Annotated in this window: 50 protein-coding genes (1 of these 50 only partly in view); 31 read left to right on the forward strand and 19 right to left on the reverse strand. The window is 71.3% G+C overall.

Annotation, left to right across the window (positions count from 1 at the left end):
- Positions 1-131: 131 nt before the first annotated feature.
- Positions 132-1,469, reverse strand: coding sequence for an allantoinase AllB (gene allB, locus GFH49_RS35940; RefSeq protein ID WP_155060250.1), 1,338 nt, complete (start codon positions 1,467-1,469; stop codon positions 132-134).
- Between the two features lie 311 nt (positions 1,470-1,780).
- Here allB and GFH49_RS35945 point away from each other — a divergent pair, with 311 nt between their 5' ends.
- Positions 1,781-2,584 carry an IclR family transcriptional regulator gene (locus tag GFH49_RS35945; RefSeq protein WP_155060251.1) on the forward strand — a complete coding sequence of 268 codons (804 nt, stop codon included), beginning with the start codon at positions 1,781-1,783 and terminating at the stop codon, positions 2,582-2,584.
- 135 nt (positions 2,585-2,719) lie between these two features.
- On the opposite strand, the gene GFH49_RS35950 is transcribed toward GFH49_RS35945, so the two are convergent.
- Complete coding sequence (locus GFH49_RS35950; protein ID WP_196218245.1) at positions 2,720-2,998, reverse strand: DUF5955 family protein; 279 nt, start codon at positions 2,996-2,998, stop codon at positions 2,720-2,722.
- Between the two features lie 220 nt (positions 2,999-3,218).
- Between GFH49_RS35950 and GFH49_RS35955 the strand changes: the two genes are divergently transcribed.
- Together GFH49_RS35955 and aceB are read left to right on the forward strand one after the other, a co-directional pair.
- Positions 3,219-3,818 carry a nucleotidyltransferase family protein gene (locus GFH49_RS35955; protein WP_155060253.1) on the forward strand — a complete coding sequence of 200 codons (600 nt, stop codon included), beginning with the start codon at positions 3,219-3,221 and terminating at the stop codon, positions 3,816-3,818.
- Between the two features lie 208 nt (positions 3,819-4,026).
- Positions 4,027-5,649 (forward strand): malate synthase A, encoded by a 1,623-nt coding sequence (gene aceB, locus GFH49_RS35960; RefSeq protein WP_155060254.1) that lies wholly within the window; start codon positions 4,027-4,029, stop codon positions 5,647-5,649.
- A 3-nt stretch (positions 5,650-5,652) separates the two neighbouring features.
- On the opposite strand, the gene GFH49_RS35965 is transcribed toward aceB, so the two are convergent.
- On the reverse strand, positions 5,653-5,931 hold the full coding sequence (locus GFH49_RS35965; RefSeq protein ID WP_155060255.1) for an Rdx family protein: 279 nt from the start codon (positions 5,929-5,931) through the stop codon (positions 5,653-5,655).
- Positions 5,928-6,842, reverse strand: a complete 915-nt coding sequence (locus GFH49_RS35970) for a HipA family kinase (RefSeq protein WP_155060256.1) — start codon at positions 6,840-6,842, stop codon at positions 5,928-5,930. The genes GFH49_RS35965 and GFH49_RS35970 overlap by 4 nt, the downstream gene beginning before the upstream one ends.
- A 479-nt stretch (positions 6,843-7,321) precedes the next feature.
- Here GFH49_RS35970 and GFH49_RS35975 point away from each other — a divergent pair, with 479 nt between their 5' ends.
- The 6 genes from GFH49_RS35975 (at position 7,322) to GFH49_RS36000 (ending at position 23,988) form a co-directional block, all read left to right on the forward strand.
- Positions 7,322-8,101 (forward strand): class I SAM-dependent methyltransferase, encoded by a 780-nt coding sequence (locus tag GFH49_RS35975; protein ID WP_230396692.1) that lies wholly within the window; start codon positions 7,322-7,324, stop codon positions 8,099-8,101.
- Between the two features lie 91 nt (positions 8,102-8,192).
- A complete protein-coding gene (locus GFH49_RS35980) occupies positions 8,193-12,179 on the forward strand; it encodes a non-ribosomal peptide synthetase (protein WP_155060257.1) in 3,987 nt (1,328 codons plus the stop codon).
- 11 nt (positions 12,180-12,190) lie between these two features.
- Positions 12,191-18,877 carry a type I polyketide synthase gene (locus GFH49_RS35985; protein WP_155060258.1) on the forward strand — a complete coding sequence of 2,229 codons (6,687 nt, stop codon included), beginning with the start codon at positions 12,191-12,193 and terminating at the stop codon, positions 18,875-18,877.
- Between the two features lie 295 nt (positions 18,878-19,172).
- Entirely contained in the window at positions 19,173-20,561 is a 1,389-nt protein-coding gene (locus tag GFH49_RS35990; protein WP_230396693.1) for a class I SAM-dependent methyltransferase, read from the forward strand.
- On the forward strand, positions 20,558-21,982 hold the full coding sequence (locus GFH49_RS35995) for a class I SAM-dependent methyltransferase (RefSeq protein WP_155060259.1): 1,425 nt from the start codon (positions 20,558-20,560) through the stop codon (positions 21,980-21,982). Before GFH49_RS35990 ends, GFH49_RS35995 begins: the two co-directional genes overlap by 4 nt.
- Positions 21,979-23,988 carry a condensation domain-containing protein gene (locus tag GFH49_RS36000; RefSeq protein WP_155060260.1) on the forward strand — a complete coding sequence of 670 codons (2,010 nt, stop codon included), beginning with the start codon at positions 21,979-21,981 and terminating at the stop codon, positions 23,986-23,988. The genes GFH49_RS35995 and GFH49_RS36000 overlap by 4 nt, the downstream gene beginning before the upstream one ends.
- 64 nt (positions 23,989-24,052) lie before the next feature.
- On the opposite strand, the gene GFH49_RS36005 is transcribed toward GFH49_RS36000, so the two are convergent.
- Positions 24,053-24,976 (reverse strand): NAD(P)/FAD-dependent oxidoreductase, encoded by a 924-nt coding sequence (locus tag GFH49_RS36005; RefSeq protein ID WP_155060261.1) that lies wholly within the window; start codon positions 24,974-24,976, stop codon positions 24,053-24,055.
- Between the two features lie 104 nt (positions 24,977-25,080).
- Here GFH49_RS36005 and GFH49_RS36010 point away from each other — a divergent pair, with 104 nt between their 5' ends.
- The gene (locus tag GFH49_RS36010; RefSeq protein ID WP_155060262.1) at positions 25,081-26,175 is read left to right on the forward strand and encodes a saccharopine dehydrogenase NADP-binding domain-containing protein; all 1,095 of its coding nucleotides are present in this window, start codon (positions 25,081-25,083) and stop codon (positions 26,173-26,175) included.
- 171 nt (positions 26,176-26,346) lie between these two features.
- Here the strand turns inward: GFH49_RS36010 and GFH49_RS36015 are convergent, their stop codons facing one another.
- Both GFH49_RS36015 and GFH49_RS36020 read right to left on the reverse strand, forming a co-directional pair.
- A complete protein-coding gene (locus GFH49_RS36015) occupies positions 26,347-27,141 on the reverse strand; it encodes a hypothetical protein (protein WP_230396694.1) in 795 nt (264 codons plus the stop codon).
- Positions 27,142-27,289: 148 nt separating this feature from the next.
- Positions 27,290-27,715, reverse strand: a complete 426-nt coding sequence (locus GFH49_RS36020) for a protein kinase family protein (RefSeq protein ID WP_155060263.1) — start codon at positions 27,713-27,715, stop codon at positions 27,290-27,292.
- Positions 27,716-27,721: 6 nt separating this feature from the next.
- Here GFH49_RS36020 and GFH49_RS36025 point away from each other — a divergent pair, with 6 nt between their 5' ends.
- Together GFH49_RS36025 and GFH49_RS36030 are read left to right on the forward strand one after the other, a co-directional pair.
- Complete coding sequence (locus tag GFH49_RS36025; protein ID WP_155060264.1) at positions 27,722-28,192, forward strand: hypothetical protein; 471 nt, start codon at positions 27,722-27,724, stop codon at positions 28,190-28,192.
- Positions 28,193-28,255: 63 nt separating this feature from the next.
- A complete protein-coding gene (locus GFH49_RS36030) occupies positions 28,256-28,570 on the forward strand; it encodes a hypothetical protein (protein WP_155060265.1) in 315 nt (104 codons plus the stop codon).
- Between the two features lie 27 nt (positions 28,571-28,597).
- Here GFH49_RS36030 and GFH49_RS36035 read toward each other — a convergent pair whose 3' ends face one another.
- Complete coding sequence (locus GFH49_RS36035; protein ID WP_155060312.1) at positions 28,598-30,112, reverse strand: IucA/IucC family protein; 1,515 nt, start codon at positions 30,110-30,112, stop codon at positions 28,598-28,600.
- A 122-nt stretch (positions 30,113-30,234) separates the two neighbouring features.
- Here GFH49_RS36035 and GFH49_RS36040 point away from each other — a divergent pair, with 122 nt between their 5' ends.
- Genes GFH49_RS36040 through GFH49_RS36050 form a run of 3 tightly spaced genes read left to right on the forward strand, consistent with a single transcriptional unit; the run spans position 30,235 to position 33,810 of the window.
- Positions 30,235-31,749, forward strand: coding sequence for an IucA/IucC family protein (locus GFH49_RS36040; RefSeq protein WP_155060266.1), 1,515 nt, complete (start codon positions 30,235-30,237; stop codon positions 31,747-31,749).
- A 31-nt stretch (positions 31,750-31,780) separates the two neighbouring features.
- Positions 31,781-33,052 carry a VWA domain-containing protein gene (locus GFH49_RS36045; protein WP_155060267.1) on the forward strand — a complete coding sequence of 424 codons (1,272 nt, stop codon included), beginning with the start codon at positions 31,781-31,783 and terminating at the stop codon, positions 33,050-33,052.
- The gene (locus GFH49_RS36050; RefSeq protein WP_155060268.1) at positions 33,052-33,810 is read left to right on the forward strand and encodes a hypothetical protein; all 759 of its coding nucleotides are present in this window, start codon (positions 33,052-33,054) and stop codon (positions 33,808-33,810) included. Before GFH49_RS36045 ends, GFH49_RS36050 begins: the two co-directional genes overlap by 1 nt.
- A 171-nt stretch (positions 33,811-33,981) precedes the next feature.
- Here the strand turns inward: GFH49_RS36050 and GFH49_RS36055 are convergent, their stop codons facing one another.
- Entirely contained in the window at positions 33,982-34,608 is a 627-nt protein-coding gene (locus GFH49_RS36055) for a winged helix-turn-helix transcriptional regulator (protein WP_155060269.1), read from the reverse strand.
- An 87-nt stretch (positions 34,609-34,695) separates the two neighbouring features.
- On the opposite strand from GFH49_RS36055, the gene GFH49_RS36060 reads away from it, so the two are divergent.
- Positions 34,696-35,904 carry a pyridoxal phosphate-dependent aminotransferase gene (locus tag GFH49_RS36060; RefSeq protein ID WP_155060270.1) on the forward strand — a complete coding sequence of 403 codons (1,209 nt, stop codon included), beginning with the start codon at positions 34,696-34,698 and terminating at the stop codon, positions 35,902-35,904.
- 21 nt (positions 35,905-35,925) lie between these two features.
- On the opposite strand, the gene GFH49_RS36065 is transcribed toward GFH49_RS36060, so the two are convergent.
- On the reverse strand, positions 35,926-36,390 hold the full coding sequence (locus GFH49_RS36065) for an ATP-binding protein (RefSeq protein WP_155060271.1): 465 nt from the start codon (positions 36,388-36,390) through the stop codon (positions 35,926-35,928).
- Between the two features lie 197 nt (positions 36,391-36,587).
- Here GFH49_RS36065 and GFH49_RS36070 point away from each other — a divergent pair, with 197 nt between their 5' ends.
- The 12 genes from GFH49_RS36070 (at position 36,588) to GFH49_RS36125 (ending at position 46,081) form a co-directional block, all read left to right on the forward strand.
- Positions 36,588-37,415, forward strand: coding sequence for a helix-turn-helix domain-containing protein (locus GFH49_RS36070; protein ID WP_155060313.1), 828 nt, complete (start codon positions 36,588-36,590; stop codon positions 37,413-37,415).
- Complete coding sequence (locus GFH49_RS36075) at positions 37,412-37,618, forward strand: DUF397 domain-containing protein (protein ID WP_155060272.1); 207 nt, start codon at positions 37,412-37,414, stop codon at positions 37,616-37,618. Before GFH49_RS36070 ends, GFH49_RS36075 begins: the two co-directional genes overlap by 4 nt.
- A 48-nt stretch (positions 37,619-37,666) precedes the next feature.
- The gene (locus GFH49_RS36080; RefSeq protein ID WP_155060273.1) at positions 37,667-38,269 is read left to right on the forward strand and encodes a sugar O-acetyltransferase; all 603 of its coding nucleotides are present in this window, start codon (positions 37,667-37,669) and stop codon (positions 38,267-38,269) included.
- A 60-nt stretch (positions 38,270-38,329) separates the two neighbouring features.
- A complete protein-coding gene (locus GFH49_RS36085) occupies positions 38,330-39,292 on the forward strand; it encodes a phosphotransferase family protein (RefSeq protein ID WP_155060274.1) in 963 nt (320 codons plus the stop codon).
- A 278-nt stretch (positions 39,293-39,570) separates the two neighbouring features.
- A complete protein-coding gene (locus GFH49_RS36090) occupies positions 39,571-40,137 on the forward strand; it encodes a flavin reductase family protein (protein WP_155060275.1) in 567 nt (188 codons plus the stop codon).
- Between the two features lie 61 nt (positions 40,138-40,198).
- Positions 40,199-41,023 (forward strand): alpha/beta fold hydrolase, encoded by an 825-nt coding sequence (locus tag GFH49_RS36095; protein ID WP_230396695.1) that lies wholly within the window; start codon positions 40,199-40,201, stop codon positions 41,021-41,023.
- A gap of 7 nt (positions 41,024-41,030) precedes the next feature.
- Positions 41,031-42,194, forward strand: a complete 1,164-nt coding sequence (locus GFH49_RS36100; RefSeq protein WP_230396696.1) for an LLM class flavin-dependent oxidoreductase — start codon at positions 41,031-41,033, stop codon at positions 42,192-42,194.
- Entirely contained in the window at positions 42,187-43,056 is an 870-nt protein-coding gene (locus tag GFH49_RS36105; protein WP_155060276.1) for an alpha/beta fold hydrolase, read from the forward strand. The genes GFH49_RS36100 and GFH49_RS36105 overlap by 8 nt, the downstream gene beginning before the upstream one ends.
- Before the next feature lie 6 nt (positions 43,057-43,062).
- The gene (locus tag GFH49_RS36110) at positions 43,063-43,770 is read left to right on the forward strand and encodes a Crp/Fnr family transcriptional regulator (protein WP_155060277.1); all 708 of its coding nucleotides are present in this window, start codon (positions 43,063-43,065) and stop codon (positions 43,768-43,770) included.
- 496 nt (positions 43,771-44,266) lie between these two features.
- Positions 44,267-44,866 carry a histidine phosphatase family protein gene (locus tag GFH49_RS36115; RefSeq protein ID WP_155060278.1) on the forward strand — a complete coding sequence of 200 codons (600 nt, stop codon included), beginning with the start codon at positions 44,267-44,269 and terminating at the stop codon, positions 44,864-44,866.
- Positions 44,867-44,927: 61 nt separating this feature from the next.
- Entirely contained in the window at positions 44,928-45,593 is a 666-nt protein-coding gene (locus tag GFH49_RS36120; protein WP_155060279.1) for a hypothetical protein, read from the forward strand.
- Positions 45,594-45,658: 65 nt separating this feature from the next.
- Positions 45,659-46,081 carry an acyl-CoA thioesterase gene (locus GFH49_RS36125; protein WP_155060316.1) on the forward strand — a complete coding sequence of 141 codons (423 nt, stop codon included), beginning with the start codon at positions 45,659-45,661 and terminating at the stop codon, positions 46,079-46,081.
- A gap of 355 nt (positions 46,082-46,436) precedes the next feature.
- Here GFH49_RS36125 and GFH49_RS36130 read toward each other — a convergent pair whose 3' ends face one another.
- The 8 genes from GFH49_RS36130 to GFH49_RS36165 form a co-directional block, all read right to left on the reverse strand.
- Positions 46,437-47,816: an 8-oxoguanine deaminase gene (locus GFH49_RS36130; protein WP_155060280.1), complete on the reverse strand. Its 1,380-nt coding sequence runs from the start codon at positions 47,814-47,816 to the stop codon at positions 46,437-46,439.
- Between the two features lie 111 nt (positions 47,817-47,927).
- Entirely contained in the window at positions 47,928-48,833 is a 906-nt protein-coding gene (pucL, locus tag GFH49_RS36135; protein WP_155060281.1) for a factor-independent urate hydroxylase, read from the reverse strand.
- A 6-nt stretch (positions 48,834-48,839) separates the two neighbouring features.
- On the reverse strand, positions 48,840-49,253 hold the full coding sequence (gene uraH, locus GFH49_RS36140; RefSeq protein ID WP_155060282.1) for a hydroxyisourate hydrolase: 414 nt from the start codon (positions 49,251-49,253) through the stop codon (positions 48,840-48,842).
- A 4-nt stretch (positions 49,254-49,257) separates the two neighbouring features.
- Complete coding sequence (gene uraD / locus GFH49_RS36145; RefSeq protein WP_155060283.1) at positions 49,258-49,770, reverse strand: 2-oxo-4-hydroxy-4-carboxy-5-ureidoimidazoline decarboxylase; 513 nt, start codon at positions 49,768-49,770, stop codon at positions 49,258-49,260.
- A 144-nt stretch (positions 49,771-49,914) separates the two neighbouring features.
- Complete coding sequence (locus tag GFH49_RS36150) at positions 49,915-50,226, reverse strand: helix-turn-helix domain-containing protein (RefSeq protein WP_155060317.1); 312 nt, start codon at positions 50,224-50,226, stop codon at positions 49,915-49,917.
- A gap of 47 nt (positions 50,227-50,273) precedes the next feature.
- Positions 50,274-50,525 carry a YkoF family thiamine-binding protein gene (locus GFH49_RS36155; protein ID WP_155060284.1) on the reverse strand — a complete coding sequence of 84 codons (252 nt, stop codon included), beginning with the start codon at positions 50,523-50,525 and terminating at the stop codon, positions 50,274-50,276.
- 480 nt (positions 50,526-51,005) lie between these two features.
- The gene (locus tag GFH49_RS36160) at positions 51,006-52,649 is read right to left on the reverse strand and encodes a sodium/solute symporter (RefSeq protein WP_155060285.1); all 1,644 of its coding nucleotides are present in this window, start codon (positions 52,647-52,649) and stop codon (positions 51,006-51,008) included.
- Complete coding sequence (locus GFH49_RS36165) at positions 52,646-53,044, reverse strand: DUF485 domain-containing protein (protein WP_196218246.1); 399 nt, start codon at positions 53,042-53,044, stop codon at positions 52,646-52,648. The genes GFH49_RS36160 and GFH49_RS36165 overlap by 4 nt, the downstream gene beginning before the upstream one ends.
- Positions 53,045-53,895: 851 nt before the next feature.
- Here GFH49_RS36165 and GFH49_RS36170 point away from each other — a divergent pair.
- From GFH49_RS36170 to GFH49_RS36180, 3 genes are all read left to right on the forward strand, one after another.
- Positions 53,896-54,717 (forward strand): TIM barrel protein, encoded by an 822-nt coding sequence (locus GFH49_RS36170; protein ID WP_155060287.1) that lies wholly within the window; start codon positions 53,896-53,898, stop codon positions 54,715-54,717.
- A 24-nt stretch (positions 54,718-54,741) separates the two neighbouring features.
- The gene (locus tag GFH49_RS36175; RefSeq protein WP_155060288.1) at positions 54,742-55,659 is read left to right on the forward strand and encodes a 2-hydroxy-3-oxopropionate reductase; all 918 of its coding nucleotides are present in this window, start codon (positions 54,742-54,744) and stop codon (positions 55,657-55,659) included.
- 432 nt (positions 55,660-56,091) lie between these two features.
- On the forward strand, positions 56,092-56,328 hold the full coding sequence (locus tag GFH49_RS36180; protein WP_155060289.1) for a hypothetical protein: 237 nt from the start codon (positions 56,092-56,094) through the stop codon (positions 56,326-56,328).
- 125 nt (positions 56,329-56,453) lie between these two features.
- On the opposite strand, the gene gcl is transcribed toward GFH49_RS36180, so the two are convergent.
- Positions 56,454-57,671 carry the 3' portion of a glyoxylate carboligase gene (gene gcl, locus GFH49_RS36185; protein WP_155060290.1) on the reverse strand. It continues 567 nt past the right edge of the window, so the window shows 1,218 of its 1,785 coding nt (coding positions 568-1,785); the start codon falls outside the window, past its right edge; its stop codon occupies positions 56,454-56,456.

Raw genomic sequence — 57,671 nt, forward strand, 5'->3', positions numbered from 1 at the left:
TCGGTGGTCGGCCGCCGCGGGTGCGGGGCCGGGAGTGGCCGTTGCGAGTGCCGGATCGGTGGTCGGCCGCCGCGGGTGCGGGATCGGGAGTCGCCATTGCGGGTGCGGGGTCTGTCAGGAGGTGCGGTCGATCAAGGGGTGCGGGTGAGCAGATGGCCCCTCGGGGCGGTGAACCCGCCGTTCGCCGCGATGCGTTCGCCGCGCAGCCAGGTGGACTTGACGACGCCGTACAGGGTCTTGCCCGCGTACGCCGTGACGCGGTTGCGGTGCTGGAGGGCCGCCGGGTCCACGGTGAACGTCTCGTCGGGCGCGAGGACCGCGAAGTCGGCGTCGCGGCCGGCCTCGATGGCGCCTTTCTGTCCGAGGCCCGCCAGCTGAGCCGTCCGCGCGGACATCCAGCGGACGACGTCCTCCAGGCCGTGACCGCGCCTCCGCGCCTCGGTCCACACCGCCGCCAGACTCAGCTGCAGGCCCGAGATGCCGCCCCACGCCGTCGCGAAGTCGTCGGTCTTCAGGTCGGCGGTGGACGGCGAGTGGTCGGTGACCACGCAGTCGATCGTGCCGTCGGCCAGCGCCTGCCACAGCAGGTCCTGGTTGGCGGCCTCACGGATGGGCGGGCAGCACTTGAACTCGCTGGCGCCGTCCGGGACTTCCTCGGCGGTGAGGGTGAGGTAGTGGGGGCAGGTCTCGACGGTGAGGCGGACGCCCTCCGCCTTCGCCTCGGCGATGAGCGGCAGCGCGTCGCTCGACGACAGGTGCAGCACGTGCACGCGCGCGTCCAGGCGCTTGGCCTGGGCGGTCAGCTGCGCGATGGCCGTGTCCTCCGCGTCACGCGGGCGCGAGGCCAGGAAGTCCGCGTACTTCGGGCCGCCGTGCTGCGGGGCGGCGGAGAGGTGGTGGGGGTCCTCGGCGTGCACGATCAGCAGGCCGCCGAAGGAGGCGATCTCGGCCAGGGACCGGGCGAGCTGATCCTGGTCGAGGTGCGGGAACTCGTCCACGCCCGACGGGGACAGGAACGCCTTGAAGCCGAAGACACCGGTGTCGTGCAGCGGGCGCAGGTCCGCGACGTTGTCGGGCAGGGCGCCGCCCCAGAAGCCGACGTCGATGTGCGCCTTGTCAACGGCAGCTTTCTGCTTCGTACGGAGGTTCTCGACCGTCGTGGTCGGCGGCAGGGAGTTGAGCGGCATGTCGACGAGGGTGGTGACGCCACCGGCCGCCGCGGCGCGCGTGGCGGTCCAGAAGCCCTCCCACTCGGTACGGCCGGGGTCGTTGACGTGTACGTGGGTGTCGACGAGGCCGGGCAGCAGGACGTCGTCGCCCAAGTCCTCCAGCCGGGCCCCGGCGGGCACCTCGGCGTCGTAGGGCCGGACGGCCGTGATCTTCCCGCCGGAGACCGCGACCGAGGCGGCGCGCGTCCCGTCCGGAGTGATGACACGCCTGGACCGCAACACCAGTTCGACGTCGGACACCCGGGCCCCTCTCTCTTCGCCGTTCACGTCCGGGAAACGGGATTTACTTCCACGTTACGGAATTCAACGTTCTGTTGAATGAGTCTTCACCCCCGTCCGCGCGGCGTCAAGGGCGCACCTCTCCACAGTGCACCCGATGGCGTTACTCTAGACGTTTCCACAGAGTGAAATTAGGATTCCGGCAGACAGAACGTGGCTACGCACAAGCGGGGAGTCAACCGACCGACGGGTAGGCTTCTTCTCCTCCCGCCTGTCCCGCAAGGCTCCTCCCGCCTGTCCCGCAAGGCCGCCAGTCCCGAAAGGAACGCGCCGTGCCGACGTCCAGCGCCAGCACCAGCACCACCGACTCCGCCAAGTCCACCACGGGCGGGGTCCAGTCCCTTGAGCGCGCCTTCGATCTGCTGGAGCGGATGGCGGACGCGGGCGGCGAGGTCGGCCTGAGCGAGCTGTCCGCGAGCAGCGGGCTGCCGCTACCGACCATCCACCGCCTGATGCGCACACTGGTGGCCTGCGGTTACGTACGCCAGCAGCCCAACCGCCGCTATGCGCTGGGCCCCCGTCTGATCCGGCTCGGCGAGTCCGCGTCCCGGCTGCTCGGCACCTGGGCCCGCCCCAGTCTCGCCCGGCTGGTCGAGGAGACCGGCGAGACGGCCAACATGGCACTGCTCGACGGCGACGAGATCGTGTACGTGGCACAGGTGCCCTCGAAGCACTCGATGCGCATGTTCACCGAGGTCGGCCGGCGGGTGCTGCCGCACTCCACGGGCGTGGGCAAGGCGCTGCTCGCGAACACACCGGACGACGAGGTACGCGCCCTGCTCGCCCGCACCGGAATGCCCGCCGCGACGGAGAAGACGATCACCACGCCCGAGGGCTTCCTCGCGGCCCTGGACGACGTACGACGGCTCGGCTACGCCGTCGACGACAACGAGCAGGAGATCGGCGTCCGCTGCCTCGCGGTCTCCGTACCGAACTCCCCCACCGCGGCGGCCATTTCCATCTCGGGCCCGGCGGGCCGGGTCACGGAGGCGGTGACGGAGCGGATCGTGCCGGTGCTCCAGCAGATCGCGGGCGAACTGTCCGAGGCACTCGCCGCCGGCCAGAACCACGCGTGACGCTCCCGCATACGGTTCGGCAGCGCCCCGACAGGGGCGCGGGGCCGTAACGATGTGCGGCTCCGCCGCGCGGGAGCGACCAGCCACAACGACGCCGCAGACAACCGACGCCCCATCGCACCCTCCAGCGGAGCGCTACGGCTCCCCGAACAGTTCCACCGCGTCCCGCACCTGCGACAGCCCCCGCGACAAGGCGCTCACCGACCCGATCGCCCCGGCGATCAGCAGCAACGACCGCCGTAGGCGCGGGATCTCGGGCCGGCCGCTGATCGTCATCGCGGCGAGCGCGGCGAGTTCGTCCTCAGCGATGACGCGGTCGGGGAACTCGGCCGGATGCGCGGCGAGTTCGCGGCGCAGCCGGGACACCGCGGTCCGCAGTTCCGCCACTCTAGGGTCCTCGTCGCTGCCGATCACTGGCCGCCTCTGCCCCAAGCTCCGCAACACAGCTCTCCCCCCGCGCACGCCGTTGTGCGCGTGTACGTCGTGATCCCGCCCAGTGCCCCCGGGACACCGGTCGGGCGCCGGGCGACGCGGGTCAGTAAACGCCACCCGGTACGGAACGCGCCACCACACGGACCAAAATTCAGTCTCCGTGACGCCCGTAACGCACCCGTGTCTCAGGTATGCAGGACGCATGACGGACAAGCAAGACACAGTGGCCGGGCTGCTCCTCGCGGCGGGAGGCGGCCGACGGCTGGGCGGACGGCCGAAGGCGCTTCTCGAACACCGGGGGCGGCCACTCGTCGAACACGCGGTCGGCGTTCTGCGGGCGGCCGGGTGCACCCGCGTCCACGTCGTGCTCGGGGCGCAGGCGGCGGTCGTACGGGAGCGGGCGCGGCTGGAGGGGTGCGTGCTCGTGGAGAACCCGGAGTGGGAGCAGGGCATGGGCTCCTCGCTGCGCGCCGGGCTCGATTCGCTCGCCGCCACCCCGGCACGGGCCGCGCTCGTCTCGCTGGTCGACCAGCCCGGCATCGGGGCGGAGGCGGTGGCCCGGGTGCTCGCCGCGTACAAGGACGAGGAGTCGCTGGTCTCGGCCGCCTACGACGGGGTACGCGGGCATCCGGTGCTCTTCGGTGCCGCGCACTGGGCCGGTATCGCGGCCACGGCGACCGGGGACCGCGGGGCACGCGCCTATCTGAAGGCGCACGACGAGGCGATCACGCTCGTCGAGTGCGGGGATGTGGCCGAGGCGTACGACATCGACACGGAAGGCGACCTGAGCCACCTTGAGTGAGCATGGTGGCACCCAGCGCCAACCAGTGCGCCACCTTGCCTCGACTCAGAGAATCTCGACATCAACAAACCATTGAACTTCCACCATAAGGAAACTATTATCCACTGACCAGAAGCGCCCGGACGTTCCGCGGGCGCTGTCAGCCGCATCCGAGGACCCTGGCACCCCGTGCCGCACGTACGCAGCCCGCTGAAGGAAGTGACAGCTCATGTCCGCACCAGCGCCGTCCCCGCTGGCCATCGTCGACGCCGAGCCCCTGCCCCGGCAGGAGGAGGTCCTCACCGAAGCGGCCCTCGCCTTCGTGGCCGAGCTGCACCGGAGGTTCACGCCCCGGCGTGACGAGCTCCTCGCCCGACGCGCGGAGCGCCGCGCCGAGATCGCCCGCACCTCCACGCTCGACTTCCTCCCCGAGACGGCCGCGATCCGCGCGGACGACTCGTGGAAGGTGGCCCCCTCACCGGCGGCCCTGAACGACCGCCGCGTGGAGATCACCGGCCCCACCGACCGCAAGATGACCATCAACGCCCTCAACTCGGGCGCCAGGGTCTGGCTCGCCGACTTCGAGGACGCCTCTGCCCCGACCTGGGAGAACGTGGTCACCGGCCAGCTCAACCTGATCGGCGCCTACACCCGGAACATCGACTTCACCGACCCGGGCTCCGGCAAGTCGTACGCCCTGAAGGCCGATGACGAGCTCGCGACCGTCGTCATGCGGCCCCGCGGCTGGCACCTGAACGAGCGCCACCTCCAGGTCGACGGCGAGCAGGTCCCCGGCGCGCTGGTCGACTTCGGCCTCTACTTCTTCCACAACGCCCGGCGTCTGCTCGACCTCGGCAAGGGCCCGTACTTCTACCTCCCCAAGACGGAGTCGCACCTGGAGGCCCGCCTCTGGAACGACGTCTTCGTCTTCGCACAGGACTACGTCGGCATCCCCCAGGGCACCGTCCGCGCCACCGTCCTGATCGAGACGATCACGGCCGCGTACGAGATGGAGGAGATCCTCTACGAACTCCGCGACCACGCCTCCGGATTGAACGCCGGCCGCTGGGACTACCTGTTCTCCATCGTCAAGAACTTCCGCGACGGCGGGCCCAGGTTCGTCCTCCCGGACCGCAACGCCGTCACCATGACCGCCCCGTTCATGCGGGCGTACACCGAACTCCTCGTCCGCACCTGCCACAAGCGCGGCGCGCACGCGATCGGCGGCATGGCGGCTTTCATCCCCTCCCGCCGCGACGAAGAGGTCAACAAGGTCGCCTTCGAGAAGGTGAAGGCGGACAAGGACCGCGAGGCCGGCGACGGTTTCGACGGCTCCTGGGTCGCCCACCCCGACCTCGTCCCGATCGCCATGGCCTCCTTCGACGCCGTCCTCGGCGACCGGCCCCACCAGAAGGACCGGCTGCGCGAGGACGTCGACGTCAAGGCGGCCGACCTGATCGCCGTCGACTCGCTCAAGGCGAAGCCGACGTACGACGGTCTGGTCAACGCCGTCCAGGTCGGCATCCGTTACATCGAGGCCTGGCTGCGCGGCCTCGGTGCCGTCGCCATCTTCAACCTGATGGAGGACGCGGCCACCGCGGAGATCTCGCGCTCGCAGATCTGGCAGTGGATCAACGCCGGCGTCGAGTTCGAGAACGGTGAGAAGGCCACCCCGGAACTGGCCCGCAAGGTCGCCGCCGAGGAACTGGCGGACATCCGGGCCGAGATCGGCGAGGAGGCCTACGCGGCCGGGCACTGGCAGCAGGCCCACGACCTGCTGCTGACCGTCGCCCTCGACGAGGACTACGCGGACTTCCTGACCCTGCCCGCGTACGAGCGGCTCAAGGGCTGACCCTCAGGAAGCAGGCGTGTCCGAGTGGCCCAGGGACTTCTCCGGGGCCACTCGGTCGCGTACGGCCTGCTTGACCGCCGTCGGCTCCGGGAAGCCCTGCTCGCGGCGGTCCCAGACCACCTCGTCGTTCACGCGGACGACGAAGACGCCGCCCGTGCCCGGCTTCAGGGACAGCTCCGTCAGCTCGGTCTCGAAGGTGGTCAGCAGCTCCTGCGCCAGCCAGGCCGCCCGGGGCAGCCACCGGCATCGGGTGCAGTACTCGATCTGAACGCGCTGGGTCATCCGAGGTGTACCGCCCCATCCTGTTCCGCCGCCGGTTTGCCGTGCAGGTCGGGGACCTGCCGGAGCCACTTCGGCCGGCCTCGTCGTGTCTTCGCCGCGCGCAGGGCCTGCTCGGCGGCGAGTTCCTCCCGGGTGGGGAAATCGGTGGGCAGCCACGCCGCCGACGCCCGTACGCGCGCGTGCAGGTAGCCGACGTAGGCCTCACGCACGTCGTCGGGCGTCGCGAAGCCCGGTGCTGTCGCGAGCCAGGCGTCCGGGACCTCGGCGGCGATCTCACGCAACAGTCTGCGCGTGACGCGGGGCGCCAGCTCGGCGTCGGCTTCGCGCACGTCCGGCGCGTAGTGGCCGAGCGCGTGGTGCCGGAAGTCGTACGCCTTCTCCGGTTCCGTCGCGTCCCAGCGGTGGTGGAAGACGAGGGCGGCGCCGTGGTCGATCAGCCACAGGTGTGCGGGCACGGTGCCGGACGTGGGCCAGATCATCAGGTTGGAGCTGTGGACCGTACGGTCGACGTTGACGGTCAGCGCGTCGAGCCAGACGATCCGGCCCGCCTCCAGCGGGTCCACGCGGAACGTCTCGGCGGCCTCGGGGGTGAAGTCCTTCGCGCCCGGCAGGAAGTCCATGCCGAGGTTGATCCCGGCACTGGCGCTGTGCAGGTCCCGTACCTCCTGGTGCGGCTCCCCGTCGGCGATCTCCGGATCGAAGCGCACCAGCACCAGCTCGGGGAACCGCAGCCCCAGCGCACGGGCCAGCTCCCCCACGATCACCTCGGCGACCAGCGCCTTCCTGCCCTGCGCGGAGCCGGTGAACTTGACGACGTACGTACCCAGGTCGTCGGCCTCGACGAGGCCGGGAACGGAGCCGCCGGAGCGGAGGGGTGCGATGTAGCGGGTGGCGGTGACCTCTCTCAGCATCTGCCAGGCCCCCGATCATGTCCGGGGAGAGTCTGGAGCATCCGGGGAGCTTCGATCGACATGCTCGTCTCCCTGTCTCCCCGGTGGTCCGTCGACCGCGGTGCGGTCCGTGCTTCCGGCCTTCTCCGGCTCCGGCATGAAGTGAGCATTTTGACGTGCTCCCTGGCCTGAAGTCCAGGGACCCCGGCCTGGGTCGTCTGACCCTTCCGGGGGCTTCCTGCTTCACCGTCTGGTGCGGGGGCCAGGAGCTGGTCTTCATCGGCACGCACCTGCACACCGAGGCGCCGGTGGTGGACCTCGGGGCCGGTACGGGCCGCGGGGTCGCGGCCATCTGCGCCGGTGCTGGTGCACACCGTGTCCGAAGGCGAGCCGGGCGCCCGGTTCGTCCCGCAGTTCGGCGAGGAGGGGCGGCGGGCTGATGCCGTCACAACACATCGCCGACAGCGGCAGGTTCGGGGTTGAACTCTGCGATACTCTAGATGAAAATGACAATCGTATTTAATAGCTACCCGAGGGTTGACGTAGTGGATCCGTACGAACGCTCCGCCGAGTACCTGGACTTGATGATGGCCGGGGCCTGGCGGTCCCTTGCTCCGGCGCTGACCGCACTGCTCCACGAGGTGAAGGCGCAGGCCGGACCGGTGGTGGACCTCGGGGCCGGTACGGGCCGCGGGGTCGCGGCCATCTGCGCCGCGCTGCCGGGCGACGATCCCGTCCTCGCGGTTGAACCCTCCGCCGCCATACGCGCGGTGCTCCTCGCCCGCGTCCATGACGCCCCTGAACTCCGGCGGCGGGTCACGGTGCTGGCGGAGGACACCGCACACGCCTCTCTCCCGGAGGGTCTGCGGGCGATCGTCGCGCTGAACATGCTGGGCCACCTGCCTCCGGCCGAGCGGCGGGCCCTGTGGGCCGGCGCCGCACAGCAACTCGCCCTCGGCGGCGACCTCATCGTCAATGTCAGCCCGCCCGTCCGGCCGGAGCGCGTTCCACGCACCCGTATGGCTACGGCGACGGTGGGCCGGCTGCACTACGAGGGGTGGGCGAGCGCGGAGCCCTCGGGCGACGACGAGATCACCTGGCGGATGGACTACCGCGTCCTGCGGGACGGTCTTGCGCTGTCGGAGGTCACGGTCGACTACCGCTGGTGGGTGGCGAGCGAGCGGGAGCTTGCCGAGGAGGCCGCCGAAACCGGGCTCGTCATGCGCCCCGCCGGTGATCCCGTGCTCGGGCTTCACATCCTCACGCGGCAGGGCGAGTAGCGCCGTCCCGTCTCTGACACCCGTCGCCTGAACCTTTCCCCATGCCCCTACGCCCCCCACGTCATGCACGGATTTACGGAGCGGAGTCCCGATGAGCCAGTTCGTCCCTGCCGAAGACGTCCTCGCGAGCACCATCGACTGCATCGCCGAAGTACTCGGCACGCAGAGCGACTCGATCACGCCGAACACACCCCTGTCAGCTCTGGGCCTGGAGTCGTTCACCGCCGTCCGGCTGCGTCGGCGGATCCGCGAGCGCACCGACGCCGACCTTCCCCTCACGGCTTTCCTCGACGGCGCCACCGCCGAGGACATCGCGAACCGTCTGGTCACCGAGGTGCGGGCGGACGCGCCGGATGACACGAAAACCCCTGACGCTGCGGAGAATTCGCAGCACGACGGCGCCCCGTTCCCGCTGACGCCCGTCCAGGCGTCCTACTTCGTCGGCCGGCAGGAAGGGCTGCCGCTGGGCGGCGTCGCCACCTTCTACTACTACGAGTACGACCGCCTCACCGAAAACCCCGTCACCGATCTCCAGCGCCTGGAAGCGGCCTGGAACCGGCTGATCGAGCACCACCCGATGCTCCGCATGACCGTGGACGAACGGGGACAGCAGCACATCCTCACCGGCGTCGGGCCCTACCGGATCGGCGTCAGTGACCTTCGCAGCGCCTCGCCGGAGGACACCGACCGGGCGCTGTCGCTCCTGCGCCACGAGCGCTCCCACCAGGTACGGCCGACGGACGCCTGGCCGCTCTTCGACCTCCACGCGGCGCTGCTGCCGGGCGGCAGAACCCGGCTCCACGTCGGCGTGGACGTCCTCATCACGGATCTCGCGGGCTGGATGCTGCTGATGCGCCAGTGGGGACAGCTCGTCGCCGACCCGGCCGCACGGCTTCCCCTGCCCACAACGGACTTCGCACGCGTTCAGCGCGACCGCGCGACCGACCCGGAATGGGCCGCGCGGCGCGCACGCGACCGTGCCTACTGGTCCGAGCGCGCCGCAGACCTTCCTCCCGCCCCGCGGCTGCCCGTGCGGCGCGAGGCACGGGACAGCACGCCGCCCCGGTTCGTACGGAACGCCGCCACCCTCGACGCACCCACCTGGGCCGCGATCCGTGCCCGCAGCGCGGCGGCCGGAGTGACACCGACCGCCACTCTGCTCGCCGCCTTCGCCGTGGTGCTCGGCCGCTGGGGAGCCGGCGAGCGGATATGCCTCAACACCACGCTCTTCGACCGGCCCGAGACAGCGGGTGAGGCCGCTGATGTGGTGGGCGACTTCACCACCACCGCGCTCGTCGCGACACCGCCTTTCACGCCTGGCCGCTGGGAAGGGTTCGGCGGCTACGCCGCAGAGGTCAACCGCCGCTTCTGGGAGGACCTGGACCACCGTTCGGTCTCCGGGGTGGAGGTGCTCAGGGACATCGTGTCCGGCCAGGGCTCCGGCGCCTCCCCCGCTCCCCGCTGTCCGGTGGTGTTCACCAGCGGGGTCGGCATCAGCGGTGATGCCGAGCCGCCCGCCGCGTGGATCGGCGAAGAGGTCTTCGGCATCTCCCAGACCCCGCAGGTCCTGCTGGACCACATCGTGTGGGACGAGGGCGGACGGCTCCGCCTCGCCTGGGACTCCGTCGAAGGGGCGTTCCCCGACGGATACGTACAGGCTCTGCTGGACGCCCATGTCCGGCTGCTGCAACGGCTGGCGGAGGGCACCGCGTGGCAGGACCGCGCGCTGGGCTGGGACCCGGCCTTCCGTCCGCAGGAGCCGCTCGACGTCGCACCGTTCCCGGACGCCGGACCACTGTTGCACTCCCCCGTGCAGGACGCCGCACACCGGTACGCCGAGCGGCCTGCCCTGCACGGGCCCTCCGGTGCCGTCACGCACGGCCGGCTCGCGGAGAACGCCGCCGCCGCGGCCGCCTACCTCACCGCCCATCAGGCAGGGCCCGGCGACCTCGTCGCCGTCGCCTGCGAGAAGGGCGTCGCGCAGATCACCGCTGTCCTCGGGGTCAATGCCTCCGGGGCGGGCTATCTGCCCGTCGAGCCGAGCTGGCCCGACGCCCGGATCGCCGCCGTCTGCGAACGGGCCGGTGTCCGGCACGCGTTGGCCGGCCGCGGGGTGAAGATCAGCTGGCCGCCGGGCGTCACCGTGCACCGGCTCAACGCCGCGGGCAGGCCCGTACGCGCCGTGCCCGGGACCGTGACGGACCCGAAGACACCGAGCCCGGACGACCTCGCCTACACGATCTTCACCTCCGGCTCCACCGGCACCCCCAAGGGCGTGGAGATCCAGCACCGCGCGGCCCGGACCACCATCGACGACATCGTGGACCGGTTCGGCATCAACACCGACGACCGCGTCCTCGCCCTGTCAGCCCTCAGCTTCGACCTCTCCGTCTTCGACATCTACGGCGTCCTGGGCGCGGGCGGCTCCCTGGTGCTGCCCGACCCCGCGCGCCAGCGTGACCCTCAGCACTGGCTCGAACAGGCGGGACGTCATGGCGTCACCGTGTGGAACACCGCCCCCGCCGTCCTTGAGATGCTTGTCGAGTACGCGGAGTTCGAACCGGAAGCCGCCGCCGAGGCTCTGCGCTCCCTCCGCCTGGTGATGCTGTCCGGCGACTGGATCCCGCTGACCCTGCCCGAACGGCTGCGCAGGCTGGCGCCGCAGGCCGACTTCATGAGCCTGGGGGGCGCCACCGAGGCGTCGATCTGGTCCATCACCTACCCCGTCCGGCACACCGACCCGAGTTGGCGCAGCATTCCCTACGGCCGGGCGCTGCGCGGCCAGTCCTTCCACGTCCTCGACGAACAAGGTGCTCCGTGCCCGGTCGGTGAGGCCGGAGAGCTGTTCATCGGAGGCGACGGGCTGGCCCGCGGCTACACCGGCGACCCCGCCCAGACCGCCGAGCGTTTCGCTCCGCACCCGGTGCTCGGGCACCGCCTCTATCGCACGGGCGACCTGGGCAGATGGCGCGTGGACGGGAGCATCGAGTTCCTCGGCCGCGCCGACCGGCAGGTGAAGATCCGGGGACACCGGATCGAGCTGGGTGAGATCGAGGCGGTGCTGGGGCGGCATTCCGGCATCCGGCAGTGCGTCGTCTCCTCCGTACCAGGGCCCGACGGGCGGCCCCGCCTGGTCGCCCATCTGTCGCCGAAGGGGGCCGCCGGACAAGCCCCGTCGGCACAGGAGCTGTCGGCCGCGCTGCGCGAGCGGCTGCCCGAGTACATGGTTCCCAGCCGCTTCGTCGTCCTGGAGCAGCTGCCGGTCACGGCGAACGGCAAGATCGACCATGCCGCGCTCGTCAATCCCTATCAGGAGCAGGCGTCCCAGGGCGAGACCGGGGCCGCCGCCGCACAGCCGTCGGCCGCCGTCGTGCCACCCCCGGGCCACGTACACCACGGGCGGACGGACACGCAGTGGGCGGTCAGGGCGCTCGACGAGGCGGCCGCGCTCGGACTTGAGGCGGCGATCGTCGTCAGACCGGGTGTGCTCGCCCCCGACCAGGCGCTGGAAGCGACGGCGCACTGGCTGCGCCGGGTGACGGAGCCGGCCGGGCCGTCCCGCCTCGAACCACGACTGGGCACGGCGGGACTGGCCGAGCTCGTGCACCGTCCCGCCGCCCCGGGCGACGCGGCGATCACCGGGCCGGTCCCGTCTTCTGACAGCGTCGGTCCGGTCACCGGGCCCGTCCCGCCCTCGGGCACCACCGCTCCGGTCACGCCTGCCGCACCCCACGCCGACCCCGAGCGGTACCGGGCCGTGCTCGACGAAGTCACGTCCGTCCTCGCCGATCTGACGGGAAGCCCGGTGGAGGCCGACAGCACGTTCGCGGCCCTGGGCGCGACCTCGCTCACTCTGGTCCTGGCCCATCGCAGGCTCCGCCAGAGCGTCGCTCCGCGCCTGGAGCTGGCCGACATGCTCGCGCACGCCGGTGTCGGCCCGCTCGCGGCCCGGATCAGTGAGCTGCACCTGGCGGTCGGCGCCGTCGTGCCGCCGGACGCCGGTGCCGCACCCCTGCCCCAGCCTCGCCGGGCCTCGCGGGTCGCCGCGCGTGCCCTTGCCCGGGAGACCGCCCGATGAACGTGTCGCGTATGAAGCAGAGTCACGTACCGGAGTCGCCGGACGGGCGGGACGACGACCTGATCGCCGTCACCGCTCTCGACTGCCTCTTTCCGGGGGCGCCGGACACCGAAGCCTTCTGGGACCTGCTCGTGGCCGGGCGCAGCGGGCTGACCCGGCACGCCGGGGAAGAGCTCGCCCAGAGCGGTGTGCCGAACCGGCTAAGGCGCAATCCGGCGTACGTCCCGGTCAGCGGGGTCATCGACGGGCAGGACCTGTTCGACCCCGAGCCGTTCGGGCTCACCGACTCCGAGGCCGCTGTGATGGATCCTCAGCAGAGGCTGTTCCTGGAGGCGTGCTGGCGGGCCCTGGAGCGGGCCGGGCACGGTGGCGGCGCCGGGGCGGGCGCCGTCGGGGTCTTCGCCGGATCCGCCCACAGCGACTACCTGACCCGCAACCTCGCCCGCCGGTACGCGGACTCCGCCGCCGACCCGGTGGGCAGCCTCCAGGCCGCCGTCTCCGGCGTGGCCGACTATCTGCCGCTGCACGTCGCCCACCGGCTGGCGCTGACCGGGCCGGCACTCTCGGTGGGCACAACCTGCTCGACCTCCCTCGTGGCGGTCCATCTGGCGGCGCAGTCCCTCCTGGCCGGCGAGTGCGACACCGCTCTGGCGGGCGGCTCCTCGCTGATCGTTCCGCAGGGCAGGGGCTATCTCCATGTGCCCGACGGGATCTTCTCGGTGGACGGGCGGGTGCGGACGTTCTCCGCGGAGGGCACCGGGATCGTGCACAGTCAGGGGGTGGGCGTCGCCGTTCTGCGCCGCCTGGCGGACGCCGTGGCCGACGGCGACCCGGTCCTCGCCGTGCTGCACGGCTCTGCGGTGAACAACGACGGAGGGGACCGTACCGGCTTCACGGCGCCGTCTCCGCTCGGACAGGCGCGCGCGATCTCCGAAGCACTCGCCGTCGCGGGCGTCACCCCGGACATGGTCGGCTACGTCGAGGCCCACGGCACCGCCACCCGCCTCGGTGACGTGGTCGAAGTCAGCGCTCTGAAGAAGGTGTTCGGGACGAGTGGTCCCGCCTGGTGTGCCCTCGGCTCCGTCAAGAGCAACATCGGGCACGCCAACGCGGCGGCCGGTATCGCCGGTTTCGCCAAGACCGTGCTCGCGCTGCACCACGGCATCCTCCCCGCCTCGCTCGGCGCGCTGCCGCTCAACCCCGATCTGGGGCTGGACGACTCCCCGTTCACCGTGCCGCAGGAGGCGCGTGAGTGGGTCGGACCGCGCCACGCGGGGGTCAGTTCCTTCGGCATCGGAGGCACCAACTGCCATGTGGTCCTCGGCAGTGCACCCCAGCGAGGCTCGGCCCCTGTCGACAACCGTCCCCAGCTGGTGCTGCTCTCCGCTCACCGGGCCGAGGCCCTGGAACGCCTCACCGACGCCACGGCCACCGCACTGAACCAGCCGGGCACCGACGCGGCCGACGCGGCGTACACGCTGCACACCGGCCGCGGCGACCTGCCCCACCGGACCGCGGCGGTGCTCGACGGCACCCCCGGCGCCCTCGCCTCCGCGCCCCGGCACGCGGTTCCGCCGGCCCGGCCCAGGGTCGTTCTCGCGTTCCCCGGTGCCGGCCCCCAGTACCCGGGAATGGGACGCGAACTGCTCGAAGAGGAGCCGGAGTTCGCCCGCACGGTCGAGGAGTGCGCCGCACTGTTCGACGCACGGGACGACGGCCGGGGCTCCGGCCTGCGTGCACTCCTGGCCGCCGCCCCCTCGGACGAGGGGGCCGCACGCCTGCTGCGGGATCCGGTGTACGGGCTCCCGGCCCTGTTCATCGCCTCGCTCGCCACGGCGCGCACCCTGCGCTCCTGGGGGGTGGAGGCGGACACGCTCGTCGGGCACAGCCTCGGTGAGTACGCCGCCGCCGTCGCGGCCGGAGCACTCCGGCTGAGCGATGCCGTGACCCTCGTCGACGTGCGCTCCCGCGGTATGTCCCGCACGGCGGGCGGCGGCGTGATGCTGAGCGTGGCGCTGCCCGAGGACGAGGTCGCCAAGCTGCTCGGCGATCATCCGGACCTGGACCTGGCGGCGGTCAACGCGCCGCGCTCCTGTGTGGTGTCCGGCCCTGTTGCGGCGGTGGCCGCCGTCGAGCGCCGCCTGGCCGCCGACGGCGTCCACACCGCGCGGCTGCGCCTGGACGCGGCCGCGCACTCCCGCTTTGTCGACCCCGTGCTGCCCGAGTTGCGCGCCGCCGCCGAGTCGACCGTACCCAGCGCCCCGGCGGTCCCGCTGGCCACGACGCTCACCGGGCAGTTGCTGCTCTCGCCGCCCGGGGCCGAGCACTGGGTGCCCCATCTGCGGTCCGTCGTCCGGTTCTCCGACGCCCTCACGACCGCGCTCGGCACGGGACCGGCCGCCGTCATCCAAGTGGGCCCTGGCAGCGGCCTGTTGCAGCTTGTCCGGCAGCACGGCGCGGCGCATGTCGTCGCGACCCTGGCCACCTTCCCCGGACGGGAGGACGACCGCGGAGCACGGGCGACCCTGCTCTCGGCCGCCGGAGAGCTGTGGACCCGCGGCGTCCGGCTCGACGCCGACGCCCTGCACCGGCCGGGGCGGCGACGCATCGCCCTGCCGGGTCTGCCCTTCGAGCGGCGGAGGCTGTGGATCGACCCGCCCGAGGAGGCGCGGCCCGCGCACGCGCCGGTGCCGTACGCGACGGCTGAGCCCGACGAGGACGAGCCGTTGCAGGTACCGGTGTGGCACCGGACGCCTCCCGTTGACGCGCCGGGGCGGCCGGCGGGCCGGTGGCTCGTCGGCGGCGATGCCGACTCGCCGCTGCTGAGCGCGGTCCGCGAGGAACTGGCGGCCGCGGGGGCCCATCCGCTCACCCTTGAGGAGGCCGCCGCCGAACCGTCGCTGCCCTGCGTGGGAATCGTCATGGTCGACGTGTCCGGGGACGGTGCGCACGGTGATCCCGCCGCGCGCGTCACCGATGCGGTGCTCCGGTACGCCCGAGCGGCCCGGGCCGCCGCCCCCTGGGCCGGCACCGCCTGCCTGCTGCACCTCAGCACAGGCGCCCAGCACGTCGAGAGCGGTGACCGGCCGATGCCGGGCGGCGCGGCGGGGCTCGCGGTGCCGCGCGTCCTCGCCCAGGAGTTCCCGGGGCTGCGCTGGCGCACCCTCGACCTCCCGGTCGGCCCGGTGCGCACCGCGGATGCCCGGAGGGTGTGCGCGGAGGCGGCGGCTTTGGCCGCCGGTGAGCCGAGTGGCGTGGAAGTGGCGTACCGCGGCGGTCACCGCTGGGTCCGCGGTGTCACCCCCTGGCAGCCTCCGGCATCCGAACCGGAGCAGGGCGGCGGGACCGCTGTCGTGATCGGCGGGCTCGGTGACGTGGGCCTGGCTCTCGCGGGGCATCTCGCGCGGGGCGGGCGGCGTGTCGTGGTCACCGGCCGTACCGGACTGCCCTGTGACCCTGCGCCGGGCAGCCCCGAGGCCGAGCGCGCCGATGCCGTGCGGCGGCTGCGCGAGGACGGCGTCGAACTGGACGTACGGGCCGTCGACGCGGCGGATGCCGACGCCACGGCGGCTCTCCTCCGGGACGTGTCACGGCAGTGCGGCCCGCTCGGCCTCGTGGTCCACGCGGCCGGCGTCGTGGCCTCGGCCGCGGTGACCCCGCTGCGTGCCGTGCAGGAGGAGACCGTGCGGGCCCACGCCCGGGCGAAGGTGTCGGGAGCCATGGCGCTGCGGTCCGCGCTGCGCGGACTGCCGGATGACCTACGCCCCCGGACCGTGCTGCTGATGTCCTCGGCCACCACCTTCGTCGGCGGCCTGGGTCTCGCCCCGTACGCCGCGGCCAACCGCTTCCTCGACGCCCTCGCCGAACAGCAGGACACCGGCACCGAGGACGGGACCCGCTGGATCAGCGTGGCCTGGGACGGCTGGCGGATCGGCCCCGGCGGCACCGAACGGGTCGTCGCCTCCCGGCACTCGATCGGTCTGCGCGACGGCATGCGCTCCGTGGACCGGCTCCTGGCGCTCGCCGACGCGGGCCGCGCACCGGCGTCCCTGGCCGTGTCCCCTGCGGATCTGGCCGCCCGTACGGCCGGCGTTCCCACCGTCACACCGCCGCATCAGCAGCCCGGCGACACTCCGCAGCAGGGACCGTCCGCGCCTCGTGGTGTCGCCGAGGAAGTGCTCGCCGGTCTCTGGTCCGAGCTGCTCGGCTTCCCCGTGACCGACCGCGACGCGGACTTCTTCGCACTCGGCGGGCATTCCCTGCTGGCCACCCGCATGCTGGCGCGACTGCGCGACGTACGCGGTGTCGTGCTGCGTCTGCAGGACCTGCTGTTGCGGCCCACCATCGCGGCGCTCGCCCCGCTGCTCCCCGTGGGCACTGCCGTGTCCTCGCAGTCCGCAGCCCGTACCGAGCAGCGGGAGCCAGCCGGTACCGGCGAGGAACCGGCCGGCCCGAGTACGGAACGCGCGTCCCGCAGCGGTGAGTTCCCGCTCACCCGGGTCCAGCACGCCTACTGGGTCGGCGGTTCGGGGGGCTACCGGCTCGGCGACGTACCGTGCTCGTTCCACCTGGAGTACGACTGCCCCGGTCTGGACACCGCTCGCTACGAGGAGGCGTGGAACCGGGTCATCGCCCGGCACCCGATGCTGCGCGCGGTCATCTCCCCCGAGGGACGCAACCGGATCCTCGACCGGGTACCCCGCTACCGCATCCGCGTCCAGGACCTGACGACCGCGCTGAGCGAGGAGCAGCGCGACCGGAAGCTGGAACAGATCCGCACGCGCATGGTCCGCCGCGAGCCGCGTCCGGGCCGCTGGCCGCTCGTCGACATCAGGGCGGCCCGCCTGCCCGGCGACGTCGTGCGGCTGTTCGTCAACGTGGACGTGCTGGTGTGCGACACCGCGAGCTATCTGATCTGGGACCGCGAGCTGCGGGCCCGGTACGAGGACCCGGCGCTCGAACTGCCCCCGGTACGCACCACGTTCGAGGAGTGCGTGACCGCCCTGGAGCGGCGCGCTGAGTCCCCGGAACACGCGGGCGCCGCGGCCTGGTGGCGGGAGCGGATCGACAGCGTGCCCGGCGCCCCCGCACTGCCGCTGCGCCCCGCGGAACCCGGTACCCGGCCGCGCTTCGGGCGGCGCAGCGCGCGACTGGAGCGGGACGACTGGGACGCGCTCAAGGCCGAGGCGGCCCGACGCGGCCTGACGCCGACCGCCGTCCTGCTCGCGGCGTACGGCGATGCCCTGGCCGACTGGTCGGGACAGGACAGGTTCGCCGTCACGCTGACGCTGTTCGACCGGCCGTCCGGCCTGCCCGGCGCGGACGAGGTCGTCGGCGACTTCACCTCCCTGATGCTCCACACAGTGGACCGGTCGGACATCGCCTCCTTCGCGGATGCCGCGGCCCGCGCGCAGAGCTCGCTCTTCGAGGAACTCGACCACCGGGAGTTCTCCGCCCTGGAGTTGCTCGCGGAGAAGTCGACCCGTACCGGCCGCACCGAGTCCGTGCCCGTCGTGTTCACCAGCGCCCTGGGCCTGTCCGGGCCCCTCGGCGGCGGCCACGACCTGGACTGGGCCGGGACACCGGTCCACGGGGTGAGCAGCACCCCGCAGACCTGGCTGGACCATCAGGTCCTGGAACAGCACGGCGCGCTGCTGCTCCAGTGGGACGTTCTGGAGAGCGAGCTGCCCGCGGACGAGGCGGACCGGGCGTTCGCCGCGTACGTCACCCACCTGCGCCGCCTGGCACAGGGCCGAGCCGCCTGGGAGGAGTTCCGGGAGCCGGCCCTGCCCACGACAAGGTCGATCGTCTCCGACGACCTCGACGCAGCCCTGCTGCTGCGGGAAGGCGACGGCGACCGTCCCCTGTTCCTGGTCCACCCCTCCGGGGGCGACGTCCTGTGCTATCGCGAGCTGGCCGGGCTGCTGACGGACCGGCGTCCCGTCGTGGCGCTCGCCGACCCGGCGCTGACCGGAGGAGACGGCGCCGAGGACATCGCGGGCATGGCCGCCCGGTATCTGGCCGCCCTCCGCCAGTACCAGCCGGACGGCCCCTATCTGCTGGGGGGTTGGTCCATGGGCGGCACCCTCGCTCACGCCATGGCCTGCGAGCTTCAGCGGCGGTCAGAGCGCACCGAACTCCTCGTGATGATCGACTCCAACGTCCCGGACCGCATCAGACCGCTCGGCGGAGCGGAGCCCGACGAGGACGAGGCGATCGCGGCCGTACGGTATCTGCGCTCGCTGGAGGCGTTCCTCGACATGGACCTCGGCCTCTCTGCGGACGAGGCCGGGCGGCTTCTCGGCATGCCGTCCCCGGCCGCCCGGTCCGTGGTGGCCGCTCGGCTGCGGGATGCCGGTCTGGTCGGCCCGCGCGAGAGCGCCGACGTACGGCTGAAGGTCTTCGAACGCCATCTGCGTGCCCTGGGCGGCCACCGGGCGGGCCACCTCGCCTCCCCCGACACCCGGTTGCTGCTGTTCCGGGCCGCACGGCCGTCCCCGAGCAACGCCGGAGTCGGCATGGGCGTCGACGACGCCCTCGACCTCGACTGCCTGGGCTGGCGGGCCCATGTGGCGGGACCGGTCGAGGAGGTGGCCGTCGACGGCCACCACTACTCACTCCTGACCGGACCGGCGGCAGCCCGCATCGCCGCACTGATCGACCGGGCGCTCACCACCGGGCAGCCCCGACTCCCCTGATGTCAAGGCTCCTTCGCCCCGGACACGGAAAGAACGATGAGACCTGACACCCTGCGGCGCAGGGCCCGTAGTAAGTCGCCCCGCGGCGTCCTCCGATCAGAAACCCGTCGACGGCGGCACCCGACCGCGTCCGGGAGCCAGGCACCGCCGTCCTGGCCGTCACCCGCGACCCGGCCCTGGCGGCTCGCGGGTGACGCCGTACCGGCGCTGCGCGACGGCCGCCTGCTCCCGGTTCCGCCCGCCGACCTGTCCACCGCGCCCGCGCGACCCCGCACGCAACGAACGGAGCCTCCCCGTGCCCGATGACAGCACCGATACGACGGCCACAGCCGGACAGCGGATCACCGCCCTCGCCGCCGGGCACCCCTGGGTGGCCGAGGCACGCCCCGCCCCCGGTGGCGTCCTGCTGGTCACACCCCATCCGAGTGCGACAGCCGTGCTGCCCGCCCCCGGCCCTCTGGTGCGCGAACACCTCGCGCACTGGGCCGAGGTGTACGAGTGGGTGTACGAGACGGGCGAGGGCCGGCACGCCGACGATCTGGACCTGTCCGGCTGGCGTGCCTCCGACACCGGAGAACCCCTGCCGGCCGCCCACATGCGTGACTGGGTCGACCGCACGGTCGACCTCGTACTCGCCCAGCGCCCCCGCCGGCTCCTCGAACTCGGATGCGGCACCGGCCTGCTGGCCCACCGGCTCTCCCCCCGCCTGGACGGCTACGTCGGCACCGACCTGACGGACGTGGCGGTCGACCGCCTGGACGCCGCCCGCCTGCCCCGCGCCGCCTTCGTCCGCGCGGCCGCCCACGAAGCGGAGGCGCCGGCCGTGCGGCAGGCGATGGACCGGGTGTTCGGACCCGGCGTACGTCCCGACTGCGTCCTGCTCAACTCCGTCACCCCGTGCTTCCCCGACCTCGCGTACCTGGCCGCCTTCCTGCACAGCGCGCTCACCACGGTCGAGGACGGCGGCACCGTGATCGTCGGCGACATCCGCCACGCGGCGCTCCTCGAAGACCACTTCGGCCGGGTGGAACGGGCCCGCGACCCCGAAGCCGCCGACCCGGACATCGCCGCGCGGGTCGCGTCGGCCGTGGCCGAGGACCGGGAACTCTCCTTCGCCCCCGCCGCCGTACACCGGATCCTGGCCGACCACCCCCGGACCGTCCGGATGAGCGTGCACGCCCGCACGATGGCATACGACTCGGAGCTCACCCGGTACCGCTACGACCTCGTCCTGCACGTCGGTCCCGCCCCCTCGGACCCGTCCGGAGTACGCCAATCGGCGTGGCAGGGCCATGCAGGCGAACAGCTGCCGGCGCTGCTGCACGCGGCACTGTCACCCGGGCCCGTCGTCCTGCACAGCATCCCCAACGCCCTCCTCACCGACGTCCCGGACGCCGTCACCCCGCACGACCTGCGGCAGGCACTGAACGGCGCGGACGCCGCCGTGCTGCTCGACGCGGGCAACCCGAGGATGCTCGCCGTCGCCGCACCGGCCCGCTGGGCCCCGGCGGCAGCTCACGCCCCGGTCCGGGCACCCGTGGGAAGACTGGCCCACGAGCCGCTGCCCGCGTTCGTACGGCGCCGGCTGCCGGAAGTCCTGCGCGACCACGTCCGCCGCGCGGAGCCCGGTGCGGTGATGCCGAGGATCGTGGTGAACGACGTGCCCGCCGGAGCGGTCCGATGACGGTCGCGTCCCTGGCCGAGGCCCTGTCCGCCCTGCCCGAGGTGGGCGCCTGGCAACTGGTGCCGGGCAGCGCCGGGGGCACCCTTCTGGTCGCCGGTCCGGCCGGCACGGCAGGCGTCGGATCGGATGACGTCGCGCACGCCGAGGACGAGAAGGCCGTCGAGGCGGCCGCCGCCTCCGGCGACACAGCCGTCACCGGCACGAACCTTCCGGAACTCCCGCGTCTGATGGGCCTGTTGGACGAAACCGCCCTGCTGACCATGGCGCGCGTCCTGGACCGTACCCGACTCTTCCGCACCCCTGAGCCATGCGCGGCCTCCGACGTCATGACCGCCCTGGGCACCGCTCCCCGCCACGCGTGGATCGTACGGCGCTGGCTGCGCACCCTGGCCGAGGAGGGACGACTCGGCCACGACCCGGCCACGGGCCGCTACCGGGATCTGACCGCGCCCGACCGCGTCGCGTACGCCCGCGCCCGTCGCGCCCTCGACCGGGCACGCCACGGCATGGGCTACCCCGAGTCCATGACGCGCTTCTTCCTCACCGCCGCCGACCGGCTGCCGCTCCTTCTCCAGGACCGTACGAGCCTGCAGGAGGTGCTCTTCCCCCAGGGGCGGACGGACACCGCCGAGGGCAACTACCGCGACAGCGCACCGAGCCGATGGGCCAACCACGCCGCCGCCGAGCTGATCGCCCACCAGGCACGGCGCCGGGAGGGCGGCGGCCGGCCGCTGCGCGTGCTGGAGGCGGGCGCGGGTGTGGGCGGCACTACGGAAGCGGTCCTGACCGCTCTCGGCTCCGCCCCGGTCGACTACCTCTTCACGGACGTGTCCCGGTTCTTCCTCCAGGCCGCGCGTACCCGCTTCGGCGCCCGCCCCGGACTGCGCCAGGCCCTGTTCGACGTCAACGCCGATCCCGTGGCGCAGGGCCTGGCCCCCGCCTCCCACGACGTGATCCTCGCCGCGAACGTCCTGCACAACGCCCGCCATGTGGGCCGCGCGCTCGCGGCCCTGCGTGAACTCCTCGTTCCGGACGGCCTGCTGGTGCTCGTCGAGTCCTGCCGGGAGCACTACCAGGCACTCACCTCCATGTACCTGCTGATGTCACCGCAGCCCGACGAGGAGCGCTGGTTCACCGATCTGCGGGCCGGACAGGACCGGGTGTTCCTCACCGAGACCGAGTGGGCTGAGCAGTTCGACGCGTCCGGATTCCGTCCCTTGCCCGTCCTGCCGCCCGCGGGCCACCCCCTGACCGCCCTCGGACAGTTCGTCATCGCGGGCCGCCCTCGCCCGGGCCACGGCCGCCCCGACCCCGACCGGGTGGCGCGAGCGCTCGCGCCGTTGCCCGGGGCCACGCGTCCCGTCCGCGTCCACGCCGTGGACCGCGTACCGTCCACCACCACCTCTGGAGCCACCAGGTGACCACTTCCGCCTCGCTTCCCGCCGCCCCCGACGACCTCGTACAGGCCGTGCGCGGTGTCTGGGCCGACGTCCTGGACACCGACACCGCGTCCATACCGGGCGACACCAGCTTCCTCAGTCTGGGCGGCGACTCCGTCCTCGCCGTACGCATGGCAGCGATGATCCGCAAGCGCCTCGCGGTCAGCCTCGCCCTGTCGGACGTACGCGTCGAGCACACCGCGGCCCATCTCGCGGCGCTCCTCCACGAGCGCGGCACAGCCGGCAGCGGCGTGCCGCGCGAGCTGGACCTGGACATCAGGCGGCGCGACGACCCGGACGCGCCCTTCCCCCTGCTGCCGCTCCAGCAGGGGTACTTCGTCGGCCAGCAGGACGCCTGGGAGCTGTCCTACCGTTCCGCCCACCACTACGTCGACATCGGCCTGGAGGACATCGACGGTGACGAGATCGTCGAGGCGCTCCAGGACGCGCTGGAGCGCCTCGCGGAACACCAGTCGGTGCTGCGGGCCCGTGTCCTGCCCGACGGAAGGCAGCGGATCCTGCCGCTCGACGATCCGGACGCCATGCCGCGGCTGCGGGTGAGAGATCTCAGCACCGCGGGAGAGGAGCAGATCGCCACCGAGCTCACGGCGATCCGGCGGGAGATGAGCACCCAGGGCCCCGACCCCGCCGTGGGCTGCGGACTCGACATGCGGCTCACCCTGCTTCCGGGGCAGCGTGCCCGACTGCACTCCGCCACGAGCCTGCTGATCATCGACGGCTGGTCGTCCGGCGTCTTCTACCGGGATCTGTTCGCCCTCGTCTCCGACCACAACGCGGTACTCGCCCCGCTGGAGGTCGGCTTCGGGGACTACGTCACCAGCCTGCGCGACCTGCCCGGCACCGAACAGTGGAATGCGGACCGGGACTGGTGGTGGGACCGTCTCGACGACTTCCCGCTGCCGCCGGCGCTGCCCCTCGTGGCCGACCCTGCCGACGTACGGCCGACGTTGATGGGCACCCGGCAGGCCGTGCTCGACGCGGAGCGGTGGGCCGCGCTGCGCGCCCACTGCGCCGAGCACGGTGTCACGCCGTCGGCCGCGATGTTCGCGGTGTTCTCCGCCGCCGTGTCCCGGGCCGGCGGACACCGGCGCTTTCTGCTCAACACCCTTCAGCTGAACCGGCTTCCGCTGCATCCGGACGTGCCCCGCCTGGTGGGCGCCTTCTCGTCCACGATGCTCATGCCGGTCGAGTTGCCCGAGAACGCCGCCTTCGCCGAGCTGGCCGTCAGCGCTCAGCAATCCATGAGCGACGCCCTCGCGCACAACCTGATCACCGGAGTGGAGGTCTCCCGCGAACTGGGCCGCCGCCGCGGCACCCGGCGTCCGGTCGCCCCCGTCGTCTTCCAGAGCACCCTGGGAGTGGATGCGGCACTGGGCAGCGAAGTCCCCCACGAGGCAGGCCCATTGGGGCGAATCGACCTGCTCAGCCACCACCAGCAGCTGAGGACTCCCCAGGTCGCCCTGGAAGTACGGCTCTTCGAGCTGCGCGGCGAACTCGTGGTCGTCTTCTCCCTGGTGGAGGAGCTCTTCGCCGCCGAAGACGTGGACCGGATGTTCCAGGACGTGATGCACACGGTCGAATCCCTCGTGGCCGAGGAGGGCTGGTCGGCACCGGTCACGCTGCCCGCCGATCTGGACGCGCGCCCGTCGGACATCGGCGGCACGGCCGGACGGCTGTCCGTCCCGCAGACACCCGACGACAGGCCCGACGAGGAGCCGGGGGCTCCGCGCGACGACCTCGAACGGGCCATCGCGGCCGAATGGGCCCAGTTGCTCGGGGCCGCGGTGGCCGACAGGGCGACGGACTTCTTCTCCCTGGGCGCAGATTCGCTCCTGGCGGTACGGATGCTCGGCGTACTGGCCCGCAAGGAGGTCGGCAGGGTGACGCCGCGCCGCTTCCTGGAGCGTCCCACGGTGGCGGGTCTGGCCGATGCGCTACGTGAGTCGGCGCCGGCCGTGCAGGGCTGACGGGGCAGACCGATCGCGGCGGGAGCATCCCCGACTGCCCTGGGCGCTCCCGCCGCGAACCGGATCAGCCGCCGAGCCCCGCGTCCTGACGGAACAGCTCCTGCTCCAGCCAGACCGCTGCGCGCGCTCCGTCGGCTGCCCCCGTGACCACGAAGGTGAGCGCGTCCGGCAGCGCCTCCAGCCGGGCGGCGTCCCCGGCCGCGTAGACACCGGGCACGCTCGTGCGCTGGAACTCGTCCACGCGGACGCAACCGTCGGGAAGGATCTGGCAGCCGAGCTGTTCGGCGAGCGGGGAGTGCTGCCGGGTGGGTGCCCGGTGGTACACGGCCTGCCGCTCCAGGACCCGTCCGTCCGCCAGGACGAGGCGCACCTCGCCCTCCTTGCCCTCGATCCGGGAGACCCGTGTCTCGTCGACGGCGATCCCGGCCTCGGCGAGCTTGCCCGCCGCCTGCTCGGGCACCGGATGCCCGTTCGTGCACACCATCACGTCGTCGCTGAACCGGTCGGCGACGTACAACGCCTGCATGACCTGGGGGAGTTCGTGACCGAGCACGGCAAGCTTCATGCCCCGGGTCTCCCAGCCATGACAGAAGGGGCAGTGATAGACACCCCGGCCGAAGAGCTCACTCAACCCGTCCACCTGGTCGAGGACATCGACCTGCCCGGTGGCGATGATCAACTTGCGGCCCGGTACCCGCGCGCCGTCCGCGAGCGTCAGCACGAACCCGCTCCCCTCCGTCTCCGCACTCGTCACCAGCGCCTCACGGATCTCCACGCTCGGGTACGCGGTGAGCTGCTCACGGCCTATGCGGCGCAGCTCCGCCGGAGGAAAGCCGTCCCGGCTGAGGAACATGTGCATGTCGGCGGCCGGCGCGTTGCGCGGTGCGCCGCTGTCGAGAAGCAGCACGGCGCGGCGCTGGCGGCCGGCCACCAGCGCGGCGTTGAGACCGGCTGGGCCTCCACCGACCACGAGTACGTCGTACGTCATCGTTCTCCTCCGCTGTGTCCAGGGGGACGTCACATCCGCCACTATTGATAATAGTTATCAATTCCAGTAAATGAGGCCGTTAGATCCGAAGAAGGGTGACTCCCGTGAACTCCACCGCGGCAATCGGCATCCTCGGCGGCTACGGAGCCGTCGGCAGCTCAGTGGTACGTCGCCTGCGTCAGGCAGACATCGGCCCACTTCTTGTGGGCGGCCGGGACCCGTCGCGCGCACAAGCCCTCATCGCCTCGTTCCGGAGCGGTCAGGGCTCGGCGGCCGTCAGCGCCGAGGCGGTTGACCTCTGGTCCGATTCTCTGGACTCGTTCCTCAGCCGCTGCCGGCTCGTCGTCAACTGCGCGGGCCCGTCCTACCGCGTCCTGGACACCGTGGCCCGTGCGGCCCTGCGGCACGGCGTGGACTACGTCGACGCGGCGGGCGACGACCCCGTCCACACCCGGCTGACCACAGCGGGCGGCGGAGCCGGTGCGTGGTCGGCCGCGGGCCGCACCGCGGTGATCTCCGCCGGGGCCCTGCCGGGCCTGTCCGGACTCCTGCCCCGCGTCCTGGTGGATCCGGCGGCACAGCCCCTGCGCCTGGAGGGATACGTGGGCGGGGTAGCCGCGCTCACCCCCGCCGCCGCGGGGGACGTACTCCTCGCCCGGGGCCCCGAACACGGCACTCCCTCCGCCGCCTGGGAGGACGGGCGGATACGCGACCGCGCGCTGGAACCCCGGCGCGACCTGCTCCTTGCGGCCTTCCCCCAGCGGGTGACCGCTTTCCCCTACCTGTCCACCGAGGCCGCCCGGCTCGCCGAGACCGCGGGCATCCGCCGGCTTCACTGGTACACCGTCTTCGGCGGCACGCGCCTCGCGGAAGGACTCGCCATGGCCTGGGCCCTGGACACTCCGGACGCCACCGAACTGGTCCACGCCGCGGACGAGGACGTGCGCCGTCACGGCTCCTGGTACGGGCAGGAGTTCCGCCTGTGGAACGGGACCGGCGACGGCCCGCCGGCCCGCACCCTCACCCTCCGCGCCGAGGACTCGTACGAACTCAGCGGCTTTCTCGCAGCCACCGCGGCGGAGCACGTCCTGGCAGGCCGCGTGAAACCCGGCGTTCACTACGCGGCTGACGCGCTCGACGCGCAGGCGACGGCCAGGGCCCTGGCGGCGGATCCCGCGGCAGAGCTGGAGATGACCTGACCCACTGGCATCGGCCGCAGCCGCGCACCATATCGCCGTCCGGCCCTCCCCTCTCCTGAACCGGGCGGCCCCAGGCGGGCCGGGCCTCGCACCGCCCCCGCCGGCGCTGTCGGCAACTCCGGGAACCGGCGTGAGCAGGCACGCCGCGGCACAGGTGTTCATGCCGGTGTTTCACGCCCGCAGCAGGTCCAGGTCCGATCTGCCGAGCGTCGTGGTGATCAGCAGGTCGGTGATGAGGTTGTGGTTGAGCATGTTCCCGACCGGCTGCGGGACCTCGTCCTCCAGGAGCCCGGGCACGCGGTCCTCTCTGCTGAGGCGTCTGCGCACGTTGGCGACGATGTGGGCGGCGCGCTTGCGGCCCCACGACTCATGCGGCCGCAACTGGCCCAGCTCGAAAGCCACCTGAGCCCACGTCAACGGCTGTGGGCATGGCTCCAGCCGGAGGTAGCGCTGAGCGAGGCAGACCAGCACCAGCTTCTCCTCGGGGCTCAGCTTCCGTACCTCACCGCGCGTCACCTCCTCGTGCAGACCCGGTCCGGCCGACGGGCCGTCCGACGGCCCCGGCGCGGTGATCCGGACCTCCAGGAGATGCCCCTGCTGCGCGGAGACCACGAACAACGGCGTGTAACCGGACGACAGATAGGCATGGGCGCCGCCGAGCAGCAGCCGTGATCCGGGGAACCGGATGGGCAGCCTGCCGGTGTTGTACAGCACCCAGCGGGAGGACTCCCGGACGATCAGCCCCTGCCGCCGGCTGACGCGTGGGTCTCCCGCGCCGACACAGACGTGGACCTCGGGCTCGTTGCGCCCGAACACCAGCGTGAAGTCCGCGTCCGGCGCCACCCTCATCCCGCCGTTCATGCCGAGCACGAAGAGCGTGCCCGGCGGGGCCGCGGGAACCGTGTGGCTGAGGCTGCCGATCTCCCGTGGCAGAAGGCTGACCTTGCTCACCGAACGCGCCGTCACTCTGCCTCCCCGCAATCGATGGGTGCCGATGCTAGGCGCCGACTGCCGGGAGGGGTCCCGCCGCCGTGCCCAGCGTCGCGGCGCCGCTCTCCCGGTGGCACCTCAGGCAGCCGGAAAGCCTCGCACGGGCGCAGCGCGATGACGGTCATCAGCGCTCCCTGCGCCGCGGATGATCCGTGATGTCAGCAGCGGCCTCGACCAGGGCCTGGCGGAACTCCGCCGCGGTGCCGAAACCGATGCGCGGGTGTTCGGTGAGGGCGTGGTCGATCACCTTCGCGAGGCCCTCCGGGACGTCGGGGTTCCGGCGGCGGATCGGCACGGCGGGGCTGTCCAGGACCACCCGCCAGCGGTCGGCGTGCGGCGGGAAGTCACGCGGGGCGGAGCCGGTGAGCATGTAGTACAGGCAGGCCGCGGTCGCCCAGACGTCGACCTCGGGCTGCGCCCGCTTGAACTGCAGCACCTGTTGCCGGGAGACGAACGACGGGCTGCCCGCGCTGGTGCCCGTATGCGTCAGCCCGCTCAGGCCCGCGGCGTCGAACGCCTTCGCCAGCCCGAAGTCGCCGACCTTGGCCATGCCGCCGTGCAGGAAGATGAGGTGCGCCGCACCCTGGTCACGCCCGTCGCGGTACTCGCCGCCGGAGCGGCGACGCCGCAGCGGATGATCGGGCTCTTCGGCGCCTGGTCGTGGGCCGGCGAGAGCCTGCTGGGCGAGGTGGTAGAGCAGCAGCTGCGACCCGAGCTGGACTCCGTGCAAAGCGCGCTGGACCGCGCCCGTGAGCAGCACGACATGGACGTCGTCCGGGCGGTGTCGATGGTGGAGAAGGAGATCGTGCCGCAGCTGACCAGGCTGCGTCCCTTCGACACCGTCGGCGTACGGCGCACCGTCCGCAAGCTGAGCGACCGGACGGCGCTGCTGCTCAACAACTGCGTGATGTCCTCGGGGCCCGGCCCGGCCCGTCCCTTCCGGCGGAGGAGGAGGCCCGGCTGCTCGACCTGGCGCTCGCGCTGGTCGAGACGGACGAGTCCCGCAGGCTCGTCAGGGACAACCTGAAGTTCCTGCCGCTCGGCTCGGCCATGAAGTCGATGAAGAAGGCTCGCACGCAACAACTGCGCCGTGGCGCTCGTCCCCGGGGCCTCGGCGCCCAAGCGTCGGAGCATCCGGCTGCTCGAAACCGCCTCGGCCGTGGCCAGGAAAGGCAAGACGCGCAAACTCATCGACAAGAACCTCACCGGCTTCCGCTACGCAGAGCAGCTCTATGGGGACGACGGATTCTCACTGCCGTCCGGGCCCCGGGCGTCGGATCCGCTCCAGTCGCTGCAGGAGGAGCGGCTACTGGTCCTACTGCCACCGGACCTGCGCAACGCCTTCATGCGAATGCCCCCCGACGCGCGAGCCGAGTTCCTCTCACGCCACCGCGACCTTCTTTGAAGCCGCCCTCGGCCAGGGCCGGTCAGCTCATGTACCGGCCAGCGGGTTCGGCAGCGGCAGATAGCGTGCGTCGGCCCCGTCCGCCCCCGTCCAGCGCAGCAGCAGGTTCGTCTTGCCGGGAAGGGTGGGGGCGGTCAGCAGGGCGGCGATCTCGGGCAGGTCGTGCCGGGCCAGTTCCGCGCGTGCGGCGGGCCAGGGATCGAGGCCGGGGTGGCGCTCCGCGAGGACCGCGGCGATCTCGCACAGGTGATTGACCACCAGGCAGTACACCAGCCGCTCCCACCCGGCGGCCCGCTCCACGTCCGGCAGCAGCTTCACCCCCTCCGCGTCCCGGAACAGCGCCTGCACGGGCGTGCCGTCGGCATCCACGGCGATCAGCGAATTCTGCAGATGCGCTTCGAGTACGACGCCGTGGCCGGCGAAGGCGGCCAGCACCGGTGGGACCACCTGGCGCAGATAGGCCTCCCACCAGCCCGCCGGATCGCCGGTGCCGTCGAGCGGGCTGCCGGTGAAGCCCTCGACGAGCCCGGCGGCGAGCAGCGGGGTCGCGCCGGGCAGGAGGTGGGCGTGCAGTCCGTCGCGGACCAGGACGGCGAGTTCCTCCAAGGCGAAGCCGGCGGTGCGGTAGCCGCGGTCGGCCAGCCAGGCCGCCGGGCCGTCGATCGCGGCGAAGGCGTCGGTCACGGCCGTGTCGATGCGGCGCAGTTTCAGCAGGTCGTGGCGCCAGAGCCGGCGTACGTCATTGGTGATGCGCACATCGAGGCTGAACTTCAGGAAGAGGTCGCGCTCGGGGGCGTACACCGTGCGGATCGCGGCGGTGGGGTGGGCCGGGAACGTGGTCGTGCCGAGCCGGATCAGCCGGCCGTCCGTGAAGGCCGGGGCGAGGTCCTGGCCGACGAGGTCGAGCTGCCAGGGGTGGGCGGGCAGCAGCCGGTAGCCGGGCGGCGCCTCGCCCAGGGTGTCGAGGGCGGAGGTGTCGCCCTCCTCGACGACGGCGTCCTCGCGCACTCCGAGCAGCACCAGCGGGAAGCCGGCGTGCGCCTCGGGGGCGTAGCGCAGCCAGTCGGTGACCGGGCCGCCGCCGCGTGCCTTCGGGGCGGGGTGGCAGGGGTGGCCGGTGATGAGGGACTGCTCGGAGAGCAGATACGGGTCGTCCGGCGCGACGGCACCGGCCCGCGCGGTGAGCAGGGCGGCCACGGCGTCGCGGCTGTCGGTCATCTCGGCGGGGAGTTCGTGGTTGGACAGGCCCGTGTGCCGGGTGAGTTCCTCGGCGACGAGCTTCACCAGCTCGGAGTGGCCGAGCCGCTGCCATCTGCCGCCGACGTACAACTCGGGCTCCGCGGGCCGCCGTTCCCCGCGCACCCGCAGCAGGCGCCCCAGACCGGGCAGCCGGTACACCGGCCGCTCGCCGGGCATCCGTTCCGCCACCGGCCGCTCGCCGGGCATCCGTTCCGCCACCTCGCGCAGCAGGCAGTTCAGCAGCGGGGCCGCCGCATACGCGTCGGCATGTGCCGACGGGTCGTCGGCGGCGGGCGGGGGCATGAGGTCCAGGCGTTCCACTTGTTCCCTACGGTCTGTTCAGGCTGTTCAGGCGGGAGATGATCAGTATGTCTGGCGTCACGCCCCCTCCGTGACGCCCTGTCTGCAACTTTAGGAGCCCGCCCGTGCATCGTCCCCCCACCGTCGAGGCCGAGGTCGCCGAGGAGTTGGCCGTCGTACGCCCCGGTCTCGTGTCGCGGTACTCGGCCGAGCTGCCCGGCGCGCGGGCGGCGGTGCTCACCCGGCTGTGGCGGGCGCTGGCCCATGAGCCGCTGCCGTGGATCGCCCGGCGCGGGCCCGGTGTGCTGCGGCTGTCCGACGGGCGGCGTATGCGGGGCCCGGTCGCCGACCCGTACGCCACCGCCGGGTACGTCACCGCCGTACGGCTCGACGGGGTGTCGTACGACGATCCGGCCCGGTTGATGACGGACCTCGCGGTACCGCACGGGGCGTACCTCGCGTCCGAACTCGCGCACAGCGTGGCCTCGTTGGCGCTGTCCCGGGCCGGGCAGGAGGGCCACTCGGACGAATGGCCCGGCAGTGACTGGGAGTGGGAGCAGCGGGTGGTCGACGGGCATCCGTTCCACCCCAACTGCCGTTCCCGGCCCGGGTTCTCGGTGGCCGAGCAGTTCGCGTACGGGCCCGAGCACCGGCCGCTGGTGCGGCTGGGGCTGATGCCGGTCGGGGCACCGGAGTGCCTGGTGACGGGTGCGTGGCCGGACGACCTGCGGGACGGGGAGCGGCTGCTGATCCCGGTACATCCCTGGCAGGCGGAGCACGTCCTCAAGCGCGCCTGCGACGAGCAGGCCCCCGCGCACCCGCTGATGTCCCTGCGCACCCTCGCCCTGTCCGGCGACCGGCACGTCAAGACCGCGCTGAGCGCCCGGCTGACGTCCTCGGTGCGGGACATCTCCGAGTGGTCGATCTCGACGTCGGCGGTCCTGTCGGCGTTCGCCGAGGAGCTGGCGGCGCGCACGGACGGTCTGCTGCACACCACCCGCACGATCGGCGCGATCACCGCCCACTCCCCCGACCTGGCCGCCGTGGTGCGGGAGTCTCCGCAGGTGTACGGCGAGCGGGCGCGCGGCGAGCGGGTCGTGCCGGTGGCCGCGCTCGCCACCACCGAGCTGCCCCGGTCCCCGTCCTGGCTCGCGGACCTGGCACGGCTGGCGCTCACCGTGGGCCTGCGCCTGCTGGAGCTGGGCGTGGCCCTGGAGGCGCACGGCCAGAACCTCCTCGTGGTGCTGTCCCCGACGGGCGCACCGCTGCGGCTGGTCTACCGCGATCTGGCGGACATCCGCCTCAGCCCCACCCGGCTGGCCCGCCACGGCATCCCGTTGCCGCAGCTGACCGGACGGGTCGTCACGGACGACGAAACGACCCTGCGGCGCAAGCTGTTCGGCTCGCTGGTGGCCGGAGCGCTGGCGGGCACGGCGGGTACGGGTACGGCGTTGCGGGCGGCGCTGGAGACGGCCGTACGAGATCTGCCGCGCACCCCGGATCTCGTCGCGCTGCTGGAAGAACCCCTGCCCACGAAGGCGCTGACGCTGATGCGGCTGTCGCCGGGGACGCCCGGAGACCAGTGGGCCGGGCTGCCCAACCCGTTGCGGGCGGAGACCGTTGTGGAGCACCGTTTTTGAGCGGCACACATTTGATCAATAAGATCCGGCGATGATCACAAGAAAACGGCTCGCGGCGGGCATCTGCGCCCTGCTCGCCACGCTGACGGCCGGGCTCGCCTTCCCGGCCGCGGCGACCGCCGGCGAACCCACGGGCGAGGACGCGCCGAAGGTGAACCTCGTGCTCGACGTCAGCGGTTCCATGCGGGCCAGGGACATCGACGGCCAGTCCCGGATGGCCGCGGCGAAGCAGGCGTTCAACGAAGTGCTCGACGCGACGCCCGAGGAGGTCGAGCTGGGCATCCGCACCCTGGGCGCCAACTACCCGGGCGACGACCAGGAGACGGGCTGCGAGGACACCGCACAGCTCTACCCGGTCGGCCCGCTGGACCGCACCGAGGCCAAGACGGCGGTGGCGACCCTCACGCCCACCGGCTGGACCCCGATCGGTCCGGCGCTGCTGAAGGCGGCCGACGACCTCGACGGCGGCAGCGGCTCCAAGCGGATCGTGCTGATCAGCGATGGCGAGGACACCTGCGCCCCGCTCGACCCGTGCGAGGTCGCCCGCGAGATCGCCGCCAAGGGCATCGGCCTGACCATCGACACCCTCGGCCTCGTGCCCAACGCCAAGATGCGGCAGCAGCTCAGCTGTATCGCCGAGGCGACCGGCGGGACGTACACCTCGATCGAGCACACCGACGAACTCACCGACCGCGTCAACCAGTTGGTGGACCGGGCGGCGGATCCGGTGGTGACGCCGGTGGCGACCGAGGGCGCGGACCAGTGCGCGAAGGCCCCCACCCTCACCTCCGGTCTCTACACCGACCGCGAGGAGTTCGGGCAGCAGCGCTGGTACCGCGTGGAGGTCATGGCGGGCCAGGAGCTGCGGGCCTCGGTGAGCGTCGCGGCCGACCGGGCTGTCAGCCCCGGCTACGGGACGCTGCTGCGCGCCGTCACCGTGCACGGCCGGGAGATCGTGCGCGGTGAGGCCGCGGGCAACGGGCGTACGGACGTCATCTCCACCGGGCTGCGCTACCCGAAGCCCGAACGGGACGACGACAGCGACAAGCCGGCCGCAGAGACCGTGTGCCTCCAGGTCACCCACTCCTTCTCGGCGGCCTCCGGCGTGCAGACCACACCCGGTCTGCCGCTCGAACTCACCGTCGACGTCGTGGACGGGCCGGCGCAGTCGAGCGACGTGGCCTCCTTCGGCCTCGGGCGCGGCTGGTGGCTGCTGGGCGCGCTGGTCCTGACGGGCTTCCTCGCCGGTGTGGTGTGGGGCTGGGTTTCGCGCTGGCGGGTAGCGGTCTGGAGGACCAACTGATGCGTATCACACGGGTGTTGGGCGCGGCGTTGGTGCTGCTCGGGGTGGCCGCGGGTCCGGCGGTGGCGGCCGATGCCCCGACGGAGGCAGGCACGTCCTTCCGTACGGCGACGGAGATCGAGCAGGGCCAGGAGGCGACGGCGAGCGGCTCCGCCGGTGACTACCTGTACTGGTCGTTCCCGGCGGACTCCGGCAGCCGTCCCACCGTCAGGGCCACGGTCGGCCTCCCCCAGGCGCACGCCGCCGAGACCTGGCAGCTCGACGTGTACGACGGACTGCGCCGCCGCCAGGCCTGCCAGTACGGCGCGCAGACCCGCACCGCGGCGCGGGACGCGTCCTCGGTCGAACTGGCCTGCACCCTGCGCACGGTGCGCGGCTGGTCCGAGCCGTGGGCCGACGACCCGCTGCCGGGCACGTACTACGTCCGGCTGACGGTCGTGGACCTGACGGCCACCGACCTCGGCCTTCCGGTCTCCGCGACTGTCGAGGTGTCCGCCAAGGACATCGGCGGTTCGGCGGCGGTGGACGGTTCGCTGGCGCAGCCGCTGGTGCCGGGCATCGCGGTGCAGCCGGAGGAGAGCGAGGAGGGTTCGTCGTCCTCGGCGGTGCTGTCCGCGATCGAGCCGGAGGACGGCTGGTCCTCCGGCTGGTGGTCGGACCGGTGGGTGTGGACCGCGGCGGGCGGCGCGCTGGCCGCGCTCGCCGGGATCGGCGGGTATGCGCTGACGCGGGGGTCGGGACGCCCCCAAGGCGCCTGACTGATCGCCGGACCTTCTGCCTGTACGGCAACTGGCGTCCGAATCTCAGCGACACGCCGAGCGCTCCGGCGTGTCACGTCATGTCACGGCGTGTCGCTGAGACTGAGCACCCGCTTGATTCCCGCCTCGGCCGGCTCACCAACGGTGTGGCTGCGCGGCCGTACGGCGGGCTCACGCCTCCCGGAGGGCCTTGGCGAGGGTCCCCTCGCCGGTCACGGCGATACGGCCGTCCCGTACCGCGTCCGCCAGGCTCGACTCACCCCGCCCGACCGCCTCCCAGGTACCGGCGTCCAGGACCAGCCGGGCGTCGGGCTCCCCGGGCGCGGGTCCGTCGCCGTACACGGGCCCCTCCTCGGCGCCGACGTGCACATGGAACTCGCCCTCCGCCAGCCGGACTTCGACGACTCCCTCGCCCTCCAGCGACCGCAGCAGCGGCAGGGCGAACCAGTGCGCCCGTACGGCGTCGGTGGGCCGCCGCTCGCCCAGCTCGGCCTGCCCCCACGTGCCCAGGGCCTGCAGCACGGGCAGCAACGCCCGCCCGCGGGACGTGAGTTCGTACACGTACGCGGCACCGGGCGGGGGCAGCCGCCGGCGCGTCGTCAGCCCGTCGCGCTCCATGTCCTTCAGCCGCGAGGCGAGTACGTCCGTGCTGACGCCCGGCAGATCGGCGTGCAGGTCGGTGTAGCGGCGGGGACCGGCCAGCAGCTCCCGGACGATCAGCAGGGTCCAGCGGTCGCCGACGAGGTCGAGCGCCCGGGCGGCGGAACAGTACTGGTCGTAGCTTCGGCGAGGTGACATGCGACGCAGTCTAGACGTGTCATTGGACTTTCCAAGCTCGAACTTGGTAAAACCAAGCAACACCAGATACCGGAGGGGCGAGCGCGCATGGAGTTCCGGCAGTCGAGCAAGCTGAGCGAGGTCTGTTACGAGATCCGCGGCCCGGTGATCGAGCACGCGAACGCGCTGGAGGAGGCGGGCCACAGCGTGCTGCGCCTGAACACCGGCAACCCCGCGGCCTTCGGGTTCGAGGCGCCCGAGGAGATCCTCCAGGACATGATCCGGATGCTCCCGCAGGCGCACGGCTACACGGACTCGCGCGGCATCCTGTCCGCCCGCCGCGCCGTGGCGGGGCGCTACCAGACGCTGGGCCTGGAGGTCGGCGTCGACGACGTCTTCCTCGGCAACGGCGTGAGCGAACTGGTCTCCATGGCCGTACAGGCGCTGGTGGAGGACGGTGACGAGGTCCTGATCCCGGCGCCCGACTTCCCGCTCTGGACGGCGGTGACAACCCTCGCCGGCGGCAAGGCGGTTCACTACCTCTGCGACGAACAGTCCGACTGGTACCCGGACTTGACCGACATGGAGTCGAAGATCACCGACCGCACCAGGGCCGTCGTGATCATCAACCCGAACAACCCGACCGGCGCCGTCTACCCGAAGGAGATCGTCGAGGGCATCCTCGACCTCGCCCGCCGGCACGGCCTGATGGTCTTCGCCGACGAGATCTACGACCAGATCCTCTACGACGACGCCGTGCACCACTCGGCCGCCGCGCTCGCCCCCGACCTGGTCGTCCTCACCTTCTGCGGCCTGTCCAAGACCTACCGCGTGGCGGGCTTCCGCTCCGGCTGGCTGGTCATCACCGGCCCGAAGCAGCACGCCAGGAACTACCTGGAGGGCCTGACCATGCTGGCCTCCATGCGGCTGTGCGCCAACGCGCCCGCCCAGTACGCGATTCAGGCCGCGCTCGGCGGCCGGCAGTCCATCCGCGAGCTGACCACGCCGGGCGGGCGCCTGCGCGAACAGCGCGACACGGCCTGGCAGAAGCTCAACGAAATCCCCGGCGTGTCCTGCGTGAAGCCGAAGGGCGCGCTCTATGCGTTTCCGCGTCTCGACCCGTCCGTCCACAAGATCCACGACGACGAGAAGTTCGTCCTGGACCTGCTGCTGCGCGAAAAGATCCAGGTGGTCCAGGGCACCGGCTTCAACTGGCCCACCCCCGACCACTTCCGCATCCTCACCCTCCCGCACGCGGAAGACTTGGAGGCGGCGATCGGCCGGATCGGCCGGTTCCTGAGCGGCTACCGGCAGTAGATGCCGTAGAACCTGCCCCCCCTACGCCAGAGCGACCTCGCACCAGACCGTCTTCGTGTACGGGTCTCCGCAGGTCGTTCCCCAGTACCCGGCCAGGGCCTCGACGAGGACGAGACCCCGGCCCGACTCCGCCTCGGCGCAGCCCGACGGGAGCGTCCCGGGCGCGGGCGGGCGACGGTCGGGGCGGGCGTCCGAGACTTCGATACGGAGCGTGGCGCCCTCGGGGTACAGGGTGAGCCGGAGCCGGAAGTCACGGCCCCTCACCCGCCCGTGCAGCACCGCGTTGGCGGCGAGTTCGGCCACCAGCAGCGTCGCCGTGCGGTTGGCCTCCGTGTCGTACGGCCAGCCCCAGCTGTCGAGTTGCCCGGCCGCGAGACGCCGGGCGAGACGGGCGCCTCTGGGGGTGGACGAGAGGCGGATGGTGAAGTGGCGGGTGGGGGTGGGGGTGGGCTGGGGTGCCCTCAAGTGGGCAATATCGGCGTTCATGTCACTCAGCGTGCTCGGCCGTATCTACTCTGAACAGCAATGACGGCGGTACGCAGCGTCACTGTCCGGGCGATGTCCGGGCCTGTCCGGGCGCCGACGCGTGACGCCGTACTCCATAGGGGAGTTGGGTACGGGCGGCGGCACAGGGAGGTGTCCGGGCGGTGAGTGTGACGGGGCAGGGGTCGCAGGGCGACGGGATGGAGCCGTACGGCAGCGATGACGAGGAGTCGGCGGCCGTACTGCGGACCGTCGGCAAGGTCATCAAGATGTGGCGGGAACAGAAAGGGCTCACCCAGGCCGAGTTGGGGGCGGCCATCGGGTACAGCGAGGAGCAGGTGTCCTCGGTGGAGCGGGGTCGACGGGCCCCCAAGGCGCAGTTCCTGGAGGCCGCGGACCAGGTTCTCGGCGCGGGCGGGATGATCGCCGGGCTGACGAAGGACGTGGAGGAGGCCCGGTATCCGAAGAAGGTGCGGGATCTGGCGAAGTTGGAGGGGGAGGCGGTGGAGATCTGCGCGTATGACAACTCCGTCGTCAACGGGCTCTTGCAGACGGAGGATTACCTGAGGGCCGTGTTCGGTTCGCGGCGGCCCGCCTTCTCCGAGGATGAAGTGGAGCGGCTCGTCGCGGCGCGGCTGGCCAGGCAAGGGATCATCGACGGACAGCAGATGATCCCGGCCCTCAGCTTCGTGCATGATGAGGCGACTCTGCGGAGGCGAGTCGGGGGCAGAATGGTGCTGCGCCAGCAGCTCGAACGGCTGTTGGAAATCGGGCAGATGCGGAACGTGGAGATGCAGGTACTCCCCATGGATCGCGAGGACAACGCAGGTCTCGGCGGACCCTTCCACCTGCTGCGGCTCAAGGAAGGCATCACGGTGGGGCACAACGAGGTTCAGCGGACCAGCCGACTGGTCTCGGAGCCGAAGGAGATCCAGATCCTGGAACTGCGGTACGGGGTCATCCGGGCTCAGGCCCTTCCACCACGAGAGTCGCTGGCCTTCATCGAGAAAGTTCTTGGAGAGACATGAGCGTCAAGCCCTCGGCCGGTCACGGCTCCGAGTTCACGTGGTTCAAGAGCAGCTACAGCACCGACGACGGACCTGCCTGTGTCGAGGTCGCTTGCGCCCCGGACGGCGTCCACGTACGCGATTCCAAGCACGCGCCGGGCCCCCAACTCGCCTTCACCCCCCAGCAGTGGGCCACCTTCGTCTCGTACGCGGCCGATCACTGACGTACCCCTGCCTGCGCCCGAGGAGTTGGACGAAGGGAGCGTTCCTCCGTGACGCATGCTCACGAGGAAGAAGTCCTGGCCAGGATCGCCAAGGGGCTGGTCTACACCGAGTCGGAAGCGGCCTTCCAGGCTCCTCGGCGCCGCACGGAGCAGATCTTCGAGTACAACCACACACCACCGGGCGAAACGGAGAAGCGCCGGTCGCTGCTCGTCGAGATCTTCGGCTCGGTCGGTGAACGCACGGTGCTGCTGCCGCCGTTCCACGCCGGGTTCGGCAGCAACGTCCACATCGGCGACGACTTCTTCGGGAACGTGAACCTCACGTTCGTCGACGACGTGGAGATCCGCATAGGCGACGGTGTCATGATCGCGCCCAGCGTGACACTGACCACGACGGGGCACCCGGTGCATCCCTCACGACGCGCTGACTTCGGACGGTTCTCGGAGCCGATCGTGATCGAGGACAAGGTCTGGATCGGCAGCAACGCGGTGGTCCTGCCCGGCGTTCGCATCGGATACGGGTCGGTCATCGGCGCCGGCAGCGTCGTCAGCCGCAGCATCCCCCCGATGACGGTCGCGGTCGGAACCCCTTGCAGGGTTGTCCGCCCCATCACGGACGACGACCTCACCACCCGTACCGCCGGGTATTAGCACTGCGATGCCCCAGGAAAGCTGTTGCGCATGCCGCCATCCGGATGTTGACGTAGCACGGTGACCAACCACATTGACGTGGCGGATGTCCGACCGCTGACACTGGCTTGGGTCAGCCGGCACCTGGGGGTCGGCGAACGGGTCGTCAGAGCCGACGCGCTGCAGGGCGGCATCACTGCCGAAGTGCGGAAACTGACCATCGGCACGCGGGACGGAGGCACCCGTGACCTGGTGCTGCGGAGCTTCGTCGACCCGTTCTATGGGGAGCACGCCGGGGACTGGCTGAGCCGGGAGGCCGGGGCCCTGAGGCTGCTCGCGGGGACCGGTGTGTCGGCTCCTGGACTGGTCGCGGTTGATCCGGCAGCCGCGCATTGCGAGTACCCGTCGCTCCTGATGACACATCTGGCGGGCCGGACAGTACTCGACGATGAGGGAGTGGAGGCGCGCGTTCCGCTGCTGGCCCGTCAACTCGTGGCGATCCACGCGTTGCGGCCCGCCGAGCGGCCCCGGGATTACGTGGCGTTGACGACCGCCGACACCGTCGTGGTCCCGACGGGTGCCGACGCGGCGGCATGGGCCGCGGCGATCGATGTGATCCGCAGGCCCGCGCCGCCCTATGCAGGGCGATTCCTGCACCGGGACTTCCAACCCGGCAATGTGCTGTTCGAAGTGCCGCCCCCAGAGGGGACAGGTGCCCGGATCACGGGGGTCGTCGACTGGGCAGCGACCTCCTGGGGCCCGGCGGATCTCGATGTGGCGCACTGCTCCGTCAATCTCGCGCTGCTGCACGGCCCGGCGTGGGGTCTGCGATTCCCTGCGGCGTACGAGGAGGCCGGCGGAGTGCTGGCTACGGCCGCCGGCGAGCGGCTGTACTGGCAGGTGCGGGACGGGCTGGCGTCCTCAGAGGAAGTGCAGTCGGTGGCGCAGGCTTGGCGGGAGGCAGGGAGGCCAGAGCTGACGACGCGAGTTGTGGAGGAGCGGCTGGATGCCTATGTCACCGCCCTGATGGAGGCGCTGAGCTGAGCCAGAGCGGCCGGGGGCCGCGGGCACGGCGGCGGGCTCCGGGCCCGGCTGCCGCCGTATCCCGGGAGCTCACCACAGCGAGCAGGAAAGCTCCGGCGGCTTTCGGAGGGCGCGGGCCGAACGCGCTGGCTCCCGCGTCCCGGCACAAGGCACTGCCTCCGGCGCTCGCCGGGCGCGGCAGGAGGGACTTCGCAGACGTGTGCCTTTAGTCACATACTCGGGCTTAAGTGGGGTGTCAGCCTCTCGTCATCGGATCAGTTCGACGATGGGAGGCGCTGATGGCGATAGATCTGACCACGGACTCGACGCTCGTCGACCCAGCACTGTTTCGCGAGGTGCTGAGTCACTACCCGACCGGGGTCGTGCTGGTGACGGCCATCGCCTCGGACGGCGAACCGGTCGGCATGCTCGTCGGTACGTTCACCTCCGTCTCGCTGGACCCGCCGCTCGTGGCGTTCCTGCCGCGCCGGAACTCCGAGACCTTCGCGCGGCTCCGTACGGCGACGTCGTTCTGCGTGAACGTCATGGCTGCCGACCAGGCAGACCTCAGCCGCCGCTTCGCCGGCAAGGAAGCCGGCAAGTTCCGCGGCGTCGACTGGCATCCCTCGCCGGCCGGTGCGCCCGTCATCGACGGGACGATCGCCTCGATCGACTGCACCACGGAGTCCATCACGGCGTCGGGCGACCACTACGTCGTCATCGGATCCGTCACCGACGTGCGGGTCCACCGCTCCGGTTCACCCCTGGTCTTCCTGCGCGGCGCCTTCGGCACCGTCACGGCCACTGCCACCGCCACCGCCACCGCCACCGCCACCGCCACCGCCACCGCCACCGCCACTGGGTGATCGGCCACGGCCGCAGCGGCAATCTTCCACCACGCAACCACACGACAATGAGGTCCAGACAGTGCTCACACTGATTGACGAAGGCAGCGGAACACAGCTGCGCGACGACGCAGTCGTCGATATGACGGTGACAGGCTCAGGTCCCCCCCTGCTGTTGCTCCACGGGGTCGAAGGCACCGCCGCTGACAGCGAGTTCGTCTCGGCCCTGTCCGCCGACTTCACCGTCTACGCTCCCAGCCACCCCGGATTCGGGCTCTCGCCGCGACCCAACTGGTGCGACAGCGTCGACGACCTGGCCTACCTGTATCTGGACTGGATGCGCGCCCAGGGCCTGGACGAAGTCACCCTCGTGGGCCTGCAGTTCGGTGGCTGGGTCGCGGCTGAGATCGCCATCCGGGACTCCAGCCGCCTCTCCCGCCTCGTCCTCGTGGACTCGGTCGGCGTGAAGGTCGGCGGACGCGAGGAGCGTGACATCGCCGACGTCTTCGCGATGCCCCGCACCGAGCTGGACGAGAGGATGTTCGCCACCCCGCACGGTCGGCGTGGCGACCTGCGGCTCGCCGATCCCGACGCCGTCCTCCACATCGCCCGCAACGAGGAAGCGCTCGCCGTTTACGGCTGGGAGCCCTACCTGCACAATCCGCGCCTGAGCCGGTGGCTCGCCCGCGTCGACACCCCGACCACGGTCATCTGGGGCGAGCAGGACGGCATCGTCACACCGGACTACGGCCGACGCCTGGCCGCCCTCATCCCGGGCGCCGCCTTCGAGACGGTCGCGGACGCCGGGCACTGCGCGCAGATCGACCAGCCTTCCGCTGTGGCGCAGCTCATCACACACGACAAGGGCTTCCTCGCAACCCGCGGTCTGATCGCCGCAGAACGGTGAACCTGCCATGACCATGAACATCTACTACTTCACCGAAGCCCCCTACCCGCACCTGCCGCCCGCGGAGACCTACCCCTCGGTTCGCAACAGCCTGCCCAACGGGCTCATGGACCCGGACATCGCGGCCGACCTGTGGGACCGCTACCTGCTGGAGTGGCAGATCGCGGACGAGGCCGGGCTCAACGTGATGGTCAACGAACACCACTCCACGCCCACCTGCCTGAATTCCACCGTGCCGGTGAGCGCGGCCGTCCTGGCGCGACTGACGAAGAACGCGCGCATCCTCATCCTCGGCAACCCCGTCGCGAACCGGAACGACCCGGTGCGCATCGCCGAGGAGATGGCGATGATCGACATCCTCAGCCGGGGGCGCCTCGACGTCGGCTTCGTGCGCGGGGTGCCGTTCGAGATCGCGCCCACCAACTCCGCCCCGACCATGATGAGCGAGCGCCTCTACGAGGGGATCGACCTGATCCGCAAGGCGTGGACAAGCCACGACGGGCCCTTCAACTGGGAGGGGCGGTTCTACCACAGCCGCCAGGTGAACATCTGGCCGCGCCCCTACCAGCAGCCGGCTCCCCCCATGTGGGTCAGCACCACCACGCCCTCCAGCGTCCGGCGGATCGCCGACTACGACGCCACGGTGGCCACCTTCATGCTCGGCCACGAGGGCACCGCCAAGGTCTTCGCCGCCTACCGCGAACGAGCGGCCGAACTCGGCCGCTCGGAGGGCGTCGAGAGCAAGCTGGCCTACTGCGGTCTCGTCTACACCGGCAAGACGGACGCCGAGGGACTTGAGGGAGCCCGAAAGCTGCTCTGGTACCTGAAGAGCAACAAGGTCACCTTCGAGTACGCCCAGCCGCCCGCGTACGGGCCGTACGCGGCCCGCGCCGAGGGGCTGCGCGGCGTCTACAACGGCTTCGAGACCAAGATCCGGTCGATGTCGCTGGAGGGCTTGATCGACAACGGCACCGTCTTCGCCGGCAGTCCGGAGACGGTGCGTGGGCAGATCGAGCGCTTCTACGAACTGGTCGGTGGCTACGGGAACATGATCCTCATGGGCCAGGCCGGGTTCATGGGCCACGACGAGACCGTCGCGGGCATCCGCACGTTCGCCGACAAGGTCCTCCCGAACCTCGCCCACCTCCAGGCGGGAGCCGTCCATGCCTGAACTCGACGAGAAGGTCACCAGCAGCTTCGTCGACGTGGGTGGCCTGCGGACCCATGTGCTGGAGGCCGGTGACGGCCCTGCAGTGGTTCTGCTGCACTCGGGCGAGTACGGCGGCTCGGCGGAGACCTCCTGGGGCCTGCTGATGCCCGCTCTGGCCGACGCCGGCTACCGGGCCATAGCCCCCGACTGGCTGGGTTTCGGCCTGAGCGACAAGGTCGTCGACTTCGGCGACCCGACCGGTCGCCGGCTGCGGACGATGGCCGCGACACTGGCCGAACTCGGAGTCGAGCGACCGGCACTCGTGGGCACCTCGATGGGCGCCACGGTGGCCGCGCGGGACCTGGCCTCGGACAAGCCGGCGTTCGACGCCGCCGCCTTGGTGATGACCAGCGGTGGCGGCTTCGCGCCGGACAACGAGGCGCGTCGCTCGATCATCGACTACGACATGAGTGTGGAGGGCATGCGGCGCATCCTCGACACGATCATGTACCGCAAGCACCTGGTGAAGGACGACGAGTACGTCGCGTGGCGCCACCAGCTGAGCCTCATGCCCGGTGCCTGGGAGTGCACGGCCTCGGCCCGCCTCCGCCCTGCCCGGGTGAGCGAGACGACGGAGCAGCCCATCTTCGGCAAACCCGACCCGACCGAATACGAGAGGATCCGGATCCCCACCCTGATCGTCGCCGGCGCGGAGGACGGGTTGCGCCTGCCCGGGTTCGCCGACGAGCTCGTCGCCCGCTTCGCCGATGGTGAGCTGCGGCTCTACGAGGACTGCGGTCATCTTCCCAACCTCGAATGGCCGGAGCGTTACGCTGATGACGTGATCGACTTCCTCGACCGCCGCTACCGACCCACCGCGTAGGGCGCGATGTCCGCCACAGGGCCAGGCACGGACATGCTCGTCCGTGCCTGGTCGAAGAGCTTCCTCGCACCGCTGGGCCCCGAACTGCGGGACCGGCTGTTCGAGGGCGTGCACCTGAGCCGGGTGGCGGCTCGCCAGGTCTTGTTCGAGCCCTTCGGCCCTCCCCGCCTCGTACTGATCGCGAGCGGGATCGCCCGGGCGTACAACACCTCGCCGGACGGGCGGGCCGCCGCGGTCCGCTATGTGCGGGAAGGACAGTTCATCGGACTTCCCACCACCGTTCTGGGCCATTCGCCCATCGGCGCCGAGGCGGTGACGGCCTCGGAGGTCTACTTCTTCAACCCGCTGCAGTTCCGCTCGCTCGCGACCCAGGACGTGCAGCTGGCCTGGCTGGTGGCGCGGGAGCTGGCCCGGATGATGCTCGTAGAGCAGGAACTGCTGCAGAACAGCCTGTTCGGCACGGTCGAGCAGCGGGTCGCGCGCCACCTGCTCGAACTGGCGACACGAACGCCCAAGGGCCTCGTCGTCTACGCCGAGCAGCACCGCATCGCCGACTCGATCGGATCGGTGCGAGAGGTCGTCGCGCGGACCTTCCGCAAGTTCCGTGACGCCGGCCTCATCGAGCGGATCGCTGAAGGCACCCGCCTGGTCGAGCCCGCCCGGCTCGAAGCGATCGCGTCCGGCGAGGAGGAGCCGCCGCCCGCTCGGGCGTGACCTGCCGACAGCGGCGATCGCTCCGTACCCGCCGGCCGCCGGCAGGGCAACGCCCCGTCGGCCCGTCCCCGGCCCCGGCCCCCGCCCCCCCGGCGGATCGACCGGACGCTGTCGGCGAATCCCGCGCGACGGGAGCCAACTGTGCGCTCAGTCTCAGCGACACGCCGCACGCACGGCGTGTCGCTGAGACTCGGACAACAGTTGCCGGCCGTCGGCTCGATTCGCCAACGGCATCGATCGACCGCGCCGGGGGCTTCGGGAGGCCGAGTTCGCGCGCTGGAGCTGTGGGCCCATAACGTCTCTGCTCGGCGTAGGTATCCCCAGGGCCTGAAGCGATCGGCCTGCGTGGCACGTCCCTCCGGACGCTCCTCGGTCCAGCTCGCACGGCTATAGGACCGAGGAGGGTCCCCGACGTCGCCTGGGCGCCGGGCATGCGCGTGACGGTCTGGCCCAGGATCGCTGTGGAACGCCAGCCCGACTGGCTAGCCTGTGGGGCATGGGTGATCTTCTGCTCGTGCGGCACGGAGAGACCGCGTGGTCCCGGTCGGGGCGGCATACGGGCTTGACGGACGTGCCGCTGACCGAGCACGGGCGTGAGGAGGCTCGGCGGCTTGTGCCGTTGATCCGCTCGCACCGGATCGGGGCCGCGTTCGTCAGTCCGCTGCAGCGGGCCCGGGAGACGGCGGAGCTGATCGGCCTGACGGAGATGCGGATCGATCCGGATCTGCGGGAGTGGGACTACGGCGGATACGAGGGCGTCACGACCCCCGCGATCCAGCGGGAGCGGCCCGGCTGGTTCCTGTTCACCGACGGGGTCGCGCCGGGGCCGCCGGAACACCCCGGGGAGAGCCCCGCACAGGTCGGGGAACGGGCCGACCGGATGCTCGCCAAGGTCGACGCGGCGCTCGCCAACACCGAGGGCGTGGTGGTCCTGGTGGCGCACGGTCACTTCCTGCGGGTGCTCACGGCGCGGCGGCTCGGGCTGCCGCCGGCGGACGGCGCGCTGTTCCAGCTGGCCACCGGGACCGTGTGCCGGCTGAGCACCGAGCACGGGCGGCCGGTGATCGCGGGGTGGAATGTCAGACCCGGGTCGTAGCCTCGAAGTGGTGGGACAGCGCCGGAGGACCGCTGTGAGGGGAGTGTGAAGGGAGCACGCCGTGACACGACCGCCGACCGCCGCACAGCGGCGTGTCATCGACGCCGCCGACCCGGTCACCGGGCGACTCGTCGGTGGTACGGAGACGCAGCTCGCGGCCCTGGTGAAGCGGGGGCTCGCGTTCCGGCATCCCCGTCCGCCGCACGACCACTTTCTGACTCCGGCGGGGCATCGGATACGGGAGGCGGTCGGCGATTCGGCCGTTCAGGCACCCGAGAAAACCGCCACGGCGACCGGAGTGTTCGCCGCGCGCGTCGGGGGCGAGGAGGAGCCCCCGCCGGCCGGTCCGGCCCGGGTCCGTGAGGTGCGCGGTGCCTGGGAAGGGCTGGTGGAGCTGCGTCGGATGACCAATCCGGACGGCGCCACCGACCGGCCGTGCGGCTGGGAGCGTACACATCTGGTGCAGGCCGCCGCGCTGGCGCTGGAGGCGGCCGGGCACCCGCCGGCCGGAGCGGACGGCGGCGACGACGACGACGGCGGCCACAGGGGCGACGGCTACCGGGTGCGCGCGACCCCGCAGCCGGAGGCCGTCGCCGTGCACCAGCCGGACCCCGAGGGGCTGCACGCGTGCGCGGCGACGCTGGAGAAGGCGGGCTGGCAGGTGAGCGGGCACACGGACCCTCGTACGCGTGCGCGCTATCTGCTGGCTTCGCCACGCCGGGTGTGAGGGACATGCCAGGATCACTGCACTGGGCATCGATGACGAACGTCGGCAACGAGAAAGAGGAAGTAGTGAGCGAGCCGTTCTCCGTCCGGATCACCGTCCGTGGCTACGAGACCGATGTGCAGGGTCACCTCAACCAGAGTGTGTACCTCAACTACGCCGAGCACGCCCGCTGGTCGCTGCTCCAGGCCGCGGGAATCAGCCAGGCGGGACTGCGCTCCAAGGGGATCGGCCCCGTCGCCCTGGAAACCACCATCCGCTACAAGCGTGAACTCCTGGCCGGGGACGAGGTCGACGTGTCGTGCGTCTTCGAGTGGGGTGAGGGCAAGACGTTCCGCATCGAGCAGACGATCACGAAGCCGGACGGCACCGTGGCGGCCGAAGTCAGCGCGGTCGGCGGGCTGCTGGATCTGACGGCACGCCGCTTGGTTGCGACCCCGCAGAACTACTTCAAGGAGCTGGCGACCGACCCGAGCCTTTTCGGACTCTGAGCCCCCGTGTCCCGGGGATCGTCACCGTCACTGTCAGGCCCCGCCCTCCGGGGCACCGCGGACACCTCCCCGTACGTCGAACGGCGCCACCGGCGGACCGGAGTTGCTGGCCTCCAGCTCCACCCGGTCCGCGCCTGCACCCGGCTCAGGAAGGTGGGGCGACGACTCCCGCCACACGAGAGAGAGGAGTTCCGTTCCGGGGCGCGCGCGTCCAGGTGCGCGCCCCGGAGACGGCCGCCATGGACCCTGCTCGGATCCACGACTACCGGCCGGGAGCCGTCCCTCCCGGCCGGAGATCAAGTGCCGTACCGGCAGGAGGCCAAGTGCCGTACGGCATCGATGAGTTGTACGGCGGTCAGCCCTGCGCGGCGATCCGTGCCAGCCGCCGTGCCTCTTGCCGCGTCGAGCGGGCGACGGCGTCCTCGTCGACGTGCAGCAGCCGCCCGTCCGCCACGATCTGACGGCCATTCACGAACGAGGCGGTGACCGGAGCGGCGGCCCCGAAGACCAGCGCGGTCACCGGGTCGGCGATCGAGGCGTGGGCCAGCGTGTCGAGCTTCCACAGCACCAGGTCGGCCAGCTTGCCCGGCTCCAGCGAACCGATCTCCGCACTGCGGCCGAGGACCTGGGCGCCGCCGTAGGTGCCGAGGCGCAGCGCCTGACGGGCGTTGAGGGCGGCCTCGCGGTGGGCGCCGAGGCGGTTGACGAGCAGGGCGTTGCGCAGTTCGGTGTGCAGTTCGCCGGACTCGTTGGAGGCGGTGCCGTCGACGCCGAGGCCGACCGGGACACCGGCGGCGAGCATGTCGGGGACGCGGGCGATACCGGCCGCGAGACGGGCGTTGGAGGACGGGCAGTGGGCGACACCGGTCTTCGTACGGGCGAAGGCGGCGATGTCGGAGTCGTTCATGTGGACGCAGTGCGCCATCCACACGTCCTCACCGAGCCAGCCCGTGGACTCGAAGTAGTCGGTCGGGCCCATGCCGAACTGCTCCTTGCAGAACTGCTCCTCCTCGACCGTCTCCGAGCCGTGCGTGTGCAGCCGTACACCGAGACGGCGGGCCAACCGGGCGCCGTCGCGGAGGAGTTCGGTGGAGACGGAGAAGGGCGAGCAGGGCGCGACGGCCACCTGGGTCATCGCGTCGAAGGAGGCGTCGTGGTGCTCCGTCACCGTCGCCTCGGTCGCGGCGAGCGCGCCGTCCAGGGTCTCCACGGCGAAGTCCGGCGGCAGTCCGCCGTCCTTCTCGCTGCGGTCCATGGAGCCGCGGGCGAGGGTGAAGCGGACGCCCGTCTCGCGGGCGGCGCGGATGATCGCGCCGGACAGGTCTCCGGAGCCCTTCGGGAAGACGTAGTGGTGGTCCAGGGCGGTGGTGACGCCGCCGCGGGCCATCATGGCCAGCGAGCCCTGCGCCGCCGCGTACACCATCGGCTCGTCGATGCGCGCCCAGGTCGGGTAGAGCGCGACGAGCCAGTTGAAGAGGTTGTGGTCCGTGGCCAGGCCCCGGGTGATCCACTGGTAGAAGTGGTGGTGGGTGTTGACCAGGCCGGGGGTCACCAGGTGGCCGGTGGCGTCGACACGGCGTACGACGTTCTCCAGGCCCTCGGGGGCCTTGCCCGCGCCGAGCGACTCGACGCGGTTGCCCCGCAGAACCACATGGCCGGAGGCGTACTCGGTGTCGTGGGCGTCGACGGTCGCGATCGCACAGTTCTCGATGACGATGCGCTGGTCAGCTGCCATGGTTTGTCCTTTGCGCTGTTGTGGAGAGGGCACGGCAGGACCCCGGGGGATTTGAGTGCCGCGGCCGGGTGCACACGTCCCGGCCGCGGGTGCCGAGAGGGAGTTGCTCGCTCACAGGTTGGTGAGGTCCACCGGGATCCTCGCCTCGCAGCCGTCCCTGAGGATGGTGGCCTCGATCAGGCCGTAGGGGCGGTCGGCGGCGAAGTACACCGCGCCGTCCTCGGTGGCGTTCTTCAGACCGAACGGCTCCAGGTCCGCCAGGAAGTGGTGCTTGTTCGGGAGCGAGAAACGGACTTCGTCGATCTCACCGCGGTTGTCGATGATCCGCGAACCCATCTGGTACAGGGTCTGCTGGAGCGAGAGCGAGTAGGTCTCGGCGAAGGCCTGGAGCATGTGCTTCCTGGTCTCCTCGTAGGACTTCTCCCAGTTGGGCGTCTTCTGCTCGTCGTGGGACCAGTTGAACCGCCAGCGGCCGGATACCTGTGTGGCCAGGATGCGGTCGTACGCCTCCGGGAGCGTCGTGTACTTGTCCTTGACGTAGCCCCAGAATTCGGAGTTCGTCGAGTTCATCACGACGAGGTCCTTGAGGCCGGAGACGACCTCCCACCGCGAGCCGTCGTACGTGATCTGGGTCAGCCGGGTCTCCTGACCCTTGCGGACGAAGGAGTGCGCACCCTTCCCGGAGTGTTCGATCCGCTCCCAGCCGTATTCCTCGATACGGATCCGGGCCGTCTTGATCGGCTCCTGACTCGTCACGAAGTGCCGGGCCAGATGGATGCCGAACTGCTCGGCGGACTCGATGCCGTACTCCTTGGCGAACGCGTACACCGTGTTCTTGGTGGTGTCGGTCGGCAGGACGGTGGCGTTGGAGCCGGAGTAGTGGACCTCGTCCATGTCGCCGGAGAGCGCCACGGATACGTTCAGGTCCTTGATGTGGTGGGTGGCGCCGTCCCGCGTGATCTTTACGACGCGGTTCTCTGCTTTCCCGTACTGGTTCTGGCCGAGAATCGTGGGCATGGTCTGCTAGCTCCCTCGGTATACGGAGTAGCCGAACGGGTTGAGCAGCAGCGGTACGTGGTAGTGCTCGCCCGGGACGACGGCGAACGTGATCGCCACCTCCGGGAAGAACGCACCGGCACCGCTGTCCCGATTCGCGGGGGCGTCCTGCTGCGCATCGGCTTGCTTCTTCTCGAAATAGGGCTCCACCGCGAAGTCGAGCCGTACGTGCGTGGTCCCCTCCGGCAGGGCGGGGAGGTCCTTGCACCGGCCGTCCCCGTCGGTCGCGGAGCCGCCGAGCGCCCGCCATTCCCCTCCTTGCCCGTAATGGGCGGACCGGCCGCTGCGGGCCGCGAGCCGGACGGCGACGCCCTCGGCGGGGCGGCCGGCGCTGGTGTCCAGGATGTGCGTGGACACGGAGGCGGTGGTGCTGGTGCTCATGGCGTCAGGCTTCCTCTTCGACGAGCCGGGCGAGCCGGATACGGTTGATCTTCCCCAGCTCGGTGCGGACGATCTCCCGCTCCTGCTCCGGCGAGTTCCCCATCCGCTCCTTGACCGCGTCCCGCATCTGCTCGCCGGTCCGGCCGGTCGCGCAGATCAGGAAGACATGGCCGAACTTCTCCTGGTAGGCCAGGTTCAGTTCCAGCATCTCCGCCCTGAGTCCCTCGGGGGCACCGGCCATGCCGCGCTGCTCCCGGGCCGAGGCCGGATCGCCCGGCTTGGGGCGGCCGATCGGCGGGTGCCCGGCCATCGCCTCTTCGAGGTCTACGGCGGTCAGCTCGGCCATCGCGGCATCGCCGGCGGCGTACAGGTCCTCGGGGGTGGCGTACGGGCGGGCGGTGAGCAGTCGCCGGACCCAGGCGGTGGCGGCGCAGGCCTCGTGCAGTGCGGCGAACGCCGCGTGCTCCTCCAGGGCGTTGAACCGGGCCAGACCCGGGGGCGTGGAAGTCGAAGTCACGGGAGCCTCCGTGGCCGTAACCGGCCTTGCGTGCTGAACGGGCTGCGGCCAGCTAACGCCCTTCCACAACGCAACGTCAACACTTTGTTGAAAATTCGGGGTAACAAGACCCCGCCGCGCCTCCTGCCCCGAGCCGGCCCGCGCTCAGGCCCCCTTCTCGCGGTTCAGATAGTTGTAGACGGTGAACCGGCTGACGCCGAGCGCGCCCGCCACGGTCTCGACCCCATGCCGTACGGAGAAGGCGCCGCGCGCCTCCAGTATCCGTACGACCTCCTGCTTGGCCTTGCGGTCCAGGTCGGCCAGCGGCTTGCCCTGCTTGCGCTCCATGGCGGCCAGGATGTGATCGAGGGAGTCGGCCAGCTGCGGCAGCCGCACGGCGACGACATCGGCACCGTCCCAGGAGAGCACGACATCGTCGGGGCCGGCCTCGTCGGGCGGGAGCATCATGCCGCCCATGGCGTCGACCAGCGGCTTCACGGCCGTGATGAAGGGCTCGTCCTCGCTCACCGCTCGCCCTCCCCGATCACGTTGACCTGGAGCGAGACCCGGGTGGCGCCCGAGTCCAGGGTCTTGCGCAGCAGCGCGTCCACGGCGGTGAGCACGGTATCGGCGGGGCCCTCCGCGGTGTTGCCGAACGGGCCGACGTCCACCGCGTCCAGCTCGGCGGCCTCGATGACCTCGCGGGCCACCAGCGCGTGCGCGGGCGCCTCGTCCAGGTCGAAGGGCTCGGTCGTGAACTCCACTCTCAATCGCACTGCGCCCCCATGAAATCACTCTGACCTGCAGATTCCCTCAGTCGTCTGCCTGAGAGGGCACATCCGGGGCACTGTCCGTCATCGCGGCGTCGGCGTGCCACAGTCGCTCCGAGACGACCTTAACGGACTCCCCTGCCGCAATCAGCAGTGAAGCGTGTGTCCTCGGGGGACTTGGCCCCGGGGGTGGCCGAACGCCAGATCCGCTCACCGAAGCGGGTCCCAAGGGCGCCGGGCTCGTGTGCGAACGCGCCGTGCAGCGCGCCGACTCCGCCCGGGTGCCGGCCGCGGTACGCAACCTGACCCGGGGAGTGGTTCACCGACGTGGTGCGGGCGGGCTGCAATACCTCGCAGACCACGCCCGCACCTGCCGGCCGGCCTGATCGCCATCCGCGAATCGACGTCCGCAAGCCGGCGTCCGCAAGCCGTGGGCGTCGCGCTTGCACGTTCGCGCCGGCCCTCAGGCACACTGCCGAGCGGCGCCTACCGGCGCGAATCAGCGGTCTGCCGCCCGGCTTCCGTCCCGGTCAGGAGTTTGTATTCGATGCGCCGGAAGTCGAGTTCGGAGTCTCCCGAGGAGGTGACGCTGCCGAGCCAACCGAGGAAGAACGCCGCGGGCACGGATACCAGGCCGGGCGACTGGAACGGATACCAGTCGAAATTCCTTTCCGGCCACAGCGCCATCGGGGTCCCCGACACGGTGGGCGAGAAGACCGTGAGGACGGCACAGAGCAGCAGTGCGCCGCCGACCGACCACAGCAGCCCTCGGCGATTGAACCTGCGCCAGAAGAACGAGTAGACCAACGCCGGGAAGATGCACGAAGCCCCGACGGCGATCGAGAAGGCGATCAGGAACTGGGCCTGGTAGTGGTGGATGGCGGCGGCCAGCGTAACGGCCACGCCGCACACGACGATGGCGGCCAGGCGCAGGGCACCCACCTCTTGGCTGTCGGAGCGCCGGCGCCCGCCTCGCGCGAACACGTCGTGAGCGAGGGAGACCGCGGCAGCGAACGCCACACTGGTCACGGTCGTGAGCACCGCGAGGAAGATGACACACGCCATGACGGTGAGGAGCACGACGCGCCCCGTCGAGCCGTAGCCGAGCAGCTCGGAGGCCAGCTGGATCGGGGCGGACTGCCCCGTGACGTCGACCGCACCGAGGTCCGCGGCGCCGACCACGGCGGCCGCCGAGAAGCCCGTCGTGATCAACAGGATGACGAAGGCACCGGCCAGCGATACGGCCGTACGCACGGACCGCCGCGCCGTGTGACCGGAACGGGACGCGCCGACCCGCAGGATCAGGTGCGGCATCACGGCCAGACCGAGGATGGCCACGAGGTGGTTGCCGAACGTGTTGAGCGCACCGAGCTTCGCGGTGACCAACCAGAGCCCGGACTCCAGATAGCCGTCCGGCGCCACGCTCTTGTCCGCCGCGGCCGAGAGCAGAGAACCGGGATCCCACTCGAAGTTCCTGAGGGCCAGCACGGTGACCACCGCCAGCGTCAACAAGGTGATCGGCACCTTGGCGACCTGCATGAAACTGGCACCTCTCAGCCCCGCCACCGCGGCGAAGCAAGCGACCATGCAGCCCATCAGCACCGTGCACACCACCTCGGCCCCGTCGGTCGGCAGGCCGATCAGGAGGGCCGCGCTGACGCCGGCGGCAGTCAGCTGCACCATGAGGATCGGAATCGTGATGGCCAACGTCACCACGGCGGCGGCGATCCGGGGCCCCGGACCCGACGCGCGCAAGGAGAAGAGATCGCCGAGCGTGTAACGGCCGCTGTTGCGTATCTTCTGCGCGAGGAGCAGCAGTACCCCGAAGGCGAGCAGGTTGTCGAGGGCGAAAACGAATCCGTCGTAGCCGAGGAGAGCGACGCCCCCGCAGACTTGCAGCAGGGTCACGACCGAGATCTGCTCTCCCGCCATGGCGACCCCGTTGAAGAACGGGGAGAGGGACCGGTCGGCGAGGTAGAGCCCTTCCGGGCTGTCGTTCTCCCTTGTGGCGAGCGTGAAGAGCCACAGGAGAGACACCCCGATGAAGATCAGGAACGCGACGATGACGGGTTGCCGCGCGGCTGCGCCCACCGGGTCGAGCGCGGCCGCACTGAGGAGTTCCGGGGTCACGGCTTCACCGCCATGGACCCGGGCGCGTCGACGGGGCCGGGCCTCGGTCCCTCGGCCGGGAACTCGCCGGAGACCAGGGACTGTTCGAGAGGATCACAGGTCCGCGCACTGCGGTTCTCGTACAGCCAGGCCGTGACGAGGAAGAGCCCGCATTGCAGGATGCCCCACACCAAGCCCAGATTGAGCTGCCCGTACACGTGCACCGCGGGGACGTCGGTGAAGGAGGACAGCAAGACGCCGGCGACGAAGGGAATTGCGTTGACGAGGATGAAGGCGCGCTGGGCGCGTTGTGTGGCCTCGCGGAAACGGTCTATGCGTTGTAGTTGCACAGTCTCGTGCGCGATGTCGGGTGCCGCGGGGTGACCTGGGGGAGTCGGCGGGAAATGCGGGTGCACGGAACCTCCGGGCAGTGAGGGTAGGACGCTGCGCGGCACGGCGCTTGAGCCGTAGCACGGCATGCGTCGGATGAGCTGTCGCCGGCACCCGGTACACAGTGTGCTGCGGCGGGGTTCCAGCACAGGAAGATGGACCAAAGGCGGACATGGACCGCGGAGCCCCAGCGTGTGGGCTCAAGAGCCGTCGCTGTCATACGCCGTGTTGCGGCTCATGAGCATCACGGATTTTGTGATCGTATGTCAACTGACCGTGAGGTATGTTCGGTAAGTCACTCTCGGTGTGAGACGCACGTCTCGCTCCGCTACCGACGAGCGTGCTCGCCGACTCTCGACCGTTGCCCCGTCCCGCCGCCCGCTTCCGAGTCCGCAGCGGCGGCAGGACGGTACGGAACCCGGTGCCCCCGGGCGCGTGGCAACTGCCCGTCACCGTCGGCCAGGCGGAGCCCGGTGAGGCGCGCGCGGGCCTGGTGGTCGATGGCGTCCCGCCAGGTGGCACAGCGGCCCACGGCGCCGGAATCCGCAGGTCATCGCCATCGGTACGGGTCGGGGCTGCACATGGCGCTGACGGCAGGTCAGCCGCTGTGCGATCCGGGAGCCTTGTCTCACGGGGTCACCGACGCGCGACTCACCGGTTGCAGGGACCTGAACCAGGCGCGAAGGACAGACGATGACCCGCACGCCAGAGGGGCGGAAGGTGAGCGCCGTCGCCCCTCTCTGAATCGCCCCCGCGCGGGGGCGCTTTTTTCGCGGTCGGCCTTGACAGCCGTCGCAGATCGCAGGCAGTCTTCCATTAAGTAGAAATTAACTTCCGCAATACGGAATCCAATGAACGGAAGGGAGCGCCGGCCCCGATGGGATTCGCAGCGCAGCGCTTCAACGTCAACCTGTCGATCCTCTTCACGGAACTCCCGCTCCTGGAGCGCCCCGCGGCAGCCGCCGCGGCCGGCTTCACCGCGGTCGAGCTGTGGTGGCCCTGGGCCGACTCCCCCACCCCCGAGCAGTCCGAACTCGACGCCCTCAAGCGGGCCATCGAGGACGCGGGCGTCCAGCTCACGGGCCTGAACTTCTACGCCGGTCAGCTGCCAGGCCCGGACCGGGGCGCCCTGTCGGTCCCCGGCGAGGAGTCGGAGAGGTTCCGCGCCAACATCGACGTCGCGGCGGACTTCGCGGCGACCCTGGGCTGCAAGGCCCTCAACGCCCTGTACGGCAACCGCGTCGACGGCGTGGACCCGGCCGAGCAGGACGCGCTCGCGCTGGAGAACCTCGTCCTCGCGGCGCGGGCGGCCGACCGGATCGGCGCGATCCTGCTGATCGAGGCGCTGAACCAGCCGGAGTCGCCGCGGTACCCGCTGGTGAGCGCGCCCGCCGCCGTGGGCATCGTCGACAAGGTCAACGATGCCGGTGGTCTCGGCAACGCCCGCTTTCTCATGGACCTCTACCACCTCTCCATGAACGGCGAGGATCTGCCGTCGGTGATCGAGCAGTTCGCCGCGAAGACCGGCCATGTGCAGATCGCCGACGCCCCGGGCCGAGGCGCCCCTGGAACGGGCTCGCTGCCCCTCGAAGACCTCCTCGACCAGCTGAAGAAGGCGGGCTACGACGGCTGGGCCGGCCTTGAGTACAAGCCGGGCGACCGCCCGAGCACCGAGGCCTTCGACTGGCTGCCGCGCTGACCCCGTACCGAAAGGCACCCCGTCATGAGCGACACACACGCTGACTCTCCCCGCCCGACCCGCCCGGCGATCGCCTGGATCGGCCTCGGCATCATGGGCTCCCCCATGTCCGAGAACCTGGTCAAGGCGGGTTACGACGTCACCGGCTTCACCCTGGAGCAGGACAAGCTGGACCGGCTTGCCGCCGCCGGTGGCACCGCCGCCGGTTCGATCGCCGAGGCCGTGCGGGACGCCGATGTCGTCATCACGATGGTGCCCGCCTCCCCGCAGGTCGAGGCCATCGCGTACGGTCCCGACGGCATCCTGGAGAACGCGAAGTCCGGCGCCCTGCTGATCGACATGTCCTCGATCACCCCGCGGACCTCGGTCGACCTGGCGAAGGCGGCGAAGGACAAGGGCATCCGCGTCCTGGACGCACCCGTGTCCGGCGGCGAGGCCGGCGCCGTCGAGGCCGTACTGTCGATCATGGTCGGCGGTGAGCAGGCCGACTTCGACACCGCGAAGCCGATCTTCGAGGCGCTGGGCAGGACCATCGTGCTGTGCGGTCCGCACGGCTCGGGTCAGACCGTGAAGGCCGCCAACCAGCTGATCGTCGCCGTGAACATCCAGGCGTGCGCCGAGGCCGTGGTCTTCCTGGAGAAGTCCGGCGTGGACCTGACGGCCGCACTGGACGTACTCAATGGCGGCCTGGCGGGCTCCACCGTGCTGACCCGCAAGAAGGACAACTTCCTGAACCGGGACTTCAAGCCGGGCTTCCGGATCGACCTGCACCACAAGGACATGGGCATCGTCACGGACGCCGCCCGCAACGTCGGCGCGGCCCTGCCCGTCGGTGCGGTGGTGGCCCAACTGGTCGCGTCCCTGCGTGCGCAGGGCGACGGCGGCCTGGACCACAGCGCGCTGCTGCGCGCGGTCGAGCGCCTCTCCGGCGCCCGGCTCTGACGCCCAGCCCTGACGAACGCCCACAGAGGCTTCCGGGCCGCGACGGCGCTGACACCTGTCCTGTCGCGCCCAGGCGCCGCCGCGGCCCGGACTCGGCGGCGGCGGAGGAGGAGGAGAAGAAGAAGAAGAAGAAGAAGAAGTCCCGTCTGGTCGCGAGCATCGCCGGCGGCGCCTCCCAGGTCTCCCGCCACGACATGATCAAGAAGAACCTGACGGCCGTCCACGCCCTGCGCGAGGACTGCACCAGACGGCCCGCGCGAGCCGAACGGCCCGGATGAGGGGTGGCCGGCCGGATCGCGCGGGCACGCGCCGCCGGACGGCCACACCAGACCAGGGTCTGGCTGAAGGGCGCCGGATACGGACGGTCCCGTATCCGGCGCTCTTCTGTGTTCCCGGCGTGCGGAACCTTCGTGTCCGCAGCAGCCTGAAGTCATGGCACCTCCAACGGAGCATCCGCACATCGTGGTGCACCCCCCGGCCCTGGACGGCTCCCGCCGGGTCACCTCGGGCGACGAGACTCTGGGGATCGCCACGCACGAGGACGACGTGAGCGAGATCCTGCGGCTGGCCGACCTCTATGTCACGGACCTCGCGGAGAGCGACTTCATCGAGTGGCAGGGCGGCGGCCCCGACGACTGGCCGGGACTGTCGGAGCACCACGAGCAGTGACCCCACACGCCGGGCCCGTCGGCACGGGGGCGGCGGGCCGGGCGTCCGTACGACCTGACCGCGGGACAGCACGAAGGGCGGCCCGTCCCTCCGGATGGGCCGCCCTGGGTGAGGGCGCGGGCAGGTCAGACCTTCAGCGTCCTGATCGACGTCGGCGCGTGCCCCGGCTCGGTCGCGATCTCCTCGAACTCCACCACGTTGCCGATGTCGTTCGTGGTCGACATGGAGATGTTGGTGACCCGCTCCAGGATCGCCTCGACGACGACCGGCACCTGGTGTTCGGCGGCCAGCTTCTTGGCCTGCTCGAAGGCGGCGCCCAGCTCGGCCGGGTCGGTCACCCGGATCGCCTTGCAGCCCAGGCCCTCGGCGACCTTGACGTGGTCGACGCCGTAGACGCCGATCTCGGGCGAGTTGATGTTCTCGAACTCCAGGTTTACCTGGAAGTCGATCTCGAACGCCCGCTGCGCCTGCCGGATCAGGCCGAGGTAGGAGTTGTTGACCAGGACATGGACGTACGGGATCTTGTGCTGCGCCCCGACGGCCAGCTCCTCGATCATGAACTGGAAGTCGTAGTCGCCGGAGAGCGCCACGACCTGTGCCTCCGGGTCGGCCTTGGCGACGCCGAGCGCGGCCGGGACGGTCCAGCCGAGGGGGCCCGCCTGTCCGCAGTTGATCCAGTGCCGCGGCCGGTAGACGTGCAGCATCTGGGCGCCGGCTATCTGCGAGAGGCCGATGGTGGAGACGTACCGCGTCTGCGGGCCGAAGGCCTTGTTCATCTCCTCGTAGACACGCTGCGGTTTGATCGGGACGTTGTCGAAGTGCGTACGGCGCTGGAGGCCGGCCTTGCGCTCCTGCGCCGAGGCCGCCCATGCCGAACGGTCGGGCAGCCTGCCCGCGGCCTTCAACTCCCGTGCCACGGAGACGAACAGCTCCAGTGCCGCCCCGGCGTCGGACGCGATGCCGTAGTCCGGCGCGAAGATCTTGCCGATCTGGGTGGGCTCGATGTCGACGTGGACGAACTTCCGGCCGGCCGTGTAGACGTCCAGCTTGCCGGTGTGGCGGTTGGCCCAGCGGTTGCCGATGCCGAGGACGAAGTCGGCCTGGAGGAAGGTCGCATTGCCATAGCGGTGTGAGGTCTGCAGGCCGACCATGCCGGCGTTCAGCTCGTGGTCGTCGGGCAGGACGCCCCAGCCCATGAGGGTGGGGACCACGGGGGTGCCGGTCAACTCGGCGAACTCGACGAGGAGTTCGGCGGCGTCGGCGTTGATGACCCCGCCGCCGGCCACGATCAGCGGGCGCTCGGCGGCGTTCAGCATGCCGAGCGCCTTCTCGATCTGGGCGCG

This window comes from Streptomyces blattellae, assembly GCF_009709555.1.
GTDB classification, from domain to species: Bacteria; Actinomycetota; Actinomycetes; order Streptomycetales; family Streptomycetaceae; genus Streptomyces; species Streptomyces blattellae.

Excerpts from the sequence above, each read along its gene's own strand:
- GFH49_RS36075 (WP_155060272.1), top strand. The coding sequence starts at position 37,412 with ATGAGCGTCAAGCCCTCGGCCGGTCACGGCTCCGAGTTCACGTGGTTC.
- pucL (WP_155060281.1), bottom strand. The coding sequence starts at position 48,833 with ATGCCCACGATTCTCGGCCAGAACCAGTACGGGAAAGCAGAGAACCGC.
- GFH49_RS36130 (WP_155060280.1), bottom strand. The coding sequence starts at position 47,816 with ATGGCAGCTGACCAGCGCATCGTCATCGAGAACTGTGCGATCGCGACC.
- GFH49_RS36020 (WP_155060263.1), bottom strand. The coding sequence starts at position 27,715 with ATGGCCAAGGTCGGCGACTTCGGGCTGGCGAAGGCGTTCGACGCCGCG.
- GFH49_RS35965 (WP_155060255.1), bottom strand. The coding sequence starts at position 5,931 with ATGACCCAGCGCGTTCAGATCGAGTACTGCACCCGATGCCGGTGGCTG.
- GFH49_RS36090 (WP_155060275.1), top strand. The coding sequence starts at position 39,571 with ATGGCGATAGATCTGACCACGGACTCGACGCTCGTCGACCCAGCACTG.
- aceB (WP_155060254.1), top strand. The coding sequence starts at position 4,027 with ATGTCCGCACCAGCGCCGTCCCCGCTGGCCATCGTCGACGCCGAGCCC.
- GFH49_RS36180 (WP_155060289.1), top strand. The coding sequence starts at position 56,092 with ATGGCACCTCCAACGGAGCATCCGCACATCGTGGTGCACCCCCCGGCC.
- GFH49_RS35980 (WP_155060257.1), top strand. The coding sequence starts at position 8,193 with ATGAGCCAGTTCGTCCCTGCCGAAGACGTCCTCGCGAGCACCATCGAC.
- uraH (WP_155060282.1), bottom strand. The coding sequence starts at position 49,253 with ATGAGCACCAGCACCACCGCCTCCGTGTCCACGCACATCCTGGACACC.
- GFH49_RS36055 (WP_155060269.1), bottom strand. The coding sequence starts at position 34,608 with ATGTCACCTCGCCGAAGCTACGACCAGTACTGTTCCGCCGCCCGGGCG.
- GFH49_RS35970 (WP_155060256.1), bottom strand. The coding sequence starts at position 6,842 with ATGCTGAGAGAGGTCACCGCCACCCGCTACATCGCACCCCTCCGCTCC.
- GFH49_RS35975 (WP_230396692.1), top strand. The coding sequence starts at position 7,322 with ATGAAAATGACAATCGTATTTAATAGCTACCCGAGGGTTGACGTAGTG.
- GFH49_RS36070 (WP_155060313.1), top strand. The coding sequence starts at position 36,588 with ATGGAGCCGTACGGCAGCGATGACGAGGAGTCGGCGGCCGTACTGCGG.
- GFH49_RS35985 (WP_155060258.1), top strand. The coding sequence starts at position 12,191 with ATGAAGCAGAGTCACGTACCGGAGTCGCCGGACGGGCGGGACGACGAC.
- GFH49_RS35955 (WP_155060253.1), top strand. The coding sequence starts at position 3,219 with ATGACGGACAAGCAAGACACAGTGGCCGGGCTGCTCCTCGCGGCGGGA.
- GFH49_RS36105 (WP_155060276.1), top strand. The coding sequence starts at position 42,187 with ATGCCTGAACTCGACGAGAAGGTCACCAGCAGCTTCGTCGACGTGGGT.
- GFH49_RS36150 (WP_155060317.1), bottom strand. The coding sequence starts at position 50,226 with ATGGGCGGCATGATGCTCCCGCCCGACGAGGCCGGCCCCGACGATGTC.
- GFH49_RS35995 (WP_155060259.1), top strand. The coding sequence starts at position 20,558 with ATGACGGTCGCGTCCCTGGCCGAGGCCCTGTCCGCCCTGCCCGAGGTG.
- GFH49_RS36045 (WP_155060267.1), top strand. The coding sequence starts at position 31,781 with ATGATCACAAGAAAACGGCTCGCGGCGGGCATCTGCGCCCTGCTCGCC.
- GFH49_RS36110 (WP_155060277.1), top strand. The coding sequence starts at position 43,063 with ATGTCCGCCACAGGGCCAGGCACGGACATGCTCGTCCGTGCCTGGTCG.
- GFH49_RS36115 (WP_155060278.1), top strand. The coding sequence starts at position 44,267 with ATGGGTGATCTTCTGCTCGTGCGGCACGGAGAGACCGCGTGGTCCCGG.
- GFH49_RS36060 (WP_155060270.1), top strand. The coding sequence starts at position 34,696 with ATGGAGTTCCGGCAGTCGAGCAAGCTGAGCGAGGTCTGTTACGAGATC.
- GFH49_RS36065 (WP_155060271.1), bottom strand. The coding sequence starts at position 36,390 with ATGAACGCCGATATTGCCCACTTGAGGGCACCCCAGCCCACCCCCACC.
- GFH49_RS36100 (WP_230396696.1), top strand. The coding sequence starts at position 41,031 with ATGACCATGAACATCTACTACTTCACCGAAGCCCCCTACCCGCACCTG.
- GFH49_RS36175 (WP_155060288.1), top strand. The coding sequence starts at position 54,742 with ATGAGCGACACACACGCTGACTCTCCCCGCCCGACCCGCCCGGCGATC.
- GFH49_RS36005 (WP_155060261.1), bottom strand. The coding sequence starts at position 24,976 with ATGACGTACGACGTACTCGTGGTCGGTGGAGGCCCAGCCGGTCTCAAC.
- GFH49_RS36050 (WP_155060268.1), top strand. The coding sequence starts at position 33,052 with ATGCGTATCACACGGGTGTTGGGCGCGGCGTTGGTGCTGCTCGGGGTG.
- GFH49_RS36170 (WP_155060287.1), top strand. The coding sequence starts at position 53,896 with ATGGGATTCGCAGCGCAGCGCTTCAACGTCAACCTGTCGATCCTCTTC.
- GFH49_RS36035 (WP_155060312.1), bottom strand. The coding sequence starts at position 30,112 with ATGCCCCCGCCCGCCGCCGACGACCCGTCGGCACATGCCGACGCGTAT.